The 57,671-nt window shown below is 40.1% G+C and carries 42 protein-coding genes (2 of these 42 cut by a window edge); 27 read left to right on the plus strand and 15 right to left on the minus strand.

The genetic code is table 11. From position 1 onward, the window contains the following. Positions 1-459: the 5' end (the start) of a stage II sporulation protein M gene (locus tag NQ505_RS00285; protein ID WP_008998929.1), read on the minus strand. 504 nt of this gene lie to the left of the window's left edge; the window shows 459 of its 963 coding nt (coding positions 1-459); it begins with the start codon at positions 457-459; its stop codon lies beyond the left edge, outside the window. 101 nt (positions 460-560) lie between these two features. On the opposite strand from NQ505_RS00285, the gene NQ505_RS00290 reads away from it, so the two are divergent. After that, the gene (locus NQ505_RS00290) at positions 561-1,286 is read left to right on the plus strand and encodes an RDD family protein (protein WP_008998930.1); all 726 of its coding nucleotides are present in this window, start codon (positions 561-563) and stop codon (positions 1,284-1,286) included. A gap of 216 nt (positions 1,287-1,502) precedes the next feature. Here NQ505_RS00290 and NQ505_RS00295 read toward each other — a convergent pair whose 3' ends face one another. From NQ505_RS00295 to NQ505_RS00305, 3 genes are all read right to left on the minus strand, one after another. Continuing rightward, on the minus strand, positions 1,503-1,838 hold the full coding sequence (locus tag NQ505_RS00295; RefSeq protein ID WP_004307939.1) for a hypothetical protein: 336 nt from the start codon (positions 1,836-1,838) through the stop codon (positions 1,503-1,505). 41 nt (positions 1,839-1,879) lie between these two features. Further along, a complete protein-coding gene (trxA, locus tag NQ505_RS00300) occupies positions 1,880-2,194 on the minus strand; it encodes a thioredoxin (protein ID WP_008998931.1) in 315 nt (104 codons plus the stop codon). 134 nt (positions 2,195-2,328) lie between these two features. Then, the gene (locus tag NQ505_RS00305) at positions 2,329-3,357 is read right to left on the minus strand and encodes a LacI family DNA-binding transcriptional regulator (RefSeq protein ID WP_008998932.1); all 1,029 of its coding nucleotides are present in this window, start codon (positions 3,355-3,357) and stop codon (positions 2,329-2,331) included. Between the two features lie 199 nt (positions 3,358-3,556). Here NQ505_RS00305 and NQ505_RS00310 point away from each other — a divergent pair, with 199 nt between their 5' ends. The 13 genes from NQ505_RS00310 to NQ505_RS00370 all read left to right on the plus strand — a co-directional run bounded on the left by NQ505_RS00310 (position 3,557) and on the right by NQ505_RS00370 (position 24,757). Next, positions 3,557-4,996 carry a mannitol dehydrogenase family protein gene (locus tag NQ505_RS00310; RefSeq protein WP_004299241.1) on the plus strand — a complete coding sequence of 480 codons (1,440 nt, stop codon included), beginning with the start codon at positions 3,557-3,559 and terminating at the stop codon, positions 4,994-4,996. A gap of 27 nt (positions 4,997-5,023) precedes the next feature. Further along, the gene (locus NQ505_RS00315; protein ID WP_008998933.1) at positions 5,024-6,349 is read left to right on the plus strand and encodes an MFS transporter; all 1,326 of its coding nucleotides are present in this window, start codon (positions 5,024-5,026) and stop codon (positions 6,347-6,349) included. A gap of 229 nt (positions 6,350-6,578) precedes the next feature. After that, positions 6,579-7,169, plus strand: coding sequence for an RNA polymerase sigma factor (locus NQ505_RS00320; protein WP_008998934.1), 591 nt, complete (start codon positions 6,579-6,581; stop codon positions 7,167-7,169). Positions 7,170-7,258: 89 nt separating this feature from the next. After that, positions 7,259-8,254 (plus strand): FecR family protein, encoded by a 996-nt coding sequence (locus NQ505_RS00325; protein ID WP_008998935.1) that lies wholly within the window; start codon positions 7,259-7,261, stop codon positions 8,252-8,254. A gap of 159 nt (positions 8,255-8,413) precedes the next feature. Beyond that, positions 8,414-11,761: a SusC/RagA family TonB-linked outer membrane protein gene (locus NQ505_RS00330; RefSeq protein WP_008998936.1), complete on the plus strand. Its 3,348-nt coding sequence runs from the start codon at positions 8,414-8,416 to the stop codon at positions 11,759-11,761. 12 nt (positions 11,762-11,773) lie between these two features. After that, on the plus strand, positions 11,774-13,267 hold the full coding sequence (locus NQ505_RS00335; protein WP_008998937.1) for a RagB/SusD family nutrient uptake outer membrane protein: 1,494 nt from the start codon (positions 11,774-11,776) through the stop codon (positions 13,265-13,267). Positions 13,268-13,287: 20 nt separating this feature from the next. After that, positions 13,288-14,802: an arylsulfatase gene (locus NQ505_RS00340; protein WP_008998938.1), complete on the plus strand. Its 1,515-nt coding sequence runs from the start codon at positions 13,288-13,290 to the stop codon at positions 14,800-14,802. Positions 14,803-14,814: 12 nt separating this feature from the next. Then, entirely contained in the window at positions 14,815-15,780 is a 966-nt protein-coding gene (locus NQ505_RS00345; protein WP_008998939.1) for a DUF6528 family protein, read from the plus strand. A gap of 79 nt (positions 15,781-15,859) precedes the next feature. Next, positions 15,860-16,747, plus strand: a complete 888-nt coding sequence (locus NQ505_RS00350; protein WP_008998940.1) for a DUF6528 family protein — start codon at positions 15,860-15,862, stop codon at positions 16,745-16,747. A 22-nt stretch (positions 16,748-16,769) separates the two neighbouring features. Next, positions 16,770-19,091, plus strand: a complete 2,322-nt coding sequence (locus NQ505_RS00355) for a family 20 glycosylhydrolase (RefSeq protein WP_008998941.1) — start codon at positions 16,770-16,772, stop codon at positions 19,089-19,091. A 20-nt stretch (positions 19,092-19,111) separates the two neighbouring features. Further along, complete coding sequence (locus tag NQ505_RS00360; RefSeq protein WP_195646197.1) at positions 19,112-20,929, plus strand: alpha-L-rhamnosidase C-terminal domain-containing protein; 1,818 nt, start codon at positions 19,112-19,114, stop codon at positions 20,927-20,929. Positions 20,930-21,002: 73 nt separating this feature from the next. Next, on the plus strand, positions 21,003-22,391 hold the full coding sequence (locus NQ505_RS00365; RefSeq protein ID WP_008998942.1) for a LamG-like jellyroll fold domain-containing protein: 1,389 nt from the start codon (positions 21,003-21,005) through the stop codon (positions 22,389-22,391). A gap of 149 nt (positions 22,392-22,540) precedes the next feature. Beyond that, on the plus strand, positions 22,541-24,757 hold the full coding sequence (locus NQ505_RS00370; RefSeq protein WP_008998943.1) for an alpha-L-rhamnosidase C-terminal domain-containing protein: 2,217 nt from the start codon (positions 22,541-22,543) through the stop codon (positions 24,755-24,757). 162 nt (positions 24,758-24,919) lie between these two features. Here the strand turns inward: NQ505_RS00370 and dnaE are convergent, their stop codons facing one another. Continuing rightward, on the minus strand, positions 24,920-28,726 hold the full coding sequence (gene dnaE / locus NQ505_RS00375) for a DNA polymerase III subunit alpha (protein ID WP_008998944.1): 3,807 nt from the start codon (positions 28,724-28,726) through the stop codon (positions 24,920-24,922). Positions 28,727-28,887: 161 nt separating this feature from the next. Here dnaE and NQ505_RS00380 point away from each other — a divergent pair, with 161 nt between their 5' ends. The 3 genes from NQ505_RS00380 to NQ505_RS00390 all read left to right on the plus strand — a co-directional run bounded on the left by NQ505_RS00380 (position 28,888) and on the right by NQ505_RS00390 (position 30,650). Beyond that, on the plus strand, positions 28,888-29,574 hold the full coding sequence (locus NQ505_RS00380) for a phosphatidylserine decarboxylase family protein (protein WP_004299219.1): 687 nt from the start codon (positions 28,888-28,890) through the stop codon (positions 29,572-29,574). A 10-nt stretch (positions 29,575-29,584) separates the two neighbouring features. Next, positions 29,585-30,292 (plus strand): CDP-diacylglycerol--serine O-phosphatidyltransferase, encoded by a 708-nt coding sequence (gene pssA, locus NQ505_RS00385; protein ID WP_004306563.1) that lies wholly within the window; start codon positions 29,585-29,587, stop codon positions 30,290-30,292. A gap of 67 nt (positions 30,293-30,359) precedes the next feature. Continuing rightward, the gene (locus tag NQ505_RS00390) at positions 30,360-30,650 is read left to right on the plus strand and encodes a DUF4834 family protein (protein WP_004306562.1); all 291 of its coding nucleotides are present in this window, start codon (positions 30,360-30,362) and stop codon (positions 30,648-30,650) included. A 15-nt stretch (positions 30,651-30,665) separates the two neighbouring features. Here NQ505_RS00390 and NQ505_RS00395 read toward each other — a convergent pair whose 3' ends face one another. Both NQ505_RS00395 and NQ505_RS00400 read right to left on the minus strand, forming a co-directional pair. After that, positions 30,666-31,103: a nucleoside deaminase gene (locus NQ505_RS00395; protein ID WP_004299216.1), complete on the minus strand. Its 438-nt coding sequence runs from the start codon at positions 31,101-31,103 to the stop codon at positions 30,666-30,668. Between the two features lie 40 nt (positions 31,104-31,143). Beyond that, on the minus strand, positions 31,144-31,377 hold the full coding sequence (locus tag NQ505_RS00400; protein ID WP_004299215.1) for a hypothetical protein: 234 nt from the start codon (positions 31,375-31,377) through the stop codon (positions 31,144-31,146). A gap of 67 nt (positions 31,378-31,444) precedes the next feature. On the opposite strand from NQ505_RS00400, the gene NQ505_RS00405 reads away from it, so the two are divergent. The 4 genes from NQ505_RS00405 (at position 31,445) to NQ505_RS00420 (ending at position 34,382) form a co-directional block, all read left to right on the plus strand. After that, a complete protein-coding gene (locus NQ505_RS00405; RefSeq protein ID WP_004299213.1) occupies positions 31,445-31,810 on the plus strand; it encodes a YraN family protein in 366 nt (121 codons plus the stop codon). Positions 31,811-31,924: 114 nt separating this feature from the next. Next, on the plus strand, positions 31,925-32,281 hold the full coding sequence (locus NQ505_RS00410; protein ID WP_004306560.1) for an MmcQ/YjbR family DNA-binding protein: 357 nt from the start codon (positions 31,925-31,927) through the stop codon (positions 32,279-32,281). Next, the gene (locus NQ505_RS00415; RefSeq protein ID WP_008998945.1) at positions 32,265-33,023 is read left to right on the plus strand and encodes a biotin--[acetyl-CoA-carboxylase] ligase; all 759 of its coding nucleotides are present in this window, start codon (positions 32,265-32,267) and stop codon (positions 33,021-33,023) included. Before NQ505_RS00410 ends, NQ505_RS00415 begins: the two co-directional genes overlap by 17 nt. 66 nt (positions 33,024-33,089) lie before the next feature. Then, complete coding sequence (locus tag NQ505_RS00420; protein WP_008650082.1) at positions 33,090-34,382, plus strand: zinc-dependent metalloproteinase lipoprotein; 1,293 nt, start codon at positions 33,090-33,092, stop codon at positions 34,380-34,382. Between the two features lie 34 nt (positions 34,383-34,416). On the opposite strand, the gene NQ505_RS00425 is transcribed toward NQ505_RS00420, so the two are convergent. Continuing rightward, positions 34,417-35,100: a tetratricopeptide repeat protein gene (locus tag NQ505_RS00425; RefSeq protein ID WP_004306554.1), complete on the minus strand. Its 684-nt coding sequence runs from the start codon at positions 35,098-35,100 to the stop codon at positions 34,417-34,419. A 113-nt stretch (positions 35,101-35,213) separates the two neighbouring features. Between NQ505_RS00425 and NQ505_RS00430 the strand changes: the two genes are divergently transcribed. Both NQ505_RS00430 and pyrH read left to right on the plus strand, forming a co-directional pair. Further along, entirely contained in the window at positions 35,214-36,542 is a 1,329-nt protein-coding gene (locus NQ505_RS00430; RefSeq protein WP_004307921.1) for an MATE family efflux transporter, read from the plus strand. A 54-nt stretch (positions 36,543-36,596) separates the two neighbouring features. Then, positions 36,597-37,307, plus strand: a complete 711-nt coding sequence (gene pyrH, locus NQ505_RS00435; RefSeq protein WP_004307920.1) for a UMP kinase — start codon at positions 36,597-36,599, stop codon at positions 37,305-37,307. Positions 37,308-37,412: 105 nt separating this feature from the next. Here pyrH and NQ505_RS00440 read toward each other — a convergent pair whose 3' ends face one another. From NQ505_RS00440 to NQ505_RS00470, 7 genes are all read right to left on the minus strand, one after another. Further along, positions 37,413-38,966, minus strand: a complete 1,554-nt coding sequence (locus tag NQ505_RS00440) for a hypothetical protein (protein ID WP_008998946.1) — start codon at positions 38,964-38,966, stop codon at positions 37,413-37,415. A 10-nt stretch (positions 38,967-38,976) separates the two neighbouring features. Next, a complete protein-coding gene (locus NQ505_RS00445) occupies positions 38,977-40,389 on the minus strand; it encodes a hypothetical protein (RefSeq protein WP_008998947.1) in 1,413 nt (470 codons plus the stop codon). Between the two features lie 3 nt (positions 40,390-40,392). Next, the gene (locus tag NQ505_RS00450) at positions 40,393-43,056 is read right to left on the minus strand and encodes a glycoside hydrolase family 2 TIM barrel-domain containing protein (protein ID WP_008998948.1); all 2,664 of its coding nucleotides are present in this window, start codon (positions 43,054-43,056) and stop codon (positions 40,393-40,395) included. Between the two features lie 11 nt (positions 43,057-43,067). After that, positions 43,068-45,182 carry a BACON domain-containing protein gene (locus tag NQ505_RS00455; protein WP_050547454.1) on the minus strand — a complete coding sequence of 705 codons (2,115 nt, stop codon included), beginning with the start codon at positions 45,180-45,182 and terminating at the stop codon, positions 43,068-43,070. A gap of 25 nt (positions 45,183-45,207) precedes the next feature. Further along, the gene (locus tag NQ505_RS00460; RefSeq protein ID WP_004306542.1) at positions 45,208-46,821 is read right to left on the minus strand and encodes a RagB/SusD family nutrient uptake outer membrane protein; all 1,614 of its coding nucleotides are present in this window, start codon (positions 46,819-46,821) and stop codon (positions 45,208-45,210) included. 14 nt (positions 46,822-46,835) lie between these two features. Then, positions 46,836-49,895 carry a SusC/RagA family TonB-linked outer membrane protein gene (locus NQ505_RS00465; RefSeq protein ID WP_008998950.1) on the minus strand — a complete coding sequence of 1,020 codons (3,060 nt, stop codon included), beginning with the start codon at positions 49,893-49,895 and terminating at the stop codon, positions 46,836-46,838. A 131-nt stretch (positions 49,896-50,026) separates the two neighbouring features. After that, positions 50,027-54,058, minus strand: coding sequence for a hybrid sensor histidine kinase/response regulator transcription factor (locus NQ505_RS00470; RefSeq protein WP_008998951.1), 4,032 nt, complete (start codon positions 54,056-54,058; stop codon positions 50,027-50,029). 380 nt (positions 54,059-54,438) lie between these two features. Between NQ505_RS00470 and NQ505_RS00475 the strand changes: the two genes are divergently transcribed. The 4 genes from NQ505_RS00475 to NQ505_RS00490 form a co-directional block, all read left to right on the plus strand. Continuing rightward, on the plus strand, positions 54,439-55,350 hold the full coding sequence (locus NQ505_RS00475) for an EamA family transporter (protein ID WP_008998952.1): 912 nt from the start codon (positions 54,439-54,441) through the stop codon (positions 55,348-55,350). Between the two features lie 51 nt (positions 55,351-55,401). Next, positions 55,402-55,962, plus strand: a complete 561-nt coding sequence (frr, locus tag NQ505_RS00480) for a ribosome recycling factor (protein WP_004299198.1) — start codon at positions 55,402-55,404, stop codon at positions 55,960-55,962. A 99-nt stretch (positions 55,963-56,061) separates the two neighbouring features. Beyond that, the gene (rsgA, locus tag NQ505_RS00485) at positions 56,062-56,994 is read left to right on the plus strand and encodes a ribosome small subunit-dependent GTPase A (RefSeq protein WP_004306535.1); all 933 of its coding nucleotides are present in this window, start codon (positions 56,062-56,064) and stop codon (positions 56,992-56,994) included. A 99-nt stretch (positions 56,995-57,093) separates the two neighbouring features. After that, positions 57,094-57,671, plus strand: the 5' portion of a protein-coding gene (locus NQ505_RS00490) for an efflux RND transporter periplasmic adaptor subunit (RefSeq protein WP_008998953.1). 508 nt of this gene lie beyond the right edge of the window; the window shows 578 of its 1,086 coding nt (coding positions 1-578); it begins with the start codon at positions 57,094-57,096; the stop codon falls past the right edge of the window.

The following is a 57,671-nucleotide window of genomic DNA, read 5'->3' on the forward strand; positions in this document are numbered from 1 at the left end:
AGAGCCGTTATACACGGCCATGGGCTCACCATTGGCTATATTGTCGAGTGTCATATCTACATAACCGTTTCCTAATATCAGCCGGACAAAATCCGGATCATTCGCTGCTGATAATACACCGATTAATGCACTGGCTACAAAAATCAGAAAGGAAGTCAGTAATTCGCGGCGTGCATCGTGCATGGTTCGTGGCACTTCTTGTGTCCAAAAGGTTATAATGCGTGTCCACTTCTCTCGTTTATTCCGGTAAATCTCGTTATGTAATGCCGAAGCCAGATTATTCAGATAAATAGTAATACGGGAAGTCGGGAAATGTGTTTGAGCAAATGCCAGGTCAGCTGTCAAGTCCGTATATGCATCGGCCAGTTGATCGGGAGACAGACTCGCCGCCCGCTCTACAACCTTCTCTGTCTCCTTCCATTTTTCAATGTTCCGACGAATAAACGTTACTTCTTTCATGCTTTTCAATAGATTTCGGATAAGTTTTGTTCGAAACCGGAAGCAAAAATAAGAGAATTATGATATATTTGCAACGGAATCCTAAAAATGTTTAACCTGAAATGGCAGAATCTACGATAATAACCGGACAATTCGTTCGTATCAGCCAAACGCCAGCCAGTATCGGCGAACGACTGATGGCTTTAATCATCGATTATTTTCTGATCGGACTTTACATCTTGTCCACTGCCACTCTCTTATCCGAATTAAGTTTACCGTCAGGATTCAGTTTATTCTTTTTCCTGTGCATCGTTTATTTGCCGATTCTCGGTTATTCTTTTCTTTGCGAGATGTTCAATCACGGACAGAGTTTTGGAAAGAAACTCATCAATATCCGTGTTGTAAAAGTGGACGGTTCCACTCCCAGCATAGGATCTTATCTGTTACGATGGATTCTTTTCCCGATCGACGGTCCTATCACAAGTGGCCTGGGACTTCTGGTCATTTTACTGAATAAAAACAATCAACGGCTAGGAGATCTTGCTGCCGGTACGATGGTGATTAAAGAGAAAAACTATCGTAAGATTCATGTCAGCCTGGATGAATTCGATTATCTTACCCAGAATTATCATCCGGTATATCCGCAATCGGCTGATTTATCACTCGAACAAGTGAATGTAATTACCCGAACACTGGAATCCAGTGAGAAAGACCGGGCAAGACGTGTCACGGCACTTGCTAAGAAAGTACAGGAATTGCTTTCCGTTACTCCTCGTGACGGTAATCAGGAAAAATTTCTTCAGACTGTACTTCGCGATTATCAGTATTATGCATTGGAAGAAATATAACTAGAATACGCTGTTTCAGACTATTCAGGCAAGGGAGTATTCTCACCATAGTGAGAATTAATTCTCATTGTAATGAGTATTTTTTCTCATCGCAGTGAGAACTTTTTCTCATAGGCATAAGAATGTTTGAGAAAAAGCCAGCACAAAAAAGGGGCATACTCACAACAGAGTACACCCCTTTTCTTAATTTTATCTACAATGAGACCGGACGTCGTTTTAGTCCACTTGTCCCAGAGAGTTTCCGTATTCCATCTCTCCCTGAACCACAAAGAGGACTTCTTCAGGATCATATTCTCCTACTTCATCCTTTTTGGCTTCTTTTACAATGTAAGCCACAACCTCTTCCAAATCGATGTTGACATAACCATCTTCATCGGGCTGAGCGTCGAGAATGCCACTTTCAGAGTAATACTCGTCGATTAAATCGAGAAAATAATACAATTCGTCGTCCGAGAACTTCTCCTTCAGTTCTTGAGGCAGATAGTTTTTGATAAACTCGATGGTCTTTTCGTCATCGGCATCTGCTAATAAAAAATCGTCTTCCAGTCCCATGGTAATTTAAGTATTAAGTAATAGGTATTAAGTATTATCGACTATAAAAGCTTCTTTACTTTTTCCGCAAATACAGATTTAGCAACTGCACCTACCTGCTTGTCTACTATTTCACCGTTCTTGAAAAACAATACAGTAGGAATATTACGGATACCATATTCAGCAGCCATATCACCATTTTCATCTACATCGCATTTACCGATGATTACTTGTCCTTCAAACTCCGCAGCCAATTCTTCAATGATAGGAGCCACCATCTTGCAAGGGCCACACCAAGGAGCCCAAAAATCCACAACAACCGGTTTTCCTTCTGCAAGAACCTCTTTATAGTTGCTGTCTGTAATTTCTAAAGCCATTTTTTTAAGTATTAATTATTAAATGTTATTTCGTTAGCTTATTCGCGCCACAAATATAATCAATAAAATTCAATTGAAGTTATCTATTTATTGTTTTATAATATCAGTAAAGCACTTTGTGCATAGGTTGGTTCCTACTTACCTTTTGAATCTTTTTCCTTTTTAGAAGAAGCACGCAACTTAATCTCGGCATCCAACACTATCGAACGATTTGGAGATAACGGCTCCTTAATCTTCTCAATTATCAATTCAGCCACCACCTTACCCATTTGTTGTAAAGGAGGCTCAACCGTAGTCAATTGTGGATAAACAATTGTAGATAACACCGTACCAGAAAAACTAGCAATAGCAATCTCCTCCGGAATCTTCTTACCTAAATCCCGCAGTCTATTCATTGCACCAATAGCCAATGTGTCTGTGAAAGCAAAAATTGCATCAAAGGAGACTCCTTTTTCTATTAACATATCTGCCGCATTTGCTCCATCCTTGAAAGTCAACCCCGCCTTTAACATCCTATCTTTATCAAACGGAATGTTAAATTTAACCAATGCGTCTTTATATCCTCTCGCCCTCTCTACTGAATTATACACATCATCAGGTCCCTGTAAATGAACAATATGCCTATAACCTTCCCGAATCAAATGCTCAACCAAAAAAAAAGCCTTTATATAATCGTCTACAATAACCTGGGAAACATTCATTCCATATGGTATACGATCATAAAAAACCATGGGCATTTCCGCCTGTTGCAGACGTATATACTGATCCAAATTCTCCTTATAACTACAAAGACAGATAATAATTCCATCTACCATAAACCTTTCCATTGTTTGCAAATTCTCTCTTTCCTTATTTGGATCTTCATCTGATTCTGCAATAATAACCTTTATCCCATTAGCATAAAGTACACTTTGTATACCGCTTATCACTTGTGAAGCAAACGGAGTGAGCATTTCCGGAACGATAATCCCAACAGTATTCGTATGTCCATATTTCAAATTGGTAGCTACCGGATTAGGCTTATACCCTAACATTTTTGCTGTTTCCAGCACTCTTTCCTTAGTCTCTTGACGGATGTTCTTATCATTTATCAACGCACGAGATACTGTTGAAACAGACAAAGACAAATGTCGGGCTATATCTTTAATGGTAATGTGCTTCATAGCTACTTTTGTATTTTAACTTAGGGCAAAAATATGCATTTACAATGACAAATCCTAATCATTGGGAACGTTTGCAGATTTTGGGAACGTTCCCGCAATCGTTTGCAGGTAAAACGTCCTCAAAAAACAGCTTTTTATTATTCACCAAACTTATCTTTGCTTCATTAACAATAATATAGAATTAAAAAATAAAGAAAACATGAAAACACAAGTACTTTCTTACAATTACAACCGCGAACATATCAAACCAGGTATCTTACATATTGGTGTCGGTAACTTCCATCGTGCACATGAAGAATTTTATACTAATTTATTATTAGAAGATCCTACCCAACAGGATTGGGGTATTTGCGGTGCTATGCTATTGCCTGGAGATGAGCGCTTGTACAGAATACTAGAAAAGCAAAAAAAGGAATATACACTAACTATTTGCGGACGAGATGGTAAAGACCAAACTTATCAGATAGGCTCATTAATCGAGTTGATTTGGGGAATCGAGAATCCAGCAGCCATTATTAATAAAATTGCCGATAAAAATATCCATATCATTACACTAACTATCACCGAAGGCGGATATAATATAGCGAAAGCTACCAATGAATTTATGCTGGATAATGAAAATATCAAATATGACTTAGCACACCCACAAAGCCCGAAAACGACCTTTGGCTTTGTAGCCGAAGGATTACGGAAAAGAAAAGCTGTCGGGAATGGACCTATCACAATTTTATCTTGTGACAACTTACAACATAATGGTAACACCGCACGCAAAGCATTTCTCTCCTTTTTCCAAGCCCAAGATCCAGAACTAGCAGAATGGGCAACAGTAAATATCACTTTCCCTAACAGTATGGTAGACCGTATAACCCCCTCGACCCAACCTGAAGACATTATCCGGCTGAACACCCAAAATGGAACTCAAGACGGAGCACCTGTATATTGCGAAGACTTCATCCAATGGGTAGTGGAGGATAAATTTATCGCCGGTCGTCCTGCATGGGAAAAGGTCGGCGTAGAATTTACGCAGGATGTGACTACCTATGAAAATATGAAACTCAGCCTACTGAATGCCTCTCATACCTTACTTTCATATCCTGCTTTCCTGAGCGGATATCGTAAAGTAGACGTCGCCATATCCGATGAACGAATTAAAAAGTTCGTACGTGGCTTCATGGATATTGATATTACTCCGTATGTTCCTGCACCGGGAAACATGGATCTGGATTTGTACAAACAAACTTTAATAGAACGTTTCGGTAATCATACCGTTAGCGACCAAGTAGCGCGTTTATGTTTTGACGGTGCATCCAAATTTCCCGTATATATCATGCCAAATCTGATCCAGATGATCCGTGACCGTGCAAATCTTACTCGCCAAGCGTATCTTTTTGCTGCTTATCGTCATTACTTGAAATATAAGACTGATGATAACGGAACTAAATTTGAGATTGCAGAGCCATGGCTGACAGCAACAGATGACATCCTTATAGCCAGTAATTCCCCAATAGATTTCCTCTCACTATCACCTTTCCAAAGTACAGAACTGAAAGCTGCCGACGAATTTGTTGAATTATATCTGCAAATGGTGAATGCAATCAAAGAAAAAGGAACAATGTCAACACTGGAAAGTATATTATAACAAAACTCTTTTTTGCACCCTAATATTATGAATACACAAAAAAATAACAGTCTCGGTCCATTCATTGTCCTGACTTTCATATATTTCATAGTAGGTTTCCTAACAACTGTGAACGGGCAGTTTCAAGGTCCTTTAAAAATTGCGTTTCTTTCGCATACAGATGAATTGAGAAATACATTAACGACTTTTATATCTTTCTTTTTCTTCCTCGGATATTTACTGAATAGTTCATTAGGAGGAAAATGGATAAACGTGCACGGTTACAAGAAAACATTACTACGCGCACTGTCAATCATGGTTATCGGTCTATTAATGTATTCTCTCTCGTCCTGGCTTGTAGTACATTACGGAGATGCTCGCATCCTAATTTTTAAAGACCAGGTTCCTTATGGCTACTTTATTTTTCTATTGGGCTCCTATTTAATGGGAACATCAGCAGCCTTACTACAAGTTGTAATCAACCCTTATATTGCCGCCTATGAACTGCCAAATACGCAACCGGTACAGCGTATCAATATCGTATGTGCTATCAATTCGTTTGGTACTACGATCGCTCCTTTCTTTGTTACAGGAATTATCTTTGCTGGTGTTACGCTTGAAAGTGTTACGGCCGACCAATTAATGTTTCCCTTTTTAATGATCACCTTATGTATCATTATCACTACATTAATCACCTCCCGACTAAACCTGCCTGATATTCAAGGAACCAGAGTTGACAATGGCAATAAGCCCAAACACAGTATTTGGTCTTATCAACATTTAAGTTTAGGAGTCATCACCCTATTTTTTTATGTAGGGGCAGAAGTATCAATTGGAGTAAATATCAATTTGCATGCAATGGAACTAATAGAAAATGGGCACAGATTTTTTTGCTTTGGAAAAAGTCATATAGTAGTCTGGGGGTTAGATCTAGGTATCCCCGCATTACTTGCTACTCTCTATTGGGGAGGTTTGATGGTAGGAAGGCTTATATTTAGTTTTTTCAACAATGTTTCTCCACGCATATTACTCACTGTAACCAGTATTATTGCTACAATACTTATATTGGTGGCTATTCTTACCAACAATTTATGGATATTGGTATCTGTAGGACTATGCCATTCTGTAATGTGGGGTTGCATATTCACTTTAGCTATTAAAGGATTGCAGCAATACACTTCCAAAGCTTCCGGCATTCTTATGATGGGAGTATTCGGCGGTGCCATATTCCCAGTACTTCAAGGCATCCTTGCCGACACATGGGGAAGCTGGCAATGGACATGGATAATTGCACTTATATGTGAACTAGTTATGCTATATTATGCCATTTCCGGATCACATATTAAAAACTTACCCAAAGTACAACAATCATGATGTTTCCATTAGCTGTCTACATAGAAATAGGACATGTCTAATATATTTTTATGTTTTTATACACGATTCTTAAAAAAAATACATAAATTGCAATATCAATCAATATTTTATACAAATATTCTATCTGTATAAATTAGTTCAATATAAGAGTGCTATCCAAAAACAATAAAGACGTTTTGAGGTTGACAATCAACAGTCCTAATTGTTTATTAAAATATTATCCAAAGTGATGCATTGTGAAACTATAGAAAAACAAAGAAAAATATTATTATCTGTTCGGAATGGCTCCGAGAAAGCCTATCAAGAACTTTATGAGCAATGGGTATCTCGGCTATATGGATTCGTGTTTCAATACCTAAAGTCGAAAGATGCAACCGATGATGTTGTTCAGGAAACTTTTTTACGTATATGGTCTAATCGTGCCAATCTTAATCCAGACGTTTCGTTTAAATCATACTTATTTACGATTGCATATCATTTTCTACTAAAAGAAATGCGCCGTCAATTAAATAACCCCTTGATGGAAGATTACGTTGAATATCTTAATCGGTCGTCTACAGAAATAGCTGAAGCTGAATCATTGATGTGCTATGACCAATTTGTAAATGCATTAGAAAAAGGAAAACAACACCTATCTCCTCGTCAACGTATCATATTCGAAATGAATAAAGAATATGGTATGTCAATTTCTGAAATTTCTGAAAAATTGTCGATAACTAACCAAGTCGTGAGAAATCAATTATATATGGCTCTAAAAATTCTCCGTGTAGAATTGCGTCAATATTATCCTCTTCTTCTTCTCTTCCTGAAAGATATTTGAAAGTTCTCTTGTTTATGTGTTTTATAACATAATACTTTTGATGTTACATTTAGCTTACTTGTGGATATAACATATAAAATGTTATAAATATGCACATAGTAAATAAAGCAAAAGACTTATTAAAGAAGTTTCAGTCTGGTAATCTTTCACTATCGGATTTTAAAGAATTGGTATCAACTGTTAACGACTCGTCTGACCAAGAGTTGGAGGACTTTTTTTTCGAAGAATGGAATAAATTTGATACATATCCTTCTTTATCTCAAGAAAAGATTGACTCCTTGTACTGTCACCTACATAAAAAGATGAAGATCTCACCTTTTTACAAAATAACACGGCACTGGGGACAAATTGCAGCCTCAATTCTTTTGCTTTTTGCAAGTGGATTAACCATACTGTACTACATACAACACCAAGAGTTGCAAACATTGGCTGAACAAGATGTAATAGTACGTTCAGGAGATTCCGGCACTTCTCAAGTGAGTCTTCCTGATGGTACATTGGTTCGTCTAAATGCAAACTCGTCCCTTACATATCAACAAAATTTCGGACAGAATAATCGCAAGGTGAAATTATCGGGTGAAGGATATTTTGAAGTTAAGAAAAACACGGAGAAAAAGTTTATTGTCAATACCGGATATATAGATGTCACAGTTTTAGGAACAAAGTTCAATCTTTATGCCTATGAGGATAAGGATATTATAGAGATGGCTTTGGTAGAAGGACATGTTAATGTATCTACATCGAAGCCTCCCTATCAGACTATTTGCGTTAAACCCAATGAAAAAGTTACTTATAACAAATATGATAATAAACTTAATATAGAAAAGACCACTACTAAAATAGAAACAGCTTGGTTGAACAAAGAATTAGTATTCCGGGAAGAAAAATTGGAGAATGTATTCCAATGTTTATCAAGGAAATTTCGTGTGAAATTCTCAATAGATAGTTCAATATCCGTAGATGATGTATACACTGGTGCATTCGATGATGAGAAAATTGAAGATATATTGGAAGTATTGAAAATACATTATGGATTCAATTACACAGTTAAGGATGGAAAGATAAATATTCGAATGAACAAATAATTATTAATCTTAAAATGAAATGATATGAAAACATGAATGAAAAACAAAAAAACTTCGGATAATTTGCCCATTATCCGAAGTTAAGAATGAGTCTTGTATGAGTTTCCGCTCATACCAACTCTTAATAAAAAAGAAAATAAACCAAATAGTTGTGTATTTATGAAAAATAAAAAACAATTAATCAGTTTAGTGCAGAAAGATAATAAAAATACGATCAAGTTGTATTCCTTATTGTTATTTTTTTGTTTCTTAACATTCACAAGTGCTAATGCACAGACAGGAAAAGTCAACATTAATTTAAAGAATGCATCAGTAAAAGAGTTATTTAATGCAATTGAATCCCAAACACCCTATCATTTCTCATACCGTAGCGTAGAAGTAGAGAATAAAAAAGAGGTCACCATTTCTGTAAAGAATGCTAAACTTAAGGATCTGCTTATTCAAGAACTACCTAAACATCACCTTTCTCATATAGTACAAGGTAACAAAATAATTGTGACCCCAGCTACAGATAACCAGTCCTCTGACAAGTCTAATAAAGTAACAGGGAAAGTGGTTGACACAAATGGCGAGCCTATAGTTGGCGCTACCATCAAGGAACAGGGAACAACGAACGGTACAATTACGGATATGGATGGTAACTTTAGTTTTATGGTTTCTCCCAACACAATGATTGAAATCTCCTATATAGGATATCAAGATCAACGGATAAAAACCGTCTTTGGAAAAAGTATGTTCATTACCTTAAAAGAAGATACAGAACTTCTTGATGAAGTGGTTGTAGTTGGCTATGGAATACAAAAAAAGGTAAATCTGACAGGAGCCGTTTCCGTAGTAGATGCCAAAACAATTCAGAATCGTCCGATTACAAATGCAACCCAAGCATTACAAGGTGCACAAGGAGTTTATGTAAACTCTGCAGCCGGTGCTCAGCCTGGAAACGACGCAGCTACTATTCGTATCCGTGGTATGGGAACATTTTCCAGTGCAGGTAATGACCCATTATTTCTAATTGACGGAGTTCCTGGAACATTGACCGATGTGAATCCAAGCGATATTGCTAGCATTTCCGTATTGAAAGATGCAGCTTCAGCTTCTATCTATGGGTCGCGTGCAGCAAATGGAGTGGTATTGGTGACAACAAAAAAAGCGGAAGCCGGAAAATTTTCTGTTTCATATAACAACTCTTTCGGATTACAGCAAATCACTTATCTGCCAGATGCCGTATGGGACCCGATCCTTTATATGAAAGGTTTTGATAAAGCTTACGAGAACGAAGGAAGAGCACCTCTTTATGCAGATATCATAGAAGAATATAAAGAAGGAATGAAAGTAGATCCTTATACCTATCCGGCAACAGATTGGTTCGATCTTTACTTTCGTGATGCTTTTATGCAAGAACATAATATACGTATCTCCGGTGGCAATGACCATATACAAACTGGTTTATCTGTCGGATACTTAGACCAAGAAGGGGTTGTTAATTTTACAGACGCTAAAAAAGTTTCTATTAATTTCAATAGCACTATTAAATACGGTCAGTTCAAAGCAGGAATCAATGTGTCGGCAAATTATAGAAATTATAATGAACCACATTATGGAATTTCTGATTATATGCAATTAGCAATGCGCGCTCTACCAGTAATGACTCCTTATCTGGCTGATGGCAGTTATGGTCGTAGTTGGGTGGTAACTCCCGGACAAAATACATTCAATAACCTGCTGTCTTGCAAGGATGGAGAGAATAATTACAAACAGACTCGTATTGTCGGTAGTGCATTCGCCGAGTATATTTTCCCTTATGATATCAAATACAACATTACATTGGGAGTCAGAAAAGTAGATTTAACTAGAAGATACTTCCAACCAACAACCTACACTTACAATCCAAAGACATTGGAACCGCAAAAAATGATTGCAAATACAACAGCAATGAATGCAGCGAATGACGATATTAATCCATCAATAAGCCAAACCGTCAATTGGAATCGTAGTTTTAACGGTAAACATAACATCGCTGCCTTGTTGGGTATGAACTACGAAGAATTCAATGCGTGGTCATTCAGTGCAAAAGGACAAAACGGATATTTGGATAATGAGCTGACAGAAGTAGGATTGGCTACAACATTTCTTAAACCGGCCAGCTCAAGTAGCAAGGTTCGGCTACTTTCCTATTTCGGCAGAATAAATTATGATTACGCTGATCGCTATCTATTCGAGGCAAACCTCCGCTACGATGGTTCTTCCCGTTTTGCAAAAGGACATCGCTGGGGACTTTTTCCATCTTTCTCTGCAGGATGGCGTATCGATCAAGAAGCGTTCATGGCAAACACTCAGAATTGGTTGTCAAACTTAAAGTTGAGAGTGTCATGGGGGCAATTAGGAAATCAATCTATTGGTTTATTCCAATACACTCCAATTATGAGTTCTGGTGTAAATTATATATTTGGGAATACAACTGCAACGGGATATGCAATAACTCAAGCTGTTGACCCGGAAATTTCTTGGGAAACAACAACTATCACCAACTTAGCATTGGACTTCGGAATTTTCAATAATTCACTGAGCGGTTCAATTGAATTCTTCAAAAAAAGGACAAAAGACATTCTCCGCTCTGTCAACCAACCATCACAGGTAGGAAATCTAACTGGAGCCATGCGTAATATCGGTACAGTAGATAATACCGGTTTAGAAGCCAATTTAGCTTATCGCAATAATATAGGAGCCTTCAACTATCATGTATTTGGTAACGTGACTTATGTTAAAAACGAAGTAGTACACATTGGTGGTGACGATATGATTAATGGCAAAAGAATTACGAGAGAAGGATATCCAATTGACGCTTATTATCTTTATATCTGTGACGGGATTTTCCAATCAGAAGATCAAGTAAAACACCATGCTTACCAAAGTGCTAACACACATGCCGGTGATTTAATTTTCAGGGATGTGTCCGGTCCTGAAGGAGTACCAGATGGACAAATTACAGAAGATGATCGTGTGGTGACAGGCAGTTCAGTACCAGATTTCACTTATTCGTTTGGCTTAAACCTAGATTATAAAGGAATAGGACTGAATGTATTTTTTCAAGGAGTATCAGGAATTAGCACTTACCCTACTCATAATTTGGTGTACCCCTATGCTAATGGAGCAGGTGTTACCTATGAGTGGCTAAAAAGAGCGTGGACTCCCGAAAATACCGGTGGTGGATTCCCCCGTTTACTGACTACTAACAGTCAACATGATAATTATACGAAATCCAGCACATTTTGGTTAAGAGATGCCTCCTATTTACGTTTAAAAAACATTCAACTGAGTTATGATTTTCCGAAAAAATGGATCGCTCCATTAAAAATAGCAGCGTTAAAAGTATTTGTGAATGCAGAAAATCTCTTGACATTCTCTGACTTTGACATATTTGATCCGGAAAGATCGTTAACTTCAGACTATATATGGTCATACCCTTCTGTAAAATCATTTACAGGGGGAATCAATGTTACATTCTAAATTATGCCAATTATGAAGAAAATATTAACTGGATTTGTTTTTTGTCTTTCTATAACAAGCTGTTCTCTAGACACAATTCCCACAAGCCAGTATGTTGAAGATAACTTTTGGAAAACCCCTGAACAAATTGAGGCAGGTTTGGTAGCTTGTTATAATACGATGTATAATGTATATATGTACGGAAGTAATCTAATTTTTAGTGAAACCGGAACCCCTAACGCTTACAATTATAATGGAACTTATGGATGGCGGGTAATCGGTGACGGATCGGTAAACTCTATTAATTCAGATATTGTCAATGGTAAATGGGGAGCTTGTTACCAAGGTATCGGGCGTTGCAATACATTTATAGCCGGTGCTCCTTCTTTTGTTATTTCAGAAGAAGATAAAAAAGAAATGGTAGGAGAAGCAAAATTCCTACGTGCGTTGTTTTATTTTGATCTTACTAACATGTATGGTGATGCTCCCTTAATTTTAGATAAACCGGATGTAAATACACAGTCATTTCTACCAAGAGATCCGAAAGCTAAAATTATGGCTCAGGTTATTCAAGATCTGAAAGATGCTTTTTCTGTATTGCCGGCAACTTCTTCCCAGACAGGAAGAGCCAATAAATGGGCGGCAAAAGCATTACTAGCACGTGTCTATCTATACAACGAGATGTGGGAAGAAGCAGAAAAAGCTGCAGAAGAAGTAATGAAATCCCAAAAATACTCTCTCTTTCCAGATTATCGCAATCTATTCTCAAGAGATCATGAAAACAATCAAGAAGTAATCTTTGATGTACAATATTTGTATCCAACTTTTGTACATTCGGGAGATGGACTAGATGTCATACTTCGCCAATTCAATACAATTGCCCCAACTTTAGATTTGGTAAAATCTTACGATATGAAAGATGGTTCATCGTACACCGATGGAAAAGATTTATATACAGATAGAGATCCTCGTTTCTATGCCACTATTGTTTATCCCGGTGCCACTTATATGGGACAGATTGTAACAAACGATAAATTCATAAATACTGGTTATACATTCAAGAAATATTCGCGTTATGACACAGCTGCCGCCGCCATAGACGATAAGAATGATATCAATATTATTCTTATGCGCTATGCTGATATACTTATGATATATGCGGAAGCACGAAATGAACGTTTAGATAAACCAGATCAACCTATATACGATGCCATAAACGAGGTACGTAATCGTCCTAGCGTAAAGATGCCTTTGTTTGATAAAACAAAAGATAATTTTACAAAAGAGCAGATGCGTGAAAGAATACGACATGAACGCCGCATCGAATTTGCAGGTGAAGGTTGGTATTACAATGATATACGCCGCTGGAAAATCGCAAAGAAACTAATGAACGGTAGTACCGTACAAAAATATGATGGTTCCATTATTGAAAGACGTATATTTAACGATAAGAATTATCTATTTCCACTTCCACAGCAAGAAGTGAATGATAATCCGAATCTATTACCCAATAATCCCGGCTGGTAAAAAATAAATTTCTTATCAAAATGATCAATAAGTATCCATTATTATATATGTTCTTTTTGCCTGTAATGTGTCCATCAGGAACAAAAGCTCAGAATCCGGATCAACGACCAAACATTATTTATATTTTGGCGGATGATATCGGTTATGGGGATCTAGGGTGCTATGGGCAGCAAAAGATAGAAACGCCGAATTTAGATCAGTTAGCTGCAAAAGGTATGCGGTTTACCCAACATTATTCCGGTTCTGCGGTTTCTTCTCCTTCCCGTTGTTCATTAATGACAGGATTACATACGGGACATGCCTATATTCGTGGAAATGACGAATTACCTGAACGAGGTGATATTGGGAACTATTTGGCTGTATTGGCAGATTCCACTTTGGAAGGGCAACGTCCGATGCCTGAAGGTACGATAACGGTGGCGTCCTTATTAAAGCAAGCAGGTTATACAACCGGTTGCGTTGGCACATGGTGTTTAGGCTATCCAGGATCAAGTTCTACTCCCCGCAAAATGGGCTTCGATTTTTTCTATGGGTATCATTGTCAACGACAGGCACATGATTATTATCCACCTTTTCTGTGGCGAAACGAACATCGGGAATATCTGCCTAATCGCCTTCTTTCACCAAATCAGAAATTCGATGCAACAGCCGATCCTAATAAGAAAGAAAGTTATGAATTCCTTGTCTCCAAATCTTACGCACCGGAGTTAATGCTTCATGAGGTCCTTTCATTTGTAAAACGACACAAAGAACGTCCTTTCTTTCTATATTGGCCTACTCCCATTGCACATGTACCATTGCAAGCACCTCAACGCTGGATTGATTATTATGTAAAAAAATTCGGTGACGAGTCCCCTTATTTGGGTGACAAAGGATACTTCCCTTGTCGCTATCCAAAAGCTACATACGCTGCCATGGTTAGTTATATGGATGAGCAAGTCGGCTGTCTGGTTGAATTATTAAAAGAATGCGGGATTTATGAAAACACATTGATCCTATTCAGCAGTGATGACGGACCGACTCACAACGGAGGAGTGAATGCTCCTTGGTTTGATAGTGCAGGACCCTTCAAATCGGAAAAGGGCTGGGGAAAAGGCAGTTTACGTGAAGGTGGTATCCGAGTGCCAATGATTGTTCATTGGCACGATCAGATCACCGCCGGATCTGTCAGCGATCATATTTGCGCCTTTTGGGATGTGTTGCCTACATTAGGCGAAATTAGCGGCTATTCCTACAAAAAAACAGATGGCATCAGTTTTTTTCCTACTTTGAAAGGCAACCGTCAAGAAGTGCATGAATATCTTTATTGGGAGCTTCCGGAAGGGAAAGGTTCGAAAGCTATCCGCATGGGAAAATGGAAAGGATATCTTTCTAATATTAAAAACGGAAACCGTTGTGTAGAGTTGTATGACCTGGAAACAGATCCGCAAGAACAGTACAATCTTTCATCTATTTATCCGAATGTAGTGAAGGAAATAGAGAAAAAGATGAAAAAAGCTCATACGGAATCCCCTGTTACTAATTACAAATTATAAATTATCGAAAATATGAAAAAATGGAATTTATTACTTGTATTGGCTTTACTTTTTGTTGCATGTAAAGATGAATACGATGTCAATTTAGATGAGCTTTATGGCACTACCTCCGGCTCATCTTCTAAAGTAGATAAAGAAATCATTACATGTGGAGACTCAAAAGTCATGATTATCAATATAGGCAAAGCCTCTATGACCACAGTACCATATGAGTGGGAATGGGATTCGAAAACAGCCAATGACCTTTCTGTAACATTGAAAGGACGTTTATTGGGAATGGATGAATGCAAAGTCGTAAATGAAGGAAACGACCAACTTGTCTTGCTAACATCTTCGGGAGGATCAGCTCTTATTCTTTCTCGTAAAACCAAAAAATGTTTATTCACTGCTGTGGATGCTCCAGGAGCACACTCTATTGAATTGCTGCCCAACAATCGAGTCGTTGTGGCCCTCTCTGGTGACGCAGGCGGCTTTCAGGTATATGACAGAAACGCTTCCAATAAAGTTATCTTTAAAGAAGATCAAAAAGGCGGACATGGTGTCATTTGGATGGAAAATCAGCAACTTTTATATGCATTAGGATATGATAAATTACTCGCTTATGAACTAAAAGATTGGAATACATCAACGCCTTCATTTGTGAAGAAGCAAGAATGGAATCTACCTTTAGGTGGGACAGAGCAAATACCGGATGGACATGATTTAATTCGCATTTCAGATCATGAACTAGGATTCACAACAGCTTATAACGTATATGTACTCGATACAAATACAGGAACTATCTCTGAATTCGAACCTATGAAAGGTCGCAAATTTATCAAATCCTTCAATTACGATAAAGAAAGCGGATACTTAGTTTATACTTATGCAGATATTGAGTGGTGGACACATAATATTCACATCCAAAATCCCAACAAAACAATCACCATCAGTAATGTAAATCTTTATAAAGTGAGAACAGTACCTGAAAGGGAATAAATAAACAGAAAGAAGCGATTACAAATTTGTAAAAAATAGCTTTCTAAATAGTTCGTAAAATGGATATAAGAAAAAAAATATGAAAAAGATATATGCAATATTTATACTTTTTTTTGTCTTGTGCGCATGTGCTACCGGACAAAAAAAGAACGAAATTGTTGTCTGTGGTGACGACAAAGTATGGATTGTCAATGTAGATAACTCAGAGGGAAAAAATTTAGATATCGTATGGAAATGGAATGCACAAGAGTCTAATATCCCTGACGATTTCAAAAAATACTTTCGAGGAATGGATGAATGCAAAACTGCAAAAAATGGTGACTGGTTACTTACATCTTCTTCGGCTGGAGGAGCAGCAATTATTGAGCGTTCATCTGAAAAATGCTTGTTTTATGCAAGAGTTCCAGCCGCACATTCCATAGAGCTACTTCCTGATAATCGGGTAGTGGTAGCATTATCACATAATGAAGAAGGAGACTGTATACAATTATTTGACATCAACCGCCCTAACCAAGTTCTTTTTCAGGATAGTCTTTTTTGGGGGCATGGAGTAATCTGGATGAAAAACCGTCAATTGTTGTACGCACTCGGCTTTAATGAATTAAAAGCTTATTCCCTAAAGAATTGGAAAAGTGAGCAACCAACATTACAGATGGAAAAAGTATGGAAACTGCCAACAGACGACGGACACGATTTGATTCGCATTTCAGAAAATGAATTGGGATTTACAACATCGTCCGGAACTTATGTAATTGATTTGGACACGGAAAAAATTGTTTCATTTCAACCTTTAGAAGGGAAAAAATTCATCAAGTCATTTAATTATAACAAGGAAAATGGAATTTTGAGTTATACACAAGCCGAAATAGAATGGTGGACTCACAATATTTATCTGGAGAATCCAAAGAAAACGTTAACTATAGACAGCATCAATCTGTATAAGGTTCGTCCAGTTATCTATGAATAATCATAAAATTAAAAAAGTATTTATGCATATTATTAATAAAATATTAATATTGGGGAGTTGGCTAGTTGTTCTATTGTTAGTCCATACTTCATGCACAAACTCTGTTGAGCATTCAGAAAAGACATTAAATTTACTTCCTGAACCTGCCCAGTTAACAGTAGGAAAAGAAGCATTCATTCTGCAGGACGATATGATTATCAGCATCAATGCCCCCTCTTTAAAATCAGCCGCAGATTATTTAGTTACCATCTTACAACGTGCCACTGGTTATAAGTTTGTTGTTACAGAAGAGGAAAGAGGCCATATTCAACTATGTATAGATGAAAAACTACCTCACAAAGAAGGCAATTACACTTTAAAGGTTACCTCGAACCAAATACACATATCTTCGGCAAATTATGCCGGTGTAATAGCCGCTATATCAACAATCCGTCAAATGTTTCCTGTTGAAATAGAAGCATCAACCGTTGTTTTGGATACAGTTTGGTCAATACCAACTGTTTCTATCATAGATGAACCACGTTTTGCATGGAGAGGCATACTACTTGATGTAGCTCGCCATTTTTTCAGTAAAGAAGAAGTGAAAGAGTTGTTAGATGTTATGGCACTTTATAAGATGAATAAGTTTCATTGGCATCTGACTGATGATCAGGGGTGGCGCATTGAAATTAAGAAATATCCCCTACTGACAGAGAAAGGGGCATGGCGCACATTTAATGACCAAGATCGTATTTGCATGAGTCGTTCAAAAAGAGAACAAAATCCCTCTCTTGCCATTCCTTCTGATAAATTACGAATTATAGAAGGGGATACTCTATATGGGGGCTTCTATACACAGGAAGATATACGTGAAATTATAAGGTATGCAGCAGTACGTGGCATCGACGTAATTCCAGAGATAGACATGCCGGGACATATGCAAACAGCAGTTAGCCTTTATGCGAATGTATCTTGTTTTCCACAAAAAGAAGCACCGATGAATATTTCTTCTCCTGTTTGTCCGGGTAAAGAGAGTGCCTTAGAGTTTTGCAAGAACGTGTATGACGAGATTTTCCGGCTATTCCCTTCTGAATATGTACACTTAGGAGCGGATGAAGTTTCAAAAAAGAATTGGGAAAAGTGTTCAGACTGTCAGAAACGTATGAAAGTAAACAACTTAAAGACAGAAGAAGAACTTCAATCATGGTTCATTCATCAAATGGAACAATATTTCAATGAAAATGGAAAACGTTTGATTGGCTGGGATGAAATATTGCAAGGTGGAGTGTCGCCTACGGCTACAGTGATGTGGTGGCAAAGCTATGAAAAAGAGGTTGTAAAAAAATCCATAGCCCGAGGTAATTCGGTCATTCTTTGCCCGAACTACGATTTCTATTTGGATTATTCCGAAATAGGACAGTCCACTCGTCTGATTTGTGAATCAGTATCTTTATTGGACTCATTGAACGAATCTCAATCCAAACGAATATTAGGAGTACAAGGAAACATTTGGGGTGAGTTCATTCCTTCCCGTGAACGAATGCATTATATGGCATTTCCTCGGTTGCTCGCCATTGCAGAGACCGGTTGGTCGCAAGCCGCAAATTACAATTGGAAAAGCTTCCAGAGACGCATGACCGGACAATTCAATCGTTTAGATGCATTGAGAATAGATTACCGCATGGCTGATTTGGAAGGATTTTGCAACATAAATACTTTTATCGGTGAAACTAAAGTAAATGTTATTTCCCCTGATCCAGACGCTGTTATCCATTATACTGACGATGGCACAGAGCCAACCGAAAAATCGGCAGTATACACCACTCCTATATCCATCCGCGATTCTGTAAGTTTTGCGTTCCGCGCATATCGCCCCAATGGAAAATCAAGTAAAGTTTTCCGTGCTTCTTATAAAAAGCAGAATGGATATATTCCAGCGGTAGATATTAAAGCTCCGAAGAAAAAAGGATTAATGCTTACATGGTATGAAGGCGACATTCCTTCTTGCCAAGTAATAGAAAATTACCATTTAAAAGAAAAGAGAACCATTGACGATGTATATATTCCTTCAGAAGTAGGCAACAGTAAAGTAGGTTTAATTTTTACCGGTTATTTTTACGTATCGGTTGACGGTATCTATTCATTCAGCCTTTCATCTGATGAAGGAAGTACATTAAAAGTAGATGAAGAAATGATTATAGACAACGGAGGCCGACATTTGAGAAATGAAGTTTCAAGTCAACGTGCATTGGCAAAAGGATGGCATCCGTTAGAAGTTCGTTACTTCGATTTCAATGGTGGATGTTTGTCGTTAAAGATGCATGATGCTTCAGGCAAACAAATAAAACCAATATACAACCATTAATTAACCAATGATAAATAATCATGAGAACACAACTGATAATTATATTGTCGCTGTTGAATGTATGTTTGGTGCCTGCCCAAGAGCGTGATACGCGTGTGCGTACCTACATTACTCCCACCCGGATTGTTTGGCAACAAGACAGTGATCATATCACTAATTGTAATTTTCTGTTAAACCAGGGAGATGGTCAGGCTTATTGGGGAGCGTATTACGATTACGAATCAATAGATACCGGTTTACAAGGCAAGAAAGAGAAAACGGTCAAAGCCGCCACATATTGCCAACTATCTTCTACCGATGGGGCTCGTCCAGCTATTCTGCTTGATTTCGGTAAAGAACTTCATGGCGGAGTACAATTAGTCACTGGTGCCTGGCCAAGCCATAAGCCGGTAAAAATCCGTCTTCGTTATGGCGAATCGGTCAGTGAAGCAATGTCCGACATAGATGGCAAAGGAGGAGCGACAAACGACCATGCTATTAGAGATCAAGAGCTTATCCTTCCATGGCTCGGAGTATATGAAACAGGAAACTCCGGTTTTCGTTTTGTGCGCATTGATCTATTGGATACAGACGCAATACTTGAGCTTAAGGAGGTCCGTGCAATCTCTATCATGCGCGATATTCCGTATCGCGGTTCTTTCCAATGTAATGATGAGAAACTTAACACAATATGGCGGACGGGAGCTTATACCGTTCACCTGAATATGCAGAATCATCTCTGGGATGGAATTAAACGAGACCGTTTGGTCTGGATAGGTGATTCCTATCCAGAGGTGATGACTGTAAACTCCGTGTTCGGTTACAATGAAGTGGTACCTAAAAGTTTGGATTTAATGCGTGACATCACGCCATTGCCACATTGGATGAATGCAGGATTCTCCTCTTATTCTATCTGGTGGCTGTTGTGTCATTATGAATGGTATCGCTATCATGGAAATAAAGCCTATCTGGAACAATCACGTGATTATATTACAGCTTTATTGAGACAATTAATGACTCAAATAGCCCCCGATGGGCAGGAATGTCTGGATGGCACTCGTTTTTTGGATTGGCCATCGAATAGCAACAAAGACGCAATTGCGGCAGGACTCCAGGCCTTAATGGTTTGGGGAATGCGAGTTGGAGTTGAATTTGCAGAACTATTTGAAGACAGACAATTGTCTAATGACTGTAAAGCTGCCGAGAAGAAGTTGGTAAAAGCTGCATCCAAAGTTTATAAAAAGTTTTTAGCTTCCTGTCCGGCTCCCGATGCGCCCGGCTCCAAGCAAGTGGCTGCATTAATGACGATTACAGGATTAATTGATGCCCCAAAAGCTGATAAAGAATTCCTCTCAATAAATGGTGCACAGGGCTTCTCTACTTTTTATGGCTATTATATGTTGGAAGCAATGGCTACGGCCGGCAATTATCAAGGAGCATTAGACGTGATTCGTGAATATTGGGGAGCAATGATCGACTTGGGAGCCACTAGCTTTTGGGAAGATTTCGATATCAATTGGATTCCGAATGCAACCCCCATCGACGAACTAGTACCGGAAGGGAAAAAAGATATTCATGGTGACTGTGGCGCTTATTGCTATGTAGGCTTCCGTCATAGTTTGTGTCACGGTTGGGCTTCAGGACCAACTTCTTGGTTGAGCCGTCACATTTTAGGTGTGGAAGTAATAGAACCTGGATGTCGTCAAGTACGTATAACTCCTCATTTAGGTGATTTGCAGTGGGTGAAAGGTACATTTCCAACCCCCTATGGTGAAATACAAATTTACCATGAGAAGCAAGCAAATGGCAATGTAATATCAGAGGTGAAAGCCCCTAAGGGAGTATCGGTCATCAAATAGATAATGAGTTTTATCAAACTATTAATAAGGTGGTTTACACTGCCGAAATGTATAACTTATAATGAATAAACAAATGAAAAAGAGTCTATTAATGAATGCTTGGATGATGCTTGCATTATTCATATGTATGGGTATTTTCTCCTGTTCAGACAATTCTGAAAATGGAGTAAAAGAGCCTCTTGTACTACGCTTGGTTGATAAAAACGGAAACCCTGTTGGTGGTATCAATGGTGGAGACTATAATTTGACTGGCAATGTTGAAAATCTAACATTAAGGGTGATGAGCAACTTGGACTGGAAAATAACAATCCCCGAAGGCAACGAATGGTTTAAAGTTGACATCGCAGAAGGAGTCGGTTTCAAAGAAGTTTCATTTACAGCAACCGAAAATGAAGGGTTGGAAGAAAGAAAAGCTCAAGTCATATTATCTTCTACTCAAAATTCATCTGTTCAAGACTTCATATTGAATTGTATTCAACCGGGTGGTCCAAGGTTAATAGTAACTCCCGAAAATGCATCTGTTGGAAAGGAAGGAAAAGATGTCGTTGTCGCAATTAGCACTAACTTACCTTCATTGAAATGTATCATTCCTGAAAATGTAAAATGGATTACTCAAAAATCATTAACAAATAAGCAGTTAGTGCTTACAGTAGCCGCAAGTGATATCGCAAAAATACGTACCGCAACAGTGGAAGTAACCTCTGAATCATCTGCTTATCCTACAACAAAAAGTATAGAAATCAGACAAGCGGGTGCTGTGGATATGGCAGAGTTGCTCGATGTTAAGTTCAATGCAGATGGTACTGCAGAAGATCTTTCTGCGATGAAAATGCCTATTAAAACATTTGCCGGTCCTACTTTGACCATGATTGAAAATGAGACATTTGGTTATATTGCCAAATTCGATCCGGAAACAGTAAATCAAAATAAAATTACCAGTGGATTCTATACTGTTGATTTCACCCAAAACATAAGTTTCCAAAATGCAATTGCTGATGGATTCTCGATGGAATTATACGTGACTGCTAAAGATTATGGAGAAAAAAGTGCTCCCATTCCAATGGGATGTCATGGTGGCGGTGGGGTTGCTTTTATTTGGCATGATGACAATAACAGCTGGAGTTTTGAACCTTATATAGGTAATTATTCTGCTTGTAATATGCCTCCACTGGGCGAAGTACCAGAAGAAACTTGGTATCATGTAGTGGGTGTTTGGGACGGTACAGGAAATGCAGATGCCATTAAATTGTATGTAGATGGAAAAGTTGAAGCACAAAGAGCCCCTGCTAGTGGTAATTCATTCCAATTTCCAGGAAATAAATGGTTCGTAATTGGTGGCGACGCTGGTGCTGCAAATGAGGCAGACAGAGCCTATAAAGGTCAAATTGCTATAACTCGTATATATGATCGTGCTTTGACAGCCGAAGAAGTTAAAGCATTATATAATACACTGAAAGAATAACCCACTTCGCAGATGAATCATTTTCATAGGTAATCAGAATAAATAAGCTACAGAGATTTCTTTCCAGCTTCTAATTCTATAGGTTGAAAAGCAATCTCTGTAGCTTTCACCTTGAGGTAAAGTTCATTCAACATAGATTCACATAACTAATGAAAAAAATTATCGTATCTTTAATAGTGGGCATATTAACAGCAGCACATATTCAAGCCCAAAATTCAGATAACACCCGAGCGCAGTGGATAAGCGGGGAACTTTGTAATAGTGCTACAAATACTTGGCTGATATACCGTAAAACGGTACATATTGATAATATTCCCCGATCCCTTATTGCTAATATTGCAGCAGACAGTAAATATTGGTTGTGGATTAACGGCCAAATGGTGGTATTTGAAGGAGGACTGAAACGAACTCCCTCACCTTACGATACTTATTATGATCCTGTTGAAATAGCTCCTTTTTTACAAATAGGAGAAAATACAATTGCTGTTTTAGTTTGGCACTTTGGAAAATCCGGATTTAGTCATAACAATAGTGGTCTGGCAGCATTTTTTTTTGAAGCAACTTCACCAGAGATAAATATTTTATCTGATGATAGCTGGGAGAGTGATGTATATACCGCATATCAGAATACCATGACACCACCTAATCCCAATTGGCGTTTGGCAGAAAGTAATATTTTATTTGATGCCAGAAAAGAGAAGCTTGGATGGAATCTACCCGGATATAGAGGAGTTATTCCGAAAGCCATTGTCGTTTCAGAGGTAGGTGTTTCTCCTTTTGGTAAACTAATAAAACGCCCGATTCCTTTATGGAAAGATTATGGACTACGCCCCTATATCAGTATTCGATATTCAGCTAATAAAGATACAGTCTATTGCCGTCTGCCGTATAATTGTCAGATTACCCCCTATTTAAAAGTGGAGGCTCCTGCTGGTAAAAAGATCAATATACGAACTGATAATTATTGTGGTGGTTCTGAATACAATGTTCGTGCAGAATATATCACTCGGAACGGATTGCAAGAATATGAAAGTTATGGCTGGATGAATGGGCATGAAGTTCAGTATATTATTCCTAAAGGAGTTAAGATTGTCAGTTTGAAATTTAGGGAAACAGGATATAATACAGAAATCTCCGGTAATTTTTATTGTAATGACCCTTTCTTGAATGAATTATGGAAACGCTCTGCCCGCACATTATATATAACTATGCGCGATAATTATATGGATTGCCCAGATCGTGAACGTGCGCAATGGTGGGGAGATGAGGTAAATGAATTAGGCGAAGCATTTTATGCACTTTCTCCTTCCAGTTATCAATTAGCCCTCAAAGGTGTGTATGAATTAATAAATTGGCAGAAACCGAATGGGATATTCTTTTCTCCTATTCCCGGTAATAGGAGAGAACTTCCGCTACAGACATTGGCAACTATTGGTTGGTATGGATTTTACACGTTAGCATTTTATAGCGGAGATAATAGTTTTATCCCGGATATTTATGATCGTATACACCGCTATTTACACGAAGTATGGAAAATAAATGAGAAAGGATTAGTTATTGAACGAAAAGGAGACTGGAATTGGGGAGATTGGGGAGAGAATATTGATATGGGAGTATTGACAAATTGTTGGTACTATTTAGCTTTAAAAGCAGAACGAGAATTTGCCCGACAATTAGGCAAGTCATCTGACGTGGAAGAGATATCATCTTTGATGCGTGGGATTGAGAAAGAATTTGATTCAGAATTCTGGACCGGAACTTGTTATCGTTCTCCACTGTATACCCATGCAACAGATGATCGTGCACAAGCAATGGCTGTGGTATCTGGATTAGCTTCTTCTGACAAATACCCACAACTTTTGGAAATATTCAAAAATGAATATCATGCAAGCCCGTACATGGAAAAATATGTTTTAGAAGCTCTTTTCATAATGAATGAACCATCATTTGCTTTATATCGTATGAAAAAACGTTATTCAAAGATGTTGAGTTACAAAGATTATACCACATTATTCGAAGGTTGGGGAATTGGTCAGGAAGGTTTCGGAGGTGGTACCATAAATCATGCATGGAGTGGCGGACCATTAACTTTGTTAAGTCAAAAAGTTTGTGGTATAACTCCTATAACTCCAGGATTCAAAGTTATTCGTGTTGCCCCACAAATGGGAGATTTAACAAATGCGTCAGCTACGATTGAAACTATTGCCGGAAAGGTTCAGGTTGTATTAAAACGAAAAAAGAATCAAATTCATATGTCTTTATGCATACCAGATGGTATAACAATAGAAGTACCATATACGAAAGATAAAATAAAAATCCTGAATTCAGGAAGGCATAATCTTACAATATCCAACTCTAACAATTAGCTTTAATAAAATGGGGAATAAATGCTGTAAAAAGCCTTTATTTCCCATTTTATTAAAGCTAATTTACTAATGCAAAAATTATATTTTACTACAAATAAAAAAATAGCTAAACAAAAAATATTTCCACATTACATTAGTACTTTACAGATATTATAAATATAATCAATTTATATGAAATCCCAGTTCGGGACGTTCCTTTAAATATGTTATTAAATCCCGGCCTACTGAAAGTCTAACCGGACGGGAAATCAAATCAACCGACATGTGAGTTACATCAGCATCATCCGTTACTTTAAAATATAGTTCCGTATTTCCCGGATGTTCCTTCGTCAGAGTGGCAAGTTCAGTGACCAAGGCCGAGTTCAAGACAGACAGGGGAATGACGATCGTGATCTTCTGCACCAGTTCTTCTTTCACGTCGGGAAGAAGTTCCATAGAGGTAATTTTCACTTCCAGTTCATCCTGCCGCCATTGCTTGGCTTGGCAACGAGCTTTAATATATAAGAACGTTCCTTCGTTGAGATATCCCTGATAAGTCACCCAGTCATTTCCCCAGAATGGGATTTCAGTAGAACCGGAATAATCTTCAATCTTAGCAATGCCATACGGATTTCCATTCTTGCTGACTCCACGACGAACACTAGTTACAATTCCTCCCATCGTTATTTCACGACCAACAAGTGCAGCTTTATCTTCCAAATCTGCCATACGTGTATTGCAAACATGTTCCAATACGATAGAAAATTCATCCAACGGGTGAGCGGAAAGATAGATACCAACCAAATCACGTTCACGGTTCAGACGGTCAAGATCACTCCAGCGTTCTACCCCTTGAGGTATTTCAGGAGTTGCAACATCAATAACGTTTTCACCACCGAACAGAGAATTGACGGCAGCCGCTTTATCTGCCTGATAACGGTTACCATAACGCATTAATGTTTCCAGGAAAACTTCTCCCTTAGAGTTTACAGCAAAATATTGTTCCCGTTTCAGTTCCGGGAAACTATCAAATCCTCCGGCTAATGCCAGACATTCCATATTCTTCTTGTTGCAGGCATTGAGATTGACACGTTGCACAAAATCAAAGATTCCGAGGAAAGGACCATTTTGCCTGCGTTCTTCCATAATGCTTTGCACGGCAGCTTCACCTACACCTTTGACGGCCCCAAGTCCAAAACGAATATCACCATCATGGTTTACGGTAAACTTCAGGTTACTCTCATTTACATCCGGTCCCAGTGTCTGAATACCCATTGCCTTACATTCGTCCATCAGTTTCGTGATATCGGTAATGTTCGACAAACTTCGGCTCATCACAGCCGCCATATATTCAGAAGGATAGTTCGCTTTCAGATAAGCTGTCTGGTAAGCTACCCACGAATAGCAAGTAGCATGCGATTTGTTAAATGCATAAGACGCAAATTTTTCCCAGTCTGTCCAAATCTTCTCAAGTACTTTCGGGTCATGCCCGTTCTTTCGTCCACCTTCTACAAATTTAGGTTTCATGTGATCCAGCTTGTCGCGCAGCTTCTTACCCATCGCTTTACGAAGGGCATCGGACTCACCACGGGTAAAGTCAGCCAATAAGCGTGACAAAAGCATCACCTGTTCCTGATAAACCGTAATACCATACGTATCCTTCAAGTATTTCTCCATTACCGGAATATCATACTCAATCGGTTTGCGTCCATGTTTACGATCAATAAAATCAGGTATATAATCCATAGGTCCCGGACGATAGAGGGCATTCATGGCAATCAAATCTTCGAATGTAGAAGGCTGCAATTCGCGCAGGTACTTCTGCATACCGGCAGATTCAAACTGGAATGTACCAATCGTACGTCCGTCACTATATAATTTATAAGTAGCCGGATCAGAAATGTCTATTGCATCGACATCTACCTCAATATTACGACTTAAACGGATATTTTCAACAGCTTCTTTGATGATAGACAAAGTTTTCAGACCGAGGAAGTCCATCTTAATCAACCCAGTATCTTCAATCACCGAGCCTTCATACTGGGTAACAAGCATCTTTTCGCCCGTTTCCTTATCATCAGCAGTGCTGACAGGTACCCAGTCAGTAATATCATCACGGCAAATAATCGTACCGCAAGCATGTACACCTGTACCACGCACGTTGCCTTCAAGCATTTTGGCATACTTGATCGTATCCCGCAATAGAGGATCAGATGACGCTTCCGCTGCTTGCAATTCGGGAACATAAGCAATGGCATTCGGCAAATTAAGTTTCTTATCAGGAATCTTGTCAGGAACCAGTTTACACAAACGATCGGATTCTGACAAAGGTAGCTTTTGTACACGCGCGACATCCTTGATAGCCATCTTTGTCGCCATAGTACCATACGTAATAATATGAGCAACTTTTTCCTGACCATATTTATTTGTCACCCAACGAAGTACCTCACCACGACCGTCATCATCAAAGTCCACATCAATATCGGGCAAGGAAATACGGTCTGGATTCAAGAAACGTTCAAACAGCAAATCATATTGGATAGGGTCTATCTTCGTAATACCCAAACAATAAGCCACTGCTGAACCTGCTGCCGAACCACGTCCCGGACCTACCGACACACCCAGTTCCTTACGTGCCGCATTGATAAAGTCCTGTACAATCAAGAAGTATCCGGGGAAACCCATCGTTTTCATGATGTACAATTCGAAGTTCATTCGTTCTTTGACTTCTTCCGTTAGAGGTTCACCATAAATTCTTTTAGCTCCGTCAAAAGCCAGTTTTGCCAAATAATCTCCTTCAAGTTTTATACGATAAAGTTTATCATAACCACCCAAGCGTTTAATTTTTGCTTTCGCATCCTCTTCACTTAATACCACATTACCATGTTCATCTTGAGTAAACTCGTCGAACAAGTCTTTTTCTGTAAACTTCGCCCGATACCCCTCCTCTGTTCCGAAATCTTCGGGAATGGCGAAAGTCGGCATGATAGGTGCATGGTCGATCGAGTAGTATTCTACCTTATCAAGAATCTCTAGTGTATTGCTCAATGCTTCGGGCACGTCGGCAAAGAGTTCGTTCATCTCTTCGCGTGTCTTCATCCATTCTTGTTTGGTGTAAAGCATACGGGTAGGATCATCCAAATCCTTACCGGTACTCAAACAGATCAAGCGGTCGTGCGCTTCCGCATTCTCTTCATCTACAAAGTGAACATCATTCGTACAAATCAGTTTGACATTGAATTTCTTAGCATATTCTATCAAATGTTTGTTCACATTCACCTGCAACGGGTAACATTCGTGATTGGCACGGGGAACAGTCGCTTTATGGCGTTGTAACTCCAGATAGTAGTCATCGCCAAACAAGTTCTTATACCATTGTATTGCTTCCTCCGCTTCGGCAAATTGCCCGGCAGTAATCCGCTTCGGCACCTCACCACCGAGACAGGCTGAACAAATAATAAGTCCTTCGTGATATTTTTCGAGTTCGCTACGGTCAGTACGCGGACGCATATAATAACCGCGCGTCCACGCGTGCGATACTAATTTAATAAGGTTGTGATAACCTGTTTCATTCTTAGCCAATACGATCAGGTGATAACCACTCTGGTCGGGCTTGCCTTCTTTCAGGTCCATGGTACGGCGTGCCACATACATTTCACAACCTATGATCGGTTTGAATAGTTTGTTTTCCGCTTCCACGATCTTAGCTTTGCAAGCAGCAATCTCCGCCTCTTTATCCTCGCACTCTATCGTGCCGGCCTCAATTCCTGCAATTCGCTTCTTCAGGTCCTTGACTTCACCTTTCGGACCGCTGTTCTTCTTATTGACGTAGTTCGTAAATTCCTTGATACCGAACATATTTCCATGATCGGTCACGGCAATACCCTTCATCCCATTCTTCATGGCTTTATCGACCAGACGAGCTACGCTAGCCTGACCATCCAACAAAGAATATTGAGTATGAACATGTAGATGAACGAAATCCTGCATAATGATAAGTAGTTAATTTGAAGGCATAAAATTACTACCTCCTGGGTTATAAACAAAAATAATCCTCAAAAAGTTATCAACATTCGCATTTCTATGCTCATTTACTTGCTGAATTTTTAAATTAAGTATATTTTTGCAGACAATATCATTAAACAGCATTCATGGGCCGACTAAAGAAATTGAAGAAAATACGTATTCACCGCGAAGGAACACATATATTATGGGCTAGCTTCTTGCTATTGCTATTGATTAATGCGGCTCTTTATTGGGGGATCGATTGCAAAATACCATTTTATGTGGTAGCAGTAGCGAGTATAGCAGTCTATCTGCTGATGGTGAATTTCTTTCGATGTCCGATCCGTCTCTTCGGACAGGACACTGAAAAGATTGTCGTAGCACCCGCCGATGGAAAAATCGTCGTTATCGAGGAAGTCGATGAAAACGAATATTTCCATGACCGCCGGTTAATGATATCCATCTTCATGAGCATTGTGAATGTACATGCCAACTGGTATCCGGTGGACGGTACCATTAAGAAGGTAGCACATCATAATGGAAACTTTATGAAAGCATGGCTGCCGAAAGCCAGCACAGAAAACGAACGTTCTACAGTAGTAATCGAAACTCCGGAAGGAGTGGAAGTACTCACCCGGCAAATTGCCGGTGCAGTGGCACGCCGTATTGTCACCTACGCTGAAGTAGGAGAAGAATGTTATATTGACGAACACATGGGATTTATTAAATTCGGTTCCCGCGTGGATGTGTATTTACCCATTGGCACAGAAGTATGTGTCAGCATGGGACAATTAACGACTGGTAACCAAACGGTTATCGCCAAACTTAAATAATTCTGTCACAATGACAAACGTTATTAAAAACAGTATTCCGAATACCGTAACCTGCCTGAACCTTTTCTCCGGTTGTATTGCCTGCGTCATGGCTTTTGAAGCCAAATATGAGCTGGCACTACTTTTCATTGCTTTAAGTTCCATTTTCGACTTCTTCGACGGATTGTTGGCTCGTATGCTCAATGCACATTCCATTATCGGAAAAGACTTGGACTCATTGGCAGATGATGTCAGTTTTGGAGTTGCTCCTTCACTGATCGTATTCTCTCTGTTCAAAGAAATGTATTATCCGGCAAGTATGGAGTTCATCGCTCCTTACCTACCCTATTTAGCATTCTTGATTTCTGTTTTTTCAGCATTGCGTCTGGCTAAATTCAATAATGACACGCGACAGACCAGTTCTTTTGTGGGACTTCCGGTTCCCGCCAACGCTCTGTTCTGGGGTTCTTTAGTGGCGGGTGCACATGACTTCCTGATATCAGACAACTGCCATCCTGTCTACCTTCTTATACTTGTCTGTCTGTTTTCCGGACTGCTGGTATCAGAAATACCGATGTTTTCGCTGAAATTTAAAAATCTGTCATGGAATGACAACAAAATCAGTTTTATATTCCTGATTATCTGCATTCCTCTTCTTATATTTCTTGGAATCAGTAGCTTTGCCGCCATCATTGTATGGTATATTTTACTTTCACTTTTTACAAGAAAAAGTAAATAAACAATCTCTTGGCACGTTTGTTGTACTATGAGTTTTATCGAAGTAACAACATAAAAATCATAGCCCGATGCATATACTTTTATTCATACTCATTTTTATTATTGCCATTTTCGTATTTGGCCTTTCTATTATCGGCTTCATACTAAGAACGATTTTCGGATTAGGACGTGGTTCTTCTTCATCACGCCCGAAACAAACGGAATCGGGACGTACAAGCCAACAGGACTATGGCCAAAGAGATCGCCGTTCAAATGATGATGAAGAGGAAATATATTCCGAGAATGTTCCGGAGAAAAGACATAAAAAAATATTCACCCAGGACGATGGTGAATATGTAGATTTTGAGGAAATCAAATAAAACAGGATACTGCTTTTATTTTCGTTTCGCAGCAAAGAACTCTTTCATTAATGTAGCGCATTCGTCAGCCATTACCCCTTTTACAACCACCGTTTTAGGATGTAGAGCCGAACCGGCATATTTCTGATAGCCGCGTTTTTCATCTTCGGCGCCAAATACAAGCTTACCAGTCTGTGCCCAAGCAATAGCTCCGGCACACATTACGCAAGGTTCAACTGTGACATACAGGGTACATTCGTTCAAGTACTTGCCACCAAGCACATTGGCAGCAGCTGTAATAGCCTGCATCTCGGCATGAGCCGTTACATCATTCAATGTTTCTGTGAGATTATGGGCACGTGCGATAATCCGCTCCTTACAAACCACGACAGCTCCAACGGGAACTTCCCCCCGCTCGGCAGCCTTTCCTGCCTCTATCAAAGCTTGTTTCATGAAGTAAATATCGTCCAGCATTCCACCCTTTAATTTTGAATCTATTATTTTTATTATCCCCCTATCGTCTCATGTCGTGTTCACCAAAAAGGGTTGGATAATCTTCTTCCATATTCTTATGAATAAACATGAGAATCGTTTCACGAAGCCAACGTGACTTGTTCGTTATCTTATATTTCTCAAGATAACGATCTACAATCAGCTGTTCTTCGTCGCTCAATAAAATGCTCATCCGTCGTTCCCTTTTGGTACACTCGACATGCATTTTCAGGCACTTCTTACTCCTTTTTCTCATATCTTCTGCAAAATTACTTTTACTTCTGTAAATACAAAGAATAAAAGCAGTAAATTTGCAAAAAAAGATGGCTAAACATAATGATTTAGGAAAAGCCGGAGAAAATGCCGCCGTAGCTTATCTTGAACAGAAGGGGTATCTCATCCGTGACCGGAACTGGAGAAAAGGACATTTCGAACTGGACATTGTAGCAGCAAAGGATAATGAACTGATTGTAGTAGAAGTGAAAACTCGCAGTAATACCCTATTTGCAGAGCCGGAAGATGCTGTTGATTTACCTAAAATAAGACGTACGGTACGCGCAGCGGATACCTATATCAGATTGTTTCAGATTGACTCTCCTGTACGCTTTGATATCATTACTGTAGTAGGCAACGACGGGCATTTCAAGGTTGAACACATAGAGGAAGCGTTTTATCCTCCTTTATATTAAAGAATGCTTTGGCTTTACATATTCATCATTATAAGAGCCGTGAAATGCGTGCAATCTGCGCTTAAAATTATGATATAACCAATTATGAAAACATACTATAATTATTAATTCATTATGAATGTAGAAACTATCAGAGAATACTGCTTAAGCAAGAGAGGAGTCACCGAATCTTTCCCTTTCGATGATGTATCACTGGTTATAAAGGTAATGAACAAGATGTTTGCTCTCATTGACCTGGAAGAAGCTAATCACATCGCGCTAAAATGTGACCCGGAGAAAGCAATCGAACTGCGTGAACATTATTCGGGAATTGAAGGGGCTTATCATTTTAATAAAAAGTACTGGAATAGTGTCCGCTTTGATAGTGACATAGACGATAAATTGATGAAAGAGCTTATCGATCACTCTTATAATGAGGTAATCAAGAAATTTACTAAAAAGTTACGTGCAGAATATGATGCCCTTCCCTGATATATTCCCGGTTCCATTGATTCATATCAACGAGACTAATTCTACCAACAATTATCTGCAATCTCTCTGTTCTAAACAGAAAATGGAAGAACTAACTGTCGTTGTCGCCGATTTTCAAACTTCCGGTCGGGGACAACGTGGCAATTCTTGGGAATCAGATCCTGGCAAGAATCTTCTTTTCAGCACCGTTATCTTCCCTGAGTTTTTGGAAGCACGACGTCAGTTTCTCATTTCACAGGTCATCTCTTTAGCCATTAAAGAAGAATTAGATACTTATACCACCGATATCTCTATCAAATGGCCGAACGATATTTATTGGAAAGAAAAGAAAATATGCGGGATGTTGATAGAAAACGATCTGATGGGGCGGAACATCAGTCAAAGTATTGCAGGCATCGGAGTTAATATTAATCAGGAGATATTTCACAGTTCTGCTCCTAACCCCGTTTCACTAGTACAAATCACAGGAAAAGAGCATGATCTATTCGAAATACTGAAAAATATCATGCTACGTATCCAATCTTATTATAGCTTGCTCAAAAAAGGCGATACGACATCAATAGCCTGTCAATATGAAAAGTCTCTTTTCAGAAGGGAAGGAATTCATCGATATAAAGATGCCAATGGAGAATTTCTTGCACGAATCGTTTGTGTAGAACCTGAAGGAAGATTAATTTTAGAAGACGAGATGCTGATGAAAAGAGACTATATGTTTAAGGAAGTAGAATATTTACTGAAATAAGCTATCCTATTCCAGATCAAAACATTATCTTTGGAACGTGCGTTTTTATATAAAACTCTTTCATTTATGAAAACAAAACTAATTTTCCTCCTTTCATTATTATGGATATTAATAGGATGCGATGATTCAGATTCTGCAACATTGAATATATCAGAATCGAAGTTTGATAACATCAGCGCAAGCGGTGAATCATTAACGATAGATATTACATGCAGTTCTTCATGGACTGTAACAAGTAATAAACAATGGTGTATTCCTAATACACAAAAAGGAGAGAACGATGGAAAGTTAATCTTATCTATTAATGCAAATCTGGAATCCAATTCCAGAACAGCAACTGTCACTATTATAAGTCATAAGGTTAACAAAACTGTTCAAATCATCCAAAATGGCTCTATCAATACAGCTGAAGAATATCATTATAAAATCCCTGTAATCTTTCATGTATTGTATAAAGAAGATAGAAATTCTCTACAGAAAGTAAATTCAAGCCGTTTATCCCATATACTAGACAAAGTGAACAGTCTGTATAAAAGCAAGAATAACAGTGTAGATATGAATCTCACTTTTACATTGGCAACAACAGATAAAAATGGAGAAACATTACCCAATCCTGGTGTAGAATATATCCAATGGCCAGAATCATACCCTATCGACTGTGAAGCTTTCATGGAGGATAATTCGGGAGAATATGTAAAATACTTATGGGATCCAAACTCATATATCAATATTATGGTTTATAATTTTGCAACCGAACCTAATTCAAATTCAGTAACATTAGGTATCTCCCATATTCCTTTTTCTACTAAAGGCAAGCATTATTTAGAAGGGCTTGGTGAAACAGACTACTCTCATCTAACATTAGCAAATTTACAATTCCCACTATGTGTCTCTATTAATAGCCTATATATTAATGAAGAATCTACTTCAACAAAATATAACACAGCAGACGTTACTGTCACGCTAGCTCATGAATTAGGACATTACCTGGGACTGCATCATGTCTTTGCCGAAACAAATAATGGTACGTGTGAAGATACAGATTATTGCAAAGATACTAAAAGCTATAATAAACAAGAGTATGATAGTAATTGTGATTACATATATGAAAATGAGAGAGCAAAATACACATTTGAAAATTTGGTAAAACGAACAGGATGTGATGGTATAGAGTTTATCTCTTATAATATCATGGATTATGCTATTAGCCACTCAAATCAATTCACTCAAAATCAACGTGAACGTATCAGACATGTCTTATCCTATAGTCCACTGATACCTGGACCGAAGAAAGGAGACATTGATACCCGAGCACTTAATGAAGGTCCCTTGGATTTACCAATACGAACTATAAAATAACAAATTGAATATAATAGAAAAAGAGGTGAACCACCTAGCGATTCACCTCTTTTTCTATTCTCAATATCTTATCCAATGTCTTTTGAGCTTCTGTCGATGGAAAACGTAGAACAACTTTCTGTAAAGAGTTACGCGCTTTCTCATACCGGGTAGTAAACAACTTCGATAATCCATCCCGATAGCGAGCATACTGCATTTTAGTGGGAGAAGGAAGTTTTTTGTAATCCGTTTCTAACTTTTTCTTCTCCTGCTCTGCCATCAAATAATAATAGTTTCCTAAAAAGATATTAGCAGCCAGATTATCCGCATCGAGTTGCAATATTTTTTCGTACATACGCAAAGCGTCTTTTTCTTGTCCGCGGCACACTTGCATTTCCGCACATGTTTCCAAACAATCTACATTATTTGGGTCCTTTTGCAGCAACTCTTTGTAGAACAAATAAGCTTTGTCGTAATTCCGTTTCTTTTTATAGGCGAGAGCTAATTCAGTAGCCAGTTTGGAGCTAATTTCACTATTCTTGTCCACATTCGTCCAATAATACATTTCCGTACGGTCTATATTCAGAGGAATAGTCTGCCGGAAATAGCTCACAGCCTGTCCATTCTGCCCAGCCTCAATGGCGGCAGATACTTTCTGCAACATCTCATCAACCGACTGTGCATTCAGCGCCAGCGGCAGTGAGAATAAAGAGATAAGAAAAATAGTTAAGGTCCTCATAATCCATCTGATTGCTATTTAGTTCGTGATTCACAAAGATACAACAAAAAAAATAAAAAATGTACCTTTGTGGACGAAAAGAACAATCAATTTGATAAAAGTGTTTCTATAAAATGATAGATAAAAAACAATCCTCCGAAAACAGACGAATATTACGGATAGCCATACCATCGATTATATCAAATATTACCGTCCCGCTACTGGGACTTATCGATGTTACCATCGTAGGACACCTCGGTTCTCCGGCCTACATTGGAGCCATCGCTGTAGGGGGAATGTTATTTAATATTATCTATTGGATTTTCGGATTCCTACGCATGGGGACGAGTGGCATGACCTCACAAGCGTATGGGCAGCATGATCTAAATGAAATCACCCGGTTACTGTTACGTTCCGTTGGCGTAGGATTGTTTATAGCTCTTTGCCTGTTGATACTCCAATACCCTATCCTGAAATTGGCATTCACTCTGATACAAACCACACCGGAAGTCGAGCAGCTGGCAACCACTTATTTCTATATCTGTATCTGGGGAGCTCCCGCCACATTAGGACTTTATGGATTCGCCGGTTGGTTTATCGGAATGCAGAATTCACGCTTTCCCATGTATATCGCTATTACCCAAAATATTGTCAATATTGTAGCCAGCCTATCCTTTGTCTACTTGCTGGATATGAAAGTGGCAGGAGTGGCAACAGGAACTTTAATAGCCCAATATGCAGGTTTCTTCATGGCCATATTGCTATATATGCGCTATTATAGTGCACTAAGAAAGCGGATCGTATGGAAAGAAATTATACAGAAACAAGCCATGTACCGTTTCTTCCAAGTCAACCGGGACATCTTCTTCCGTACCCTTTGCCTGGTTGTGGTCACCATGTTTTTCACCTCTGCAGGAGCCGCCCAAGGAGAAATTGTATTAGCCGTAAACACCTTGCTCATGCAACTATTCACTCTGTTTTCTTACATCATGGACGGATTTGCTTATGCCGGTGAAGCACTGGCCGGCCGTTACATAGGTGCCAAGAATCAAACAGCCTTACGCAACACTGTACATCACCTTTTCTATTGGGGATTGGGTCTTTCATTGATATTCACCATCCTTTATGCAATCGGTGGAAAAGAATTTCTTGGCCTACTAACCAATGACACTTCAGTAATCAACGCTTCAGACACTTATTTTTACTGGGCACTTATCATTCCACTAGCTGGCTTTTCCGCTTTCCTGTGGGATGGAGTATTTATTGGTGCCACCGCTACCCGTCAGATGCTTTACTCCATGTTAGTCGCTTCCGCCAGCTTCTTCGGAGTATATTACGCTTTCCATCCTCTCCTGGGAAATCACGCCCTGTGGCTGGCTTTTCTCATTTATCTTTCCCTGCGAGGGGTTGTACAAACCTTTTTGGGAAGGCAAATAATAAAAAAAGTAATCGCATCCCAGTGAGGCTATCCGATAAATTATCTCTATATTTGCGGTAAACAATAAAAAGCAAAAGGTATGGCAAAGTATAAAAGAATCTTACTAAAGCTCAGTGGAGAGAGCTTGATGGGCGAAAAGCAATACGGCATTGACGAAAAAAGACTGGCAGAATATGCTCAACAAATCAAAGAAATCCACGAACAAGGGGCACAGATTGGTATCGTCATCGGAGGAGGTAATATATTCCGCGGATTAAGCGGAGCCAATAAAGGTTTTGACCGTGTGAAAGGTGACCAAATGGGAATGTTGGCTACCGTTATCAATAGCCTCGCTCTAAGTTCTGCTCTTGTGGCTACCGGTGTAAAAGCACGTGTATTGACAGCAGTACGGATGGAACCTATCGGTGAATTCTACAGTAAATGGAAAGCCATCGAATGTATGGAAAACGGTGAAGTGGTCATCATGTCTGCAGGAACAGGAAATCCTTTCTTTACTACAGATACCGGTTCTTCACTTAGAGGAATAGAAATCGAAGCAGACGTTATGCTGAAAGGTACTCGCGTAGATGGCATTTACACAGCTGATCCTGAAAAAGATCCTACCGCAACCAAATTCGATGATATTACGTATGATGAAGTGTTGAAACGTGGTCTGAAAGTTATGGATTTAACTGCGACTTGTATGTGCAAAGAAAATAACCTGCCTATCGTCGTATTTGATATGGACACAGTAGGTAACTTAAAGAAAGTAATCAGCGGAGAAGAGATAGGTACGTTAGTACACAACTAATCAGAAAATAAAAAGTGTGAATTTCGCTGTATAGCTTTGATAAAAACTACTATTGCAAAATTCGCACTTTGTCTTTCTTTTCAAATATTATATCGAAACGAATACCTATTTATCAAAATACTGGATCAAATCATACGCATTAAAATTCAATTCGCGGGCAAAGAAAGATAAATAAGGAAACAACTGATAAGAGTTATCATAAAGACCCTTATTGGCAGGTTTCGACGAATTATCCGTACCATCATCATCCTGATATTTAAACCAATGCCATCCGATACAATTCTTAGCCTCAAGCAATCCTAATGTAAAATGCTGATAAGCATAAGCCCTCTCATTTTGTGTAGGAACAGAATACCCGGCTCCCGACTGGTTATTCAGATCGGAATCCTCCACCCCTTTCGTATAAAACTCACTTACAAGAAACGGCTTATCCGCCCAACTTGCCCAGTCTGCAATCGCTGTTGTCAGTTCGGGACTCCAACGGCTATAATAGTTGATAGAAATGACATCACAATATTTTCCGGCAGCTCTCATCACTCCCTCCATATATTTAGGAGTTCCATGCAATCGAGTCCCCAGATAAAGCAGCTTATCATCTACTTTCATCACTGCCTCTTTCACTGCTTTATAATATTTCTCTGCTACGATACCTGCAAACTCATTATTCAAGGCATCCGTCACACTTTGCACGCCCTTGGAATCCATAAAGCCTTTTGCCGCAACATAAGCCGGATCATTCGAACTGTTGATAGCCAAGAAACGATCCAAAATCCGGGAACTGTTTGAAGAGAAGTTTATCTCATTATCCGAAAAGAACCCCAAGACATTAGGATCACGCAAATAATCTGCGAAAGCACTACCTGCCAAATATGAATCACACCATTCGGCCCATCCATTATAAAACACAAGACCTGCAGCATTATCATCGCTTCCTCCGGGATAATTATAAGACTTCTCACTCTTGAACTGGCTTAGAAAAGCAAATGAAGGCGCCAAAGTCAACGGACTGCTCGGATTAGAAGCATTATGAATCTGAATCAGTGAATAAGTACCTGTACAAAAGGCACCTGTACCATGAAAGCCAATCTCGCTCAATTCACGTTGAGTAGTAGACAGCCATTTCTCATCAGTTCCAAACCTACTATTCCAAGCCGCTTTATTACGACTGGAAGTCCCCTTACGCAAAGAAGTCGCACTGCGTTCCAGATGTAAACAACCTTCCGGATCAACCAACCACCAACGTCCATCTATCTTCTTCGTATAAAACCTGCCCGTAGCTGCTTGTTTCGGAAGCGTTGTCGAACTTCCATATTTATTCACCGACTCCTGATACGCTTTCAATGTCTTAATAGCCGGTTTATATCCATCCATATAAGCAATAATACGTGTATTCCCCGTTGTCCAACTGGATATGGGAGGATAAGCACTGGAATACTTGACACTGATAGGGCGATACATATTGGCATTTAATGACGGAGCATATACCACAGAGGCTCCAGGAACGGGTAAATCTTCCGGGTATTCCGACTCCACATCTCCCCCACCCATCACTATATCAGGAGGCATAAAATTAGGGTCCTTATCATCATCATCCGTACAAGAAACCATAGGAATAGAAGTTATAAACAGTAAAGCTCCCAGTATAAATATTTTTTTCATGGTATGTATTTTATTGATTGTTATTTGATTGTTGATCGAACCAGTCGGCTAAACGATAGGCATTGATATTCAATTCTTTCATAGCATCGGCCAACGGTTTATAAAGATTGTATTCATTATCTATCAGTCCCTTGTTAGAGTCCAGGTTCGAAGGATCTGCCCCTTTTGCTGTCGGATCATTATCCTGATAACGAAACCAGTGCCATCCGACACAATTTCCACTTTCCAATAATCCTAAAACAAAATGCTGATAGGCATATCCACGCTCCTGTTGAGTTTGAACGGTAAAACCTGCTCCTGTCGTATTCGCCAGTCCGGAATCCATTCCTTTCGTATAAAATTCCGTAATGATGAAAGGCTTTTGAGCCCATTCTCCCCAATGTTTCATGGTCTTTTCACTCGGCGTCCACGCTCCATAGTAGTTAATTGCAACAACATCACAATACCTGCCTGCCGCTTCCACAATCTGGCGGATAAACTTCGGTTTTCCATGTAAACGACTGCCTAGATAGAGATGATTGGGATCATACTTCCGAATCGCTTCCGATACTACTTTATAATATCGTTCAGCTACCACCCCTGCAAACTCCTCCCGGTGCTCATCGGTTATTTGCTGCAAAGTAATTCCCTGCTTTTTCAACCAGGATTCCGCATACACTCTTCCCGGATCACCAGGGTTCTGTAAAGTCAGATAACCTTCCAGATTCTTGGGTCCGAACGGAAGTTCATTATCCGAAAAATAACCAATGATGTTTTTATCCATTTTATTCGCAACCAGTTTTTGTGCCATCTCATCGCAATAAGTCTCGAATTCCGGGTCAAAAACGAAAATACACTGATTAGGATATCCCGTGTTACCAGGCAACTGATAAGTTCCTCCCCGTTTCTTACCATATCCGCTCATCAAGTTGAGAATGATTGAGCGGGTCAAGACCTCCTTGTGGGATGCATTGTAAGAAGCAATCGCCTCTTCGTTACTCCAAGAGCCCGTACCGGAAAAGCCCAGTGAATGAATCATCTGTGCTGTTCTTTCGATCCATTTTTCTTCCGTACCAAATTTGTCCAGCATCGCTTGTTTATTGCGTTCGGAAGTCCCCAAACGTACTCCAACCACCACTTTCTGCAAATGCCGATATCCGTCGGGATCAATCATCCACCAACGATTTCCAATACGTTCTACTCTAAAAAATCCAGTAGCCCGGTGTTTCGGAGCATCCCAATCACTTCCATACTCATTTACATGCACTTTATCAGTAGCTTTAAAACCATCCAATTGAGCAATGGTACGGGTATCATACTCCTTCCATGGAAGATCTTTCTGTCCTTTCACCCACGGACGGGCAGTGACCTTAAATGTACGTCCCTGCCCATAACCCAACTGGGATAACAGCAGTAAAAACAATATAACTATACTATTTTTCATCTTCTAATATTCTTTTACGATTCGTATTGCATTTAAAATAGGCACAGACTCTACCGCTCCAAAACGAACGACAAGCCCTTTTCCCTGTGAAACCGGAACAATATACTTTTTAATGACCGCACGTTCGGAACCGTATTCTTCTGCAATATTCATTTGCCCGGCAACAGATACCCCATTTATATCCACAGAAAATACCCGGTTTGCATACTCCTCTTTCACCACATCATTTCCTAAATTATACACCAAAGCCTCTCTCTTATTTTCAGAAGTAAGTTCCGTCCAATACAAATATACAGCATAGACACCATCCGGCACATCCGCTTTAAAGGCCTCAATACCTACCCGTTGCGTCTGAAAGATAGGATCCTGATCCGTTCCCAGTATATCAGTGTCGCTGGCAGGCAAAGAACCGTAACGAGTCTTGTTCGGAGCCACTTCTCCGCCAATATATCCCCATGAGCCTTTTTCATAAGCCTGTTCCGGTATCCAACACAGTTCTGCTGTCCGATCCTCGAAATAACGTTGAGCACCCAGTAATACATTGACTTCCGTAAAGCCGTTCTTCACATTGACACATTGGAAATTGCAAACATACTGGTCACGATATTCGCGTCCCTCTTTTTCAATTACAGCATCTACCACATTTTCTCCGTTGATAAAAGGAATATCCACAGAAACGACCTTATCCGATACCGGATATACTCCCAAACTCTTTCCATTTAAAAAGACTTCCACCTTATCTGCATTGGTATACACCTTCAAAGGTTGCGTACAGCTCTTTCCATCCCGACTGGCTCCTGCCCTGTTCTTCCACGATTTAGAAGCAATGTGCAGGACAGGTGCCTCTTTCAGATAAGCCTGATAAAGATAATATCCATCTTTACGTTCTCTATCCATACTTACCAACCCTTTATTGTTCACATGAGGCATAGCGTTTCTTCTGGCTTCGGAATAAAAATCATTCAAGTTCCAAACCATAGCTCCCACGATATAATCCCTCTTTAGAATTTCAGGCAAGTAATGTTCGTGGTAGATGGAACCAAATTCACAACTAAAATCAAACCGCATCGGCGAAAAAGAGTGAATACGAGTATCCACATCCGCCCCATATTCGGTAATGAGCAACGGTTTGTGAGGAAACTCCCTGTGAAGTTCTTCCAGTTTCTCTTCAAATCCACTCAAGCTACCACCATACCATCCATTATAAAGATTAAAACCCAATAGCATCGGTAATTCTGCAATTCCTGCTTCCTGATAGATTTGAGAAGTAGAATGACAAGGCAACATGGTATAGCGTTCCGAATCCAGACTTCTGATCTGCGCCTCAATCGCCGAAGCTATTTGATGAAGGAATGTCATGTAGTCCGCCCGTTCCGTCCTATTTTCCGGATTAAAAGGAGGACGCAAAAGCACTTCATTCATATAAGCCCAAATAATAACAGATGGATAATTATAGTTCTGACAAACCATCTCTGTCACCTGTTCCACGCAATTATCCATAAATGCCTTACTTTGAGTGATGGCATTCACTACTGGAATTTCAACCGAAGTCAATAGTCCTAACTTATCACACATCTGCATCACAACCGGATCTTGCGGATAATGAGCCACTCGCAGGAAATTACTTCCCATATCCTTACTCAACTGTACATCCCGGATATGCATTTCATCCCGCAAAGCATTTCCCATTCCTTTGTAATCCTGATGCCGACTGGTACCAATCAATTTCCGATATTTCCCATTCAAGAAAAAACCTTTCTCCGCATCAAAACGATATTCACGAATTCCCAGCGGATTGACAACACAATCGAGCACCTCCTCTTTTTTATTCTTCAGACGGCTATATACCTTATACATATAAGGAGAGTCTACATCCCAACGTTTAGGCTGCGTAATAGCCATGAGCGATTCAAAAGCTACATTCTTTTCTTCTGCCTTCACATTTACTTTCTTTTGTGAAAGTGCTACTCTATTACCATCTGCATCCAAAATCTCCGTTTCAAGAATCAATGATTGATTACTCTTCAAAACATTAGACAAGAATGTCTTTACTGAAATATCTGCTTGCAAATCCGTAATCTTCGATGCTTTGAGATACACCCCACTAGAAGCGTAATGAGTAGTAGACAGTTGCACAGGAGAAGTATACACCAGATAAACATCCCGATAGATTCCCCCGAAGAAAGTAAAGTCCGCTGAAAGAGGAGCAATATCCGGATTATGCGAGTTGTCAACGCTCACAGCTATCAGATTGCGTCCGGCATGAACATAATCAGTCACGTCAAACGTAAAAGCGGAATAACCACCTTTATGATTTCCAACAAACGTTCCATTCACAAACACATTCGTTTCCTGATTGGCTCCCTCAAAACTAAGATAGACTCTTTGTTCGGGGATCAGTTCCTCCACAGCCACCACTTTCCTGTACCAGCCTTTTCCCCGGAAATAACCGGGAATTTCATCATCTGCATCTTTTGCATTCCACGTATGAGGAATGGAAACGTCAGTCCAACCGGAAATATCAAAGTCAGCAGTAGAGGCATCTCCCTCAAAGAGGGAGAACTTCCAACCGTCATTAATCGTTTGCGTCACACGCTGACTATAAACCGTGCCGGTCATAACCAGTAACAAACAGGCTAAAATTATTTTTGGATATACCTTATACATACTTAATACCATTATTTCGAGATTGAACGGACTGCACGAACAAATCTTTTACCGTCTTTTTTAGCATTCGATTTATCCCAGGCAAGCGGTTTTCCAAAACGTACATAAAATGCGCTTGTACCGCTCGATGTTTCACGACTAGCCCAATAGGAATCTCCGGTAGCAGATGCTGCTGCCGTATTCATGATAGTTCCTCCCGCACCAGTAATCACTTGATCCCAAGCTGTACGGTTTGCTTTCTCAAAATCAGTAATCGCATCCGGGTTATTCTCCGTTGCATCTGCCACTGCAGTCCCATTATAAGTTTCAAACATCTGTTCCAAATCCGTTCTCGTAGGCCAATACCATCCGGAACCTTTACCCATACAATATTTAAGAGCGGGCATTTCTGCTGCATTCGGCAATGCTGCCAACGCAGTAGTATTTGCCAGGCCATTGTCATTGGATAAAGTTAAACCGGTAGAAGCCGGAGAGCTTGCCGTAGACCATGCCAGATTCTCTCTGTCCAACGACATAATCTTAGCCTTACCACGATTAGTGCCATCTACCCAGAACACAATGCCTCCTTTTAACGAACCATTATCCGCAATCACCTGTCCCACCGCAAACTCGGAACTTAAAAGCCCTCTTTGTGTAATAGTAACTTCCTGTTTAGGTGCATTCGCTCCGCTTCCGGCTATTACTGTAGCAGTCGTTACCCGGTTAGAACTATTCAAATTAGGCGATAATGTCCAGAAATAAAGAGTTTTACTTGTTATATCAACATACGCTTTCACCCAAGACTCATCAGTTATATTTACTGTAAATTCTGTTTCATCAGAAATCATCGTTATTCCTTCTGATTTCGTCACAGCATCAGGAGTAATAGTCACGGCATTTGTGCTTAACTCGAGAGAAGCGCCTCCTTCAGCCGCAACATTCTGATTCACCGTTACCTCCACCGACTTAGCGGCTGTGCCAGTACCGGCTGTAACCGTAGCAACAGTCGTACGAACATCGCCAGTGGTATTTTTAGATTTTGCCTTGAACGTAACTGTTGTGCCCGAAATAGTATACGAAAGCCAGGAATCATTTGCCAAAGCCACACTAAATACCGTTTTATTGGATGTCAATGTCACATTTGCTTCCGCTTCATTAGCTCCTTCCAATGTCACAGGATTTGGATTAACCGTCAATGTTGCCGGTTCTTCAGGATAAGTATAATCACCGATTGTACGTATACATCTTACAAAACGGTTGGTAGCTGTTTTATTTCCTGCATCAGCTCCCGATTTACCGAAACGTACCCAATAAGCTTGATTACCTGCTGCGTTTTCCGTACTCGACCAATAGCTTTCGCCATTGCCCGAACCGGCAGCTTCGTTCATCACATCACCTTGTAAATCAGTCAACATCTTATCAAATGCAGCACGTGCCGCCTTCTCTACTTCCGTCAGTTTATCAGGTACGGCTGAAACAAAATCCGGATCAGCATGTCCAACACCATTATAGGCATCAAACAATTCCCATAATTCATCGCGGGCAGGCAGATACCACCCGTCACCCAATGACTGGCAATATGCTACCGCATCATTTGCCGACGGAGAAGTGAACAAGGCAGAATTAGCATATCCGTTGACAGTGGAAAATGCACTATGAGGCATCACAGAAGCCTCAAAAGGATTCCCTCCCTGACGTTTCACTGAAACCGCTTTTCCTACCATATTATCCGAAGGATCCACCCAGAAAATCATACCGATACCCTCATCCACACTTTGTCCTATCTTCAAAGAAAGATCCGGTTCTTTAGAATCCTGGGTAACCGTCACTTCTACTGTATATGAGCCGCAAGTCAGTTTCACGACAGCCGTTCTTGCATCTTCACCATCATTTTGTGTCAAGGCCGTGTAGACAACACTTTTTGAACTTACATCTACAGAAAGCCATTCTGCTTCGTACTGTGCAACAACCTGACCGACATTGGTATATAACAGCGACGTAACAGAAGAACCCGCCGCTTTCGCCAAATTTACTTTTGTATCTTTACAATTAAATTCAGGCATCACGCGTACCGATGCATCATCGACACAGGAAAGTAACCCCAGATTTAAAATCAATAAGAAGTATATTATTTTTTTCATATTCATTCATGTTTTACAGATAATCAATCGCTTAATACCAGTTCTCATTCTGTGGGAAATTCTCTTTCCCCATCAAGTCAATCTGTTCCTGTGGAATAGGCCAACATTCGTGCTTTCCAACCACAAAACTGGTACGGCATTCCGCATAATCTTTATCCAGATAAGGGTTTTCAGCCTTCGTCTCGCCATAATGCGCTTTCACTCTTTCGCCCAAGAGTCCCAAACGTTTCAACAAAGGCCAGCGAACGCCTTCAAAATTCAACTCACGGGCATATTCATCCAAAAGTATATCCTGTGTCAGAGGACCTGCAAATTTATCATTTCCCGCACGTTCCCATGTTTTATTGTAACAGCGCAAAGCATCTGTACTCATACCTCCGTCACGACGCATATATGCCTCTGCCGCCATTAAGTAAGTTTCTGCCAGTCGATAGACAATCAGATCCTTGAAACCCGTTGTCCGGTCCGGATTATCAGCCATCGTCCATTGGTCAAAGTATTTTTTCGACATAAAATGCAGTGTTTCACAATAGCTGGAACTCTGTGTAAGAGGAATCAATTCTCCATATTTAGGAGAAGTAGGGTCATTGTATTTGAAACGGTGAACAAACAACTCATTATATCGCGTATCTTTTGCCTGATCGTACAGACTCAACAGATAGGTATTCGGATAAATACGTCCCCAACCATATCCACCCTGATCGGCCGTATTGATACAACCTGAAATTTTATTGATTCGGGTAGTGGTTTGAATAGAGACACGATGTCCGGCAACCGGAGTTCCGGAACCACCTCCACCCAAGTTTTGTGAATATTGGAAACTCCATAACACTTCCGGAGATTTCAAATCTGCCCCATTAAATACATTCTCGGCTTTCTTTTCCATCGAGTAGATGCCTTCCTGCTTAAAGATATCCTCACATTCCTCAATGGCTGTATCCCAATCTGACTCCCACATGGCAACCTGTGCACGAACATGCTTGGCAGTAGCTTTTGTTACCCGTCCATACAATACATTTCCATTATTTTGAGGAAGCGACCAGTCCAGCCCTTTCATGGCATCGTCCAAGTCAGTTGTAATCAGCGTCATCAGTTCTTCGTGAGAAGCAGGTTTGTATTCCCGTTTCAGATTGTCGACGGTGGTCGGGGTGATATTCAGATAAAGACGGTCAAAGCGTTTCCAGAGTTCAAAATAGCTCCGTCCTCTGAAGAATTTCGCTTCACTCCATGCATGGAGCACATCGCTGTCATCCAGTCCCAGGGCTTCTGCGGCTACAATAATTTCATTTGCTTTTCCAATAATACCATAGTGATGTTTCCAGAACTTATTGACATCCCCAGTACTTGGAGTAAAACTCGTGTTCAAACGTCCGATTGAAGTAGAAACACCTGCTCTAAGTATCGCAATATCCGTATTAAAGTCACACATAGTAACGATGTACAGATTGGATTCATTATTATCCGCTCCACCCGGCAATTCACGAGCTAGGGAGTACAGACCTGTAACAGCTGTATTCAACCCTTCGGGAGTAGTGAACAGATAATTGTTCGTCACGTCTGTCTTTGATTCCAGATTTAATAAATCCGAGCAGGAAGCGGTCAACATTCCGCAGATGACAAAGGCTGTATATATTAACTTTTTCATAAGGATTCTTTATTTTAGAATGAAACATTGACACCAAATACATATTGTCTGGACTCCGGATAAGACCCGGGAGTCAGTTCGGGACTATAAGACTTAAATTCCGTAAATGTCAGCAAGTTAGTAGCAGTTGCATACAGACGTAATTTATGAATCGGAGTATTCTTCAATAGTCTGGCCGGGAAAGTATATCCCAATTGTAAGGTGCGTAAACGGATATAAGATGCATCCTGAATAGCGATGGCACTCAAATAAGCAGGGTCTGCGCTATAAGAAGGACGCGGGAATTCGTTCGACGGATTGAACGGAGTCCAATAATCCACCTTCACTCCATTCAGTTTTCCACGCAAAGAACCTCCGGAATTATAGTCATACAAATAACTATTCTTTATCTTTCTGCCGGAAACTCCATACCAATCCATGAACAAGTCAAATCCTTTCCAGTTCCATGTGGAAGAAAGAGAGACGGTAAATTTCGGATCTTTCCGGATAGGTACTCTGTCATCTGCCGTGATCTTTCCGTCTCCATTGTTATCACGTACCTTAACCATACCCGGTTCAATAGCGCCGCCGTAATCAATCGGGCTGTCGGCTATACCGTCATTGTTACTGTCATAGGTGTTTTTCAGCGTATATACCAGATTACCTGTACCATCACGAGTAATATCAAAATCATCATACTGAAAAATTCCGTCTACCAGATAATCATAATATACATTGATCGGTTCTCCGATAATCCATCCCTGTGCTACCTGACTGGCGGGTTTACCATTTTCATCGAGCGTATCGTCAATACGGACAATTTCATTCTTATACATACTGAAATTAGTTCCAAGCGACCAGGCAAACTCTTTCGTACGTATCACATCACCATTTAAAGAAAGATCGATACCACTGGATTTTGTCTTTCCCAGATTATCCAGCATAGTGGTATATCCAAGTGATGCATTCAAAGAGCGTTCCACCAATAAATCTTTCGTATGCGTATTGTAATATTCCACCGTACCATTCAGGCGACCATTGAAGAAACTAAAATCAACACCTAAATTAGCCGTTGCAGACTGTTCCCATTTCAGGTTCGGGTTAGAAAGCTCCTTACCCGGCAAATATCCCATCTGGAAAGTATCTCCAAACTCATATCCTTTATTATCTGCCAGCCCCAAAGTAGTGTAATTGCCGATACCGTTCTGATTACCAACAATACCATAACTGACACGTAGTTTCAGGTTATCAATCCACGACACATCTTTCAGGAAATTCTCCTGATTGACACGCCAGGCAAAAGCAGCTGACGGGAATGTACCCCATTTATTTTCTTTTCCGAAACGGCTGGAACCGTCGCGACGAACAGCCACATTCAACAGATAACGGTCTAAAAGCGAATACTGTGCACGAGCCATGAACGACACCAGATTATTTTCATTAAACTGACGACGGGGCTTGCCTGTAAACTCACCTTGAGAAATGAAATTCCAATCTTTATCTACCGGAAGATTCTCTACTGAATAGCCGATAGACTTCGAGCCATTATGGTCGACAGACTGCACACCGGTCAACGTCAACTGATGTTTCTTATTGCGGATAGGCACTTTATAAGTCACAATATTCTCAACCAGCCAGTTCTGCGTGCGTGATTCGTCGAGCACAGCTGTTCCTCCGCCTCCCGGATATTGGGAATCTTTATAGGAACCGTCTTCAGATGTCTGATTATAAACGGAAGTATTCAGACGATAATTGAATCCCTTGAAAGGCTTCACATCCATAAAAAAGTTCAGGCGGTAATTATCACGGGATACTTCACGCCCGTAATGTTGAGCACGGTACAAAGGATTATAATTTCCTTCCGAGTTGATATACTTTGTATACTTACCATCCGCATCATATATTTCCGCCAATGGGGAACTGGTAATAAAATCATTAAAGTTACCATCCTCACGATCTTGTTTAGTCATCGCATAAGAAGAATTGATGCCAAAACTAATCCACTTTGATATTTCAAAGTCCAGATTCAACCTTAAAGAAAACTTCTGGTATCCCGATCCGGTAACCACCATTCCCTGTTGGTCAAAATAGTTGGCACCTGCCGATACTTTGATTTTCTCTGTTCCTCCACGTACACTGACATCATGATTATGGTAAATTGCATTTCTGAACATTTCTTTTTCCCAGTCGATAAACTTTCCGCTGGCCCATACCCGCTGCATAACCTCGTCTTCCAATGCCTCGGCTATCGAAATCTCACGTGCATCAACAATTCCCTTATCATGTGCCTTCGCTTCACGGCGAAGCTGCATATATTCTTCGGGAGAATAGAAATCAAAATTCCTCCAGAGAGACTGGATACCCAGATAACCATTATAACTGACTTCCACCTTTCCGGCTTTACCGCGCTTGGTAGTTACCAATACCACACCGTCACTGGCACGTGCCCCATAAATAGCCTGCGACGCAGCATCCTTCAGAATTTCAACCGACTCAATATCGTCCGCACTCAACGTGCTAAACTCCGTTGCACTGGAAGGAGAACCATCTATGATATATAAAGGAGCATTGTCCGCACTGATAGAACGGGAACCGCGAATGGTAATCGAAGGAGTCGATCCCGGACGTCCGGAACTACTCGTTACATTCACACCTGCGGCACGTCCACGCAGCATATCAGCCACATTGCCGGCAGGAAAGGTTTTCATTTCATCCGCTTTGACCGAGGCTACCGAAGTTGCCACGTCACTTTTACGCTGAACGCCATAGCCGACAACGACTAATTCATCGAGCATTTTCGACTCTTCTACCATATCCACATTCAGTACCGTTTTCGTACCGACACGTATCTTCTGTTCCTTATATCCTATACAAGAGAAAACAAGGGTAGATTTTGCAGATACACTGATTGAATATTTTCCATTTACATCCGTCACTGTACCGTTAGTAGTCCCCTCCTCCATAATATTAGCTCCGGGGATTGGTCCAAGTGCGTCTGTCACAACTCCAGAAACTCTGACGTTTTGAGCACTAACCTCTAAAGAGATAAGAAAGGCTGTCAGGAACACAGCCCATTTAATTACGATGTTTTTCATACTATGTAATAATTTGAATGATTACAGCGCAAAAATCCAAATAATTAGTGATTTCGAATAATAGAATCGTCCGTATAAAAGTTCAAATAGTACAATTCTCACCAGGAGACAAATACATAAGACGCTATATATTAAGCGTTTGTGTATTTCCTCCGGTAAGCAGCCGGAGTAATATCATAAGCATTCTTAAAACATCGGATAAAATAACTTGGATTAGAAAAACCGTAATCAAATGCTATATCAGCAATCAGGGCATTGGGATCATTGATTAATTTTTCTGTTGCCTTTTTCAGTCTCAAAGATAAAATAAAGTCATTCGGGGTCTGTCCGGTCAATGCTTTCAGTTTGGTGAAAAGCAAAGTTCTGCTCATGCACATCTCACGTGCAAAAGTGGCTACGTCAAAGTCTGCGTTATCAATATAAGATTCCACAATCGCCGTAGCATCCATCAGCATCTTTTTATCGATCGGATTAAACGGAAGGTCTTCCACTTTAGGTTCATCATTCCGGGCAAACCGCTGCTGGAGCAGTTTACGAGTCTGGATGATATTGTTGCAACGGGCCACCAATATCTTGATATTGAAAGGTTTGGAGATATAATCATCCGCTCCCGTCTGCAAGCCCTCTAAGGTATGTTCTTCCCGGTTGCGGGCAGTCAGCAATACCACAGGAATATGGCTGGTCTGCAAATTGCTTTTCAACTTCTCGCACATCTCCAGGCCGGACATAACGGGCATCATAATATCACTCACAATCATCTGTGGTTGTAGTGAAGAAGCCTGCTCCAATCCTTCCTGCCCGTCGGCAGCTGTATATACATCATATATTTGTTCAAAAATCTGTGCCAACACCTTACGCATCTCCGGGTTATCCTCCACAATCAGTATTTTCACCGTTTTATCCGGCTTCACCATTTCCGAGATTTCTTGAGGCTCTATTACATAATGTCCGGCAACGCGTTCATCTGCAGAGGAAGATGCTTCCACATTCACATTTGCATCCCGGTGAAGAGTAACGATAAAAGACGTTATTCCATTCGGCTCACTTTCCACTCCGATAGTTCCCTGATGCAATTCCACAATTCCTTTCGCCATTGCCAACCCGATACCCGATCCTTTGACTGTCTGTGTAGTTGTTGCCGAGTCATCCTGCCAAAACCGTTCAAATACATGTTTGATCTTGGACTTTTCGATACCGACACCTAGATTATTGACTGAAATCACAATGTCATTCTCTCCTTCCGCTACCAATTCTACAGAAATCCAGTCACCGGGCTTCGTATATTTAAAAGCATTGGACAATAGATTATAGAATACTTTCTCTATCTGCGTCTTGTCAATATACAAATCCGCTTCTTTCAAAGTGGAAGAAAAGCGGAGATCGATCTTATTCAGCTGCGCATAACTATAGAAAGAACAACAAATCTCCTCTATCACCGCAACAATATTCTCTTTGGAAATTTTCAATTTCAGATATCCCTGATCCTGCTTACGGATATCAATCACTTCATCCACCAGATTATTCATCCGGCGGGAGTTCTTATAAATCTCCAAAATTTTATTATACACCTCGGGGATCATGTCTTTATGCATCAGGAGCATCTCAAGCTGACTGGATATAAGCGTTAACGGAGTACGGAACTCATGCGATACATTGGTAAAGAAACGTAGTTTGGACTGATTCACATTTTCGATATACTCTTTTTCCCGTTTCTCGGCCAATAGAGAATGTTGCAAGGTTTTCCGTATCCAGAACATACGGATAATATAACCTGCAATAAGGATACCTGCCAATATCATCAGCAAAATAAACCATGCTCGTTGATAAACGGGCGCCTCCACTATCAGCTCAAAACTGGCAGAAGGTGCTTCCTGGTCGTGAATGCGCAACTGGTCGCCACGAACATGAAAAGTATAACGCCCCGGATGAAGATTGGTATAAGTAACCATCGTATTATCTCCCGCCTTCATATATTCGTTATCAAATCCTTCAAGTTTATATTCCAGACCGATATTGGAAATATTATTCAGGGTATTGCTCGCTATCTCAAAAGTGACGGAAGAATACCTGGGCGGCAATACTAATTGATGTTCATACAATACCGTTTCCTTGATAAGTCCCAACGAATCAAGTGGTTGTATTTCCGTATTATCCACAAGCACTCGTTTTACGAACACATTATAATCCACAGACTGCTTGTTCAGTTTCTCCTGGGCTATGGAAACGATACCTGCCAGTCCACAGACATAAATATCGTGGTCGGACGTAATGTACAGCCCTCCGTCATTCACGTTATTCAAGGGAAAATCACTCTGCCTGTTATAGTTCTCGAATGTGGTAGTGGCTAGATTGAATTTAGAGAAACCGCCATTCGTTGCCACATAAATGGAACCGTCCAGCGGACTCTCTACCAATCCGGTGATAAATCCATTCTCCAATCCCTGCTTCGCTCCGTATCCTACAAAGGTGTCTTTCTTCTTATCGAATAGATAAATTCCCGATCCCGTCGATCCCAGCCATATACGTCCTTTTCTATCACATAGAATATGATTAATGTGATGCTGTGCCGTGCTCTGCGCTATTTGGGAGAAAGGATAACTACGGGAAGTACCCGCTTTCAAATTGACCCGTATCAAATCAAAAGAAGTGGTCAGCCATAAATCCCCTTCTTTATCAAACGTCATATCCCAAACCTGCGACAAATGTCTGGAAGCTAAAGAAGGATGTTCGAAATGATGTAACCGGAGATTTTTTTTATCCAATACAAGCAGCCCACCCTTGGCTGCTATCAATAAGGAATCATGACCGGCAAACTCTATCATTTTTACCAGATTATAGGCCCTGTCGACTGTTTTTCCTTCCGGAGTATCGATATTTTCCGTAATAGATTCTATATGTCCGGTCGACAGGTTAATCCGATTGATGCCCTGATAAAGCGAAGCTACCCAAAGATAATCCGGTTCTTTCTCATAATACAAAGACTTCACAATCTTAAAAGACAGCTCTTGAGCATATAAATGTTTAAGCGGAAAGAAGCGTTTGGTATGTTTATCATAGTAGTTCAATCCGCTTCCTTCACTTGCAAACCAGATCCGCCCGGAACGGTCTTCGGCAATGGAACTGATGATATAGGAATTCAAATGCCCGCCAACAGCCGTAGACGAACGGTAAAAGTGATAAGCATCATTCGCTACATTATAATATTGTATTCCCTGATAGAAAGTGCCCAGCCATAAAGTTCCCGAAGTGTCGTAATGCATCGAAATGATGGAACGTATATCGGCTGCCTCCACATTCAAGTCATATTCATAATCCGTAAACTCTCCGGTAGAGAGATTTAAAGTCTGCAAACCGGCGTAAGTTCCGATATACAGAAGACTATCATTGGCTTGTGTCACATGACGCACATTATCATGGTTGATTGTATTATCAGCCACTTTATTATATCTGTAATGAGTAAGCTCCCCATTTGCCTCCAACCGGGTAAGTCCCCGATTTCTGGTAGCTATCCAGATGCTCCCGTCTCTGTCTTCCGTAATCGAATTAACAGCCCCCACATCAATATGACGGGTGATATGAGCAGCCTGATCGATACAGTAAATACCCTTGGAAGAAGTACCCACCACCACGGTTTGATTCTGACGAACCATTAGACTGTTCATCAATATATCCTCTCCGTCCGAAGGGAATGAAAAGAATAACTCGGGCACTTGGTTGAGATCACGATAACGGTAGATTTCTTTTCCGGTAGCTATCCACAATGCGTCGTGCGCATAGCAGATTCCTGCAACTTCTCCTTCACGCAACACCTTAAAGCGGTTCAAACGCATGTCATAAAGAGTCACACTCTGCAAACTACGGATAAAAAGCAATCCTTCCTTGTTTCCGCAAACCTGCCGGATATTATTTATATTGATTGAATAGGGATTGGCGTTATCCGGTTTGAAGACTTCAAATTTACGACCGTCAAAGCGGTTCAGTCCGTCTTGAGTACCAATCCATAAAAATCCGAATTCATCCTGATAGAAACAATTGACCGTTTGATGCGAAAGTCCTTGCCTCACGTCTTTAAAACGCATATTGATATCCTTCGTCACATTTGCCATGCAACAAAGTCCCGATATAAACAGGCAATAAATAACAAGAAAGTTAGCTTTGGTCATCTGTGTTTTTCGATAATTCGGATACAATATTCGGGAAAATCCAAGATATATGCAAGTGTTTATGCAAAAACCTGATTGACTATTGCCTGTTAATTATCCCTCGGACTACGTATAACTAATCTCCCGATCGAATAAAATTAATCGTCTGACAGTTGATTCTTTTTCGTCTGACAGTTGTCAGACGAAAGTTCAACAGTAGTCAGACGCAAGTTTAACAATTGTCAGACGATTAATTTTATGCATAAACAAGATTAGTATCCTCTTCACTAAGAAATAGTTTTTAGCATACGAAAGATTAAATTATACTACCAACCGCCTAAACGCTTGTTTATCATTGGTGAACTGCGTACTTTTGCACGCCATTAAAAAAAAGCAAAACAATGACCAACAAAACCAAAGGTTTTATCTATGGAGCGATTGCCGCTGCCAGCTACGGTATGAATCCTCTTTTTGCACTTCCGCTCTATGCAGCCGGAATGAATGTCGATACCGTTTTATTCTACCGGTACTTCTTTGCGACAATCGTATTGGGTATTCTGATGAAAATGCAGCACCAGTCTTTTGCGCTTCATAAGGCAGACGTCTTGCCCTTAGTCATTATGGGATTGCTATTCTCTTTTTCATCACTACTTTTGTTTATGAGCTATAATTATATGGATGCCGGTATTGCTTCTACCATTCTCTTTGTCTATCCGGTGATGGTAGCAGTCATTATGGGGATATTCTTCAAAGAAAAGATTTCCGCAATTACCGTTTTTTCCATCCTGCTGGCACTTTCTGGTATCGCCTTGCTCTATCAGGGAGACGGAAACAAACCGCTGTCGACTTTGGGAATTATCTTTGTTCTGCTGTCCTCACTCTCTTATGCTATATATATAGTAGGTGTGAACCGTTCGACGCTGAAAAACCTGCCGACCACCAAGCTCACATTCTATGCCATTTTGTTCGGACTATCGGTTTATATCGTCCGTTTAAATTTTTGTACGGAACTGCAAATAATACCGTCAGCCTGGCTCTGGGCCGACGTGCTGACACTAGCCATTCTGCCAACTGCCGTATCTCTGATCTGTACCGCACTCGCCATCCATTATATAGGCTCTACCTCAACAGCCATATTGGGTGCTCTGGAACCGGTGACAGCTCTATTTTTCGGTGTTCTCCTGTTTCACGAAAAACTGACTCCCCGGTTAATGGTAGGTATTTTAATGATTATCACCGCTGTTACCTTGATTATCATCGGTAAGTCGCTCATAAAAAAGATGGGAATGCTGTTGCAGATGAACAAAAAATAATATACTTTTGCTACTTAATCAATCAAAATGCAATTTTAAATCTCAAAAAATATGGTAGACGTAAAGACTTGCCTTGACAATGCACAAGAAAAAATGGATATGGCCATCATGTATCTGGAAGAAGCACTGGCACATATCCGCGCTGGAAAAGCGAGTGCCCGCTTATTAGATGGTATCCGCGTAGATTCTTACGGAAGTATGGTGCCTATCAGCAATGTAGCAGCAATTACTACTCCGGACGCCCGCAGTATCGTAATCAAGCCGTGGGATAAAAGCATGTTCCGTGTCATCGAAAAAGCAATCATCGACTCTGACCTCGGTATCATGCCTGAAAACAATGGTGAAATGATCCGTATCGGTATTCCTCCTTTGACGGAAGAACGTCGTAAACAACTGGCAAAACAGTGTAAAGGAGAAGGTGAAACGGCTAAAGTTAGTGTACGTAACGCTCGTCGTGACGGTATCGACGCACTGAAGAAAGCTGTAAAAGACGGATTGGCAGAAGACGAACAGAAGAATGCGGAAGCCAAACTGCAAAAAATCCATGATAAGTATATCAAGCAAATCGATGATATGCTGGCTGAAAAGGATAAAGAAATTATGACTGTTTAATTAGTTGAGAATTGATAGTTGAGAGTTGATAGTTACTATGCAGTTACTGGATAATGCAACCAATTCTCAACTATCAACTATTAACTATCAACTAAATAAATGAAGGGATTAGTAATCAAAAATACGGGTAGCTGGTATCAGGTGAAAACCGATGACGGACAATCTATCGAATGTAAAATCAAAGGTAATTTCCGACTGAAAGGGATTCGCAGCACTAATCCTGTAGCAGTAGGCGATCGTGTTCAGATTATACTTAATCAGGAAGGCACTGCTTTTATCAGCGAAATAGAAGATAGAAAGAACTACATCGTTCGCCGTTCTTCCAATCTTTCCAAACAATCCCACATCCTTGCCGCCAATCTCGATCAGTGTATGCTGGTGGTAACGATCAATTATCCCGAAACTTCCACTATTTTTATTGATCGATTCCTCGCATCCGCAGAGGCCTATCGTGTTCCCGTCAAACTGGTATTTAATAAGGTAGATGCTTACGACGAGGACGAACTCCGCTATCTGGACGCACTCATCAACTTATATACACAGATCGGCTATCCCTGCTTCAAAGTTTCCGCAAAGAACGGTAATGGAGTGGAGGAAATCAAGAAAGCTCTGGAAAGCAAAATCACCTTATTCTCCGGACATTCGGGAGTCGGCAAATCAACTCTTATCAATTCCATACTGCCGGGCATAGAAACCAGAACCGGCGAGATTTCTTCTTACCATAACAAAGGAATGCATACCACCACTTTCTCCGAGATGTTTCCCGTAGAAGGAAACGGTTATATTATCGACACTCCGGGCATCAAAGGCTTCGGCACATTCGATATGGAGGAAGAAGAGATCGGACACTATTTTCCTGAAATATTCAAAATTTCTGCCGACTGCAAATATGGTAACTGCACCCACCGTCATGAACCGGGATGTGCCGTACGCAAAGCAGTGGAAGAACATCTTATCAGCGAATCCCGCTATACCTCTTATCTAAATATGTTGGAAGATAAAGAGGAAGGGAAATACCGGGCTGCCTACTGATTAACTCTTTTTTACTTTTTTCTTCTTTAAACCTTTCCCTTTGGGAGAAGTCTAATCTTTGATGACATATAATATAATTGCTATATACAATACTAAACCATGAATAAGAAGACTAAGTGGGGCATCATTATTCTTGTTGGTGCCGGAATCATCGGTGGAGGAATCTACTCACAATTACCGAAAAAAAACGACGAACTAGCAGCCGCCGACAAAGTAATGAGTGGCAATCAGAAAAGAGGAAAACAAGTACTAAATGTAAATGCCAAGGTCATAAAACCGCAATCCCTGACAGATGAGTTTACTACTACCGGTGTGCTTCTGCCGGACGAAGAGGTGGATTTATCTTTCGAGACTTCGGGCAAAATTGTAGAAATCAACTTCGAAGAAGGAACGGCCGTAAAGAAAGGCCAATTACTAGCCAAGGTAAACGACCGACAGTTGCAGGCGCAATTGCAAAGATTGATTTCACAATTGAAACTGGCAGAAGACCGTGTATTCCGTCAGGACGCTTTGTTGAAACGGGATGCTGTCAGTAAAGAAGCCTACGAACAGGTTAAGACGGATTTAGCTACCCTGAACGCCGACATAGAAATTATAAAAACCAATATCGAACTGACTGAACTTCGCGCTCCGTTTGACGGAATTATCGGACTTCGACAAGTCAGTGTCGGTACGTA

This window comes from Bacteroides sp. D2 (assembly GCF_025147085.1).
Classification (GTDB): Bacteria; Bacteroidota; Bacteroidia; order Bacteroidales; family Bacteroidaceae; genus Bacteroides.

What these genes read in the sequence shown, in the direction of transcription:
- NQ505_RS00290 (WP_008998930.1), top strand. Translation starts at nt 561, where the DNA reads ATGGCAGAATCTACGATAATAACCGGACAATTCGTTCGTATCAGCCAA.
- NQ505_RS00295 (WP_004307939.1), bottom strand. Translation starts at nt 1,838, where the DNA reads ATGGGACTGGAAGACGATTTTTTATTAGCAGATGCCGATGACGAAAAG.
- trxA (WP_008998931.1), bottom strand. Translation starts at nt 2,194, where the DNA reads ATGGCTTTAGAAATTACAGACAGCAACTATAAAGAGGTTCTTGCAGAA.
- NQ505_RS00305 (WP_008998932.1), bottom strand. Translation starts at nt 3,357, where the DNA reads ATGAAGCACATTACCATTAAAGATATAGCCCGACATTTGTCTTTGTCT.
- NQ505_RS00310 (WP_004299241.1), top strand. Translation starts at nt 3,557, where the DNA reads ATGAAAACACAAGTACTTTCTTACAATTACAACCGCGAACATATCAAA.
- NQ505_RS00315 (WP_008998933.1), top strand. Translation starts at nt 5,024, where the DNA reads ATGAATACACAAAAAAATAACAGTCTCGGTCCATTCATTGTCCTGACT.
- NQ505_RS00320 (WP_008998934.1), top strand. Translation starts at nt 6,579, where the DNA reads ATGCATTGTGAAACTATAGAAAAACAAAGAAAAATATTATTATCTGTT.
- NQ505_RS00325 (WP_008998935.1), top strand. Translation starts at nt 7,259, where the DNA reads ATGCACATAGTAAATAAAGCAAAAGACTTATTAAAGAAGTTTCAGTCT.
- NQ505_RS00330 (WP_008998936.1), top strand. Translation starts at nt 8,414, where the DNA reads ATGAAAAATAAAAAACAATTAATCAGTTTAGTGCAGAAAGATAATAAA.
- NQ505_RS00335 (WP_008998937.1), top strand. Translation starts at nt 11,774, where the DNA reads ATGAAGAAAATATTAACTGGATTTGTTTTTTGTCTTTCTATAACAAGC.
- NQ505_RS00340 (WP_008998938.1), top strand. Translation starts at nt 13,288, where the DNA reads ATGATCAATAAGTATCCATTATTATATATGTTCTTTTTGCCTGTAATG.
- NQ505_RS00345 (WP_008998939.1), top strand. Translation starts at nt 14,815, where the DNA reads ATGAAAAAATGGAATTTATTACTTGTATTGGCTTTACTTTTTGTTGCA.
- NQ505_RS00350 (WP_008998940.1), top strand. Translation starts at nt 15,860, where the DNA reads ATGAAAAAGATATATGCAATATTTATACTTTTTTTTGTCTTGTGCGCA.
- NQ505_RS00355 (WP_008998941.1), top strand. Translation starts at nt 16,770, where the DNA reads ATGCATATTATTAATAAAATATTAATATTGGGGAGTTGGCTAGTTGTT.
- NQ505_RS00360 (WP_195646197.1), top strand. Translation starts at nt 19,112, where the DNA reads ATGAGAACACAACTGATAATTATATTGTCGCTGTTGAATGTATGTTTG.
- NQ505_RS00365 (WP_008998942.1), top strand. Translation starts at nt 21,003, where the DNA reads ATGAAAAAGAGTCTATTAATGAATGCTTGGATGATGCTTGCATTATTC.
- NQ505_RS00370 (WP_008998943.1), top strand. Translation starts at nt 22,541, where the DNA reads ATGAAAAAAATTATCGTATCTTTAATAGTGGGCATATTAACAGCAGCA.
- dnaE (WP_008998944.1), bottom strand. Translation starts at nt 28,726, where the DNA reads ATGCAGGATTTCGTTCATCTACATGTTCATACTCAATATTCTTTGTTG.
- NQ505_RS00380 (WP_004299219.1), top strand. Translation starts at nt 28,888, where the DNA reads ATGGGCCGACTAAAGAAATTGAAGAAAATACGTATTCACCGCGAAGGA.
- pssA (WP_004306563.1), top strand. Translation starts at nt 29,585, where the DNA reads ATGACAAACGTTATTAAAAACAGTATTCCGAATACCGTAACCTGCCTG.
- NQ505_RS00390 (WP_004306562.1), top strand. Translation starts at nt 30,360, where the DNA reads ATGCATATACTTTTATTCATACTCATTTTTATTATTGCCATTTTCGTA.
- NQ505_RS00395 (WP_004299216.1), bottom strand. Translation starts at nt 31,103, where the DNA reads ATGCTGGACGATATTTACTTCATGAAACAAGCTTTGATAGAGGCAGGA.
- NQ505_RS00400 (WP_004299215.1), bottom strand. Translation starts at nt 31,377, where the DNA reads ATGAGAAAAAGGAGTAAGAAGTGCCTGAAAATGCATGTCGAGTGTACC.
- NQ505_RS00405 (WP_004299213.1), top strand. Translation starts at nt 31,445, where the DNA reads ATGGCTAAACATAATGATTTAGGAAAAGCCGGAGAAAATGCCGCCGTA.
- NQ505_RS00410 (WP_004306560.1), top strand. Translation starts at nt 31,925, where the DNA reads ATGAATGTAGAAACTATCAGAGAATACTGCTTAAGCAAGAGAGGAGTC.
- NQ505_RS00415 (WP_008998945.1), top strand. Translation starts at nt 32,265, where the DNA reads ATGATGCCCTTCCCTGATATATTCCCGGTTCCATTGATTCATATCAAC.
- NQ505_RS00420 (WP_008650082.1), top strand. Translation starts at nt 33,090, where the DNA reads ATGAAAACAAAACTAATTTTCCTCCTTTCATTATTATGGATATTAATA.
- NQ505_RS00425 (WP_004306554.1), bottom strand. Translation starts at nt 35,100, where the DNA reads ATGAGGACCTTAACTATTTTTCTTATCTCTTTATTCTCACTGCCGCTG.
- NQ505_RS00430 (WP_004307921.1), top strand. Translation starts at nt 35,214, where the DNA reads ATGATAGATAAAAAACAATCCTCCGAAAACAGACGAATATTACGGATA.
- pyrH (WP_004307920.1), top strand. Translation starts at nt 36,597, where the DNA reads ATGGCAAAGTATAAAAGAATCTTACTAAAGCTCAGTGGAGAGAGCTTG.
- NQ505_RS00440 (WP_008998946.1), bottom strand. Translation starts at nt 38,966, where the DNA reads ATGAAAAAAATATTTATACTGGGAGCTTTACTGTTTATAACTTCTATT.
- NQ505_RS00445 (WP_008998947.1), bottom strand. Translation starts at nt 40,389, where the DNA reads ATGAAAAATAGTATAGTTATATTGTTTTTACTGCTGTTATCCCAGTTG.
- NQ505_RS00450 (WP_008998948.1), bottom strand. Translation starts at nt 43,056, where the DNA reads ATGTATAAGGTATATCCAAAAATAATTTTAGCCTGTTTGTTACTGGTT.
- NQ505_RS00455 (WP_050547454.1), bottom strand. Translation starts at nt 45,182, where the DNA reads ATGAATATGAAAAAAATAATATACTTCTTATTGATTTTAAATCTGGGG.
- NQ505_RS00460 (WP_004306542.1), bottom strand. Translation starts at nt 46,821, where the DNA reads ATGAAAAAGTTAATATATACAGCCTTTGTCATCTGCGGAATGTTGACC.
- NQ505_RS00465 (WP_008998950.1), bottom strand. Translation starts at nt 49,895, where the DNA reads ATGAAAAACATCGTAATTAAATGGGCTGTGTTCCTGACAGCCTTTCTT.
- NQ505_RS00470 (WP_008998951.1), bottom strand. Translation starts at nt 54,058, where the DNA reads ATGACCAAAGCTAACTTTCTTGTTATTTATTGCCTGTTTATATCGGGA.
- NQ505_RS00475 (WP_008998952.1), top strand. Translation starts at nt 54,439, where the DNA reads ATGACCAACAAAACCAAAGGTTTTATCTATGGAGCGATTGCCGCTGCC.
- frr (WP_004299198.1), top strand. Translation starts at nt 55,402, where the DNA reads ATGGTAGACGTAAAGACTTGCCTTGACAATGCACAAGAAAAAATGGAT.
- rsgA (WP_004306535.1), top strand. Translation starts at nt 56,062, where the DNA reads ATGAAGGGATTAGTAATCAAAAATACGGGTAGCTGGTATCAGGTGAAA.